The organism is Dactylosporangium salmoneum (genome assembly GCF_039532525.1).
GTDB classification, from domain to species: domain Bacteria; phylum Actinomycetota; class Actinomycetes; order Mycobacteriales; family Micromonosporaceae; genus Dactylosporangium; species Dactylosporangium salmoneum.
On the sequence record NZ_BAAARV010000120.1, the window covers coordinates 45,864 to 102,816 of the forward strand.

General features: G+C 72.3%; 52 protein-coding genes (1 of these 52 running past the window's edge). 33 read left to right on the plus strand and 19 right to left on the minus strand.

The window, feature by feature from the left end:
- On the plus strand, window positions 1–1,105 hold a 1,105-nt coding region (locus ABD352_RS51185), incomplete at its 5' end, for a mannitol dehydrogenase family protein (RefSeq protein ID WP_344619941.1).
- Between the two features lie 42 nt (window positions 1,106–1,147).
- Here ABD352_RS51185 and ABD352_RS51190 read toward each other — a convergent pair.
- On the minus strand, window positions 1,148–2,710 hold the full coding sequence (locus ABD352_RS51190) for an MFS transporter (RefSeq protein ID WP_344619942.1): 1,563 nt from the start codon (window positions 2,708–2,710) through the stop codon (window positions 1,148–1,150).
- Between the two features lie 107 nt (window positions 2,711–2,817).
- The gene (locus ABD352_RS51195) at window positions 2,818–3,870 is read right to left on the minus strand and encodes an LLM class flavin-dependent oxidoreductase (protein ID WP_344619943.1); all 1,053 of its coding nucleotides are present in this window, start codon (window positions 3,868–3,870) and stop codon (window positions 2,818–2,820) included.
- Window positions 3,871–4,122: 252 nt separating this feature from the next.
- On the opposite strand from ABD352_RS51195, the gene ABD352_RS51200 reads away from it, so the two are divergent.
- The 8 genes from ABD352_RS51200 to ABD352_RS51235 all read left to right on the plus strand — a co-directional run bounded on the left by ABD352_RS51200 (window position 4,123) and on the right by ABD352_RS51235 (window position 12,674).
- A complete protein-coding gene (locus ABD352_RS51200) occupies window positions 4,123–5,469 on the plus strand; it encodes an aminotransferase class III-fold pyridoxal phosphate-dependent enzyme (RefSeq protein ID WP_344619944.1) in 1,347 nt (448 codons plus the stop codon).
- A gap of 34 nt (window positions 5,470–5,503) precedes the next feature.
- Window positions 5,504–6,148, plus strand: coding sequence for a class II aldolase/adducin family protein (locus ABD352_RS51205; RefSeq protein ID WP_344619945.1), 645 nt, complete (start codon window positions 5,504–5,506; stop codon window positions 6,146–6,148).
- A gap of 6 nt (window positions 6,149–6,154) precedes the next feature.
- Window positions 6,155–7,912: an ABC transporter permease subunit gene (locus ABD352_RS51210; RefSeq protein ID WP_344619946.1), complete on the plus strand. Its 1,758-nt coding sequence runs from the start codon at window positions 6,155–6,157 to the stop codon at window positions 7,910–7,912.
- Between the two features lie 39 nt (window positions 7,913–7,951).
- A complete protein-coding gene (locus ABD352_RS51215; RefSeq protein ID WP_344619947.1) occupies window positions 7,952–9,106 on the plus strand; it encodes an ABC transporter ATP-binding protein in 1,155 nt (384 codons plus the stop codon).
- A 121-nt stretch (window positions 9,107–9,227) separates the two neighbouring features.
- The gene (locus tag ABD352_RS51220; protein WP_344619948.1) at window positions 9,228–10,280 is read left to right on the plus strand and encodes an extracellular solute-binding protein; all 1,053 of its coding nucleotides are present in this window, start codon (window positions 9,228–9,230) and stop codon (window positions 10,278–10,280) included.
- Window positions 10,281–10,367: 87 nt separating this feature from the next.
- Window positions 10,368–11,342, plus strand: coding sequence for a C-terminal binding protein (locus ABD352_RS51225; RefSeq protein ID WP_344619949.1), 975 nt, complete (start codon window positions 10,368–10,370; stop codon window positions 11,340–11,342).
- Between the two features lie 20 nt (window positions 11,343–11,362).
- Window positions 11,363–12,193, plus strand: a complete 831-nt coding sequence (kduI, locus tag ABD352_RS51230; protein ID WP_344619950.1) for a 5-dehydro-4-deoxy-D-glucuronate isomerase — start codon at window positions 11,363–11,365, stop codon at window positions 12,191–12,193.
- Window positions 12,180–12,674: a flavin reductase family protein gene (locus ABD352_RS51235; RefSeq protein WP_344619951.1), complete on the plus strand. Its 495-nt coding sequence runs from the start codon at window positions 12,180–12,182 to the stop codon at window positions 12,672–12,674. The genes kduI and ABD352_RS51235 overlap by 14 nt, the downstream gene beginning before the upstream one ends.
- Window positions 12,675–12,822: 148 nt before the next feature.
- Here ABD352_RS51235 and ABD352_RS51240 read toward each other — a convergent pair whose 3' ends face one another.
- Window positions 12,823–12,978, minus strand: coding sequence for an SDR family oxidoreductase (locus ABD352_RS51240; RefSeq protein WP_344619952.1), 156 nt, complete (start codon window positions 12,976–12,978; stop codon window positions 12,823–12,825).
- Window positions 12,979–13,033: 55 nt separating this feature from the next.
- Here ABD352_RS51240 and ABD352_RS51245 point away from each other — a divergent pair, with 55 nt between their 5' ends.
- From ABD352_RS51245 to ABD352_RS51280, 8 genes are all read left to right on the plus strand, one after another.
- Window positions 13,034–13,318 (plus strand): hypothetical protein, encoded by a 285-nt coding sequence (locus ABD352_RS51245; protein WP_344619953.1) that lies wholly within the window; start codon window positions 13,034–13,036, stop codon window positions 13,316–13,318.
- Between the two features lie 48 nt (window positions 13,319–13,366).
- Entirely contained in the window at window positions 13,367–13,579 is a 213-nt protein-coding gene (locus tag ABD352_RS51250) for an integrase (RefSeq protein ID WP_344619954.1), read from the plus strand.
- Window positions 13,580–13,805: 226 nt separating this feature from the next.
- Window positions 13,806–15,425: an ABC transporter substrate-binding protein gene (locus ABD352_RS51255; RefSeq protein WP_344619955.1), complete on the plus strand. Its 1,620-nt coding sequence runs from the start codon at window positions 13,806–13,808 to the stop codon at window positions 15,423–15,425.
- Window positions 15,422–16,357 (plus strand): ABC transporter permease, encoded by a 936-nt coding sequence (locus tag ABD352_RS51260; RefSeq protein ID WP_344619956.1) that lies wholly within the window; start codon window positions 15,422–15,424, stop codon window positions 16,355–16,357. The genes ABD352_RS51255 and ABD352_RS51260 overlap by 4 nt, the downstream gene beginning before the upstream one ends.
- Window positions 16,354–17,181 (plus strand): ABC transporter permease, encoded by an 828-nt coding sequence (locus ABD352_RS51265; protein ID WP_344619957.1) that lies wholly within the window; start codon window positions 16,354–16,356, stop codon window positions 17,179–17,181. Before ABD352_RS51260 ends, ABD352_RS51265 begins: the two co-directional genes overlap by 4 nt.
- A gap of 1 nt (window position 17,182) precedes the next feature.
- A complete protein-coding gene (locus ABD352_RS51270; protein WP_344619958.1) occupies window positions 17,183–18,157 on the plus strand; it encodes an ABC transporter ATP-binding protein in 975 nt (324 codons plus the stop codon).
- Entirely contained in the window at window positions 18,154–19,224 is a 1,071-nt protein-coding gene (locus ABD352_RS51275; RefSeq protein ID WP_344619959.1) for an ABC transporter ATP-binding protein, read from the plus strand. The genes ABD352_RS51270 and ABD352_RS51275 overlap by 4 nt, the downstream gene beginning before the upstream one ends.
- Window positions 19,221–19,691 (plus strand): PPOX class F420-dependent oxidoreductase, encoded by a 471-nt coding sequence (locus ABD352_RS51280; RefSeq protein ID WP_344619960.1) that lies wholly within the window; start codon window positions 19,221–19,223, stop codon window positions 19,689–19,691. The genes ABD352_RS51275 and ABD352_RS51280 overlap by 4 nt, the downstream gene beginning before the upstream one ends.
- Window positions 19,692–20,100: 409 nt before the next feature.
- On the opposite strand, the gene ABD352_RS51285 is transcribed toward ABD352_RS51280, so the two are convergent.
- Both ABD352_RS51285 and ABD352_RS51290 read right to left on the minus strand, forming a co-directional pair.
- Complete coding sequence (locus ABD352_RS51285; protein WP_344619961.1) at window positions 20,101–22,407, minus strand: transketolase-like TK C-terminal-containing protein; 2,307 nt, start codon at window positions 22,405–22,407, stop codon at window positions 20,101–20,103.
- Window positions 22,404–23,753, minus strand: a complete 1,350-nt coding sequence (locus ABD352_RS51290; RefSeq protein WP_344619962.1) for an amidohydrolase — start codon at window positions 23,751–23,753, stop codon at window positions 22,404–22,406. The genes ABD352_RS51285 and ABD352_RS51290 overlap by 4 nt, the downstream gene beginning before the upstream one ends.
- A 196-nt stretch (window positions 23,754–23,949) precedes the next feature.
- Here ABD352_RS51290 and ABD352_RS51295 point away from each other — a divergent pair, with 196 nt between their 5' ends.
- Entirely contained in the window at window positions 23,950–24,807 is an 858-nt protein-coding gene (locus ABD352_RS51295) for a fumarylacetoacetate hydrolase family protein (RefSeq protein ID WP_344619963.1), read from the plus strand.
- Between the two features lie 50 nt (window positions 24,808–24,857).
- Here ABD352_RS51295 and ABD352_RS51300 read toward each other — a convergent pair whose 3' ends face one another.
- Genes ABD352_RS51300 through ABD352_RS51340 form a run of 9 tightly spaced genes read right to left on the minus strand, consistent with a single transcriptional unit; the run spans window position 24,858 to window position 36,445 of the window.
- Window positions 24,858–26,723, minus strand: a complete 1,866-nt coding sequence (locus ABD352_RS51300) for a S9 family peptidase (RefSeq protein WP_344619964.1) — start codon at window positions 26,721–26,723, stop codon at window positions 24,858–24,860.
- Window positions 26,716–27,828 (minus strand): zinc-dependent alcohol dehydrogenase, encoded by a 1,113-nt coding sequence (locus ABD352_RS51305; protein ID WP_344619965.1) that lies wholly within the window; start codon window positions 27,826–27,828, stop codon window positions 26,716–26,718. The genes ABD352_RS51300 and ABD352_RS51305 overlap by 8 nt, the downstream gene beginning before the upstream one ends.
- The gene (locus ABD352_RS51310; RefSeq protein ID WP_344619966.1) at window positions 27,828–28,820 is read right to left on the minus strand and encodes a C-terminal binding protein; all 993 of its coding nucleotides are present in this window, start codon (window positions 28,818–28,820) and stop codon (window positions 27,828–27,830) included. The genes ABD352_RS51305 and ABD352_RS51310 overlap by 1 nt, the downstream gene beginning before the upstream one ends.
- On the minus strand, window positions 28,817–29,941 hold the full coding sequence (locus ABD352_RS51315; RefSeq protein WP_344619967.1) for an aminotransferase class V-fold PLP-dependent enzyme: 1,125 nt from the start codon (window positions 29,939–29,941) through the stop codon (window positions 28,817–28,819). The genes ABD352_RS51310 and ABD352_RS51315 overlap by 4 nt, the downstream gene beginning before the upstream one ends.
- A gap of 2 nt (window positions 29,942–29,943) precedes the next feature.
- Window positions 29,944–31,830, minus strand: a complete 1,887-nt coding sequence (locus ABD352_RS51320; RefSeq protein ID WP_344619968.1) for a dipeptide ABC transporter ATP-binding protein — start codon at window positions 31,828–31,830, stop codon at window positions 29,944–29,946.
- Window positions 31,827–32,717, minus strand: coding sequence for an ABC transporter permease (locus ABD352_RS51325; RefSeq protein ID WP_344619969.1), 891 nt, complete (start codon window positions 32,715–32,717; stop codon window positions 31,827–31,829). The genes ABD352_RS51320 and ABD352_RS51325 overlap by 4 nt, the downstream gene beginning before the upstream one ends.
- Window positions 32,714–33,715, minus strand: a complete 1,002-nt coding sequence (locus ABD352_RS51330; RefSeq protein WP_344619970.1) for an ABC transporter permease — start codon at window positions 33,713–33,715, stop codon at window positions 32,714–32,716. The genes ABD352_RS51325 and ABD352_RS51330 overlap by 4 nt, the downstream gene beginning before the upstream one ends.
- A gap of 5 nt (window positions 33,716–33,720) precedes the next feature.
- A complete protein-coding gene (locus ABD352_RS51335) occupies window positions 33,721–35,280 on the minus strand; it encodes an ABC transporter substrate-binding protein (RefSeq protein WP_344619971.1) in 1,560 nt (519 codons plus the stop codon).
- Window positions 35,281–35,329: 49 nt separating this feature from the next.
- Window positions 35,330–36,445, minus strand: coding sequence for a mandelate racemase/muconate lactonizing enzyme family protein (locus tag ABD352_RS51340; protein ID WP_344619972.1), 1,116 nt, complete (start codon window positions 36,443–36,445; stop codon window positions 35,330–35,332).
- A gap of 444 nt (window positions 36,446–36,889) precedes the next feature.
- Between ABD352_RS51340 and ABD352_RS51345 the strand changes: the two genes are divergently transcribed.
- From ABD352_RS51345 to ABD352_RS51360, 4 genes are all read left to right on the plus strand, one after another.
- The gene (locus ABD352_RS51345) at window positions 36,890–37,603 is read left to right on the plus strand and encodes a GntR family transcriptional regulator (RefSeq protein WP_344619973.1); all 714 of its coding nucleotides are present in this window, start codon (window positions 36,890–36,892) and stop codon (window positions 37,601–37,603) included.
- Window positions 37,604–37,938: 335 nt separating this feature from the next.
- Window positions 37,939–38,178, plus strand: coding sequence for a hypothetical protein (locus ABD352_RS51350; RefSeq protein ID WP_344619974.1), 240 nt, complete (start codon window positions 37,939–37,941; stop codon window positions 38,176–38,178).
- A 112-nt stretch (window positions 38,179–38,290) separates the two neighbouring features.
- Window positions 38,291–39,874, plus strand: a complete 1,584-nt coding sequence (locus ABD352_RS51355; protein ID WP_344619975.1) for a glycoside hydrolase family 10-like protein — start codon at window positions 38,291–38,293, stop codon at window positions 39,872–39,874.
- Window positions 39,875–39,881: 7 nt separating this feature from the next.
- Window positions 39,882–40,514: a hypothetical protein gene (locus ABD352_RS51360; RefSeq protein ID WP_344619976.1), complete on the plus strand. Its 633-nt coding sequence runs from the start codon at window positions 39,882–39,884 to the stop codon at window positions 40,512–40,514.
- Here ABD352_RS51360 and ABD352_RS51365 read toward each other — a convergent pair.
- On the minus strand, window positions 40,453–41,295 hold the full coding sequence (locus tag ABD352_RS51365) for a DUF3626 domain-containing protein (RefSeq protein WP_344619977.1): 843 nt from the start codon (window positions 41,293–41,295) through the stop codon (window positions 40,453–40,455). The genes ABD352_RS51360 and ABD352_RS51365 overlap by 62 nt on opposite strands.
- 85 nt (window positions 41,296–41,380) lie before the next feature.
- Between ABD352_RS51365 and ABD352_RS51370 the strand changes: the two genes are divergently transcribed.
- The 4 genes from ABD352_RS51370 to ABD352_RS51385 all read left to right on the plus strand — a co-directional run bounded on the left by ABD352_RS51370 (window position 41,381) and on the right by ABD352_RS51385 (window position 46,593).
- A complete protein-coding gene (locus tag ABD352_RS51370) occupies window positions 41,381–41,893 on the plus strand; it encodes a SigE family RNA polymerase sigma factor (protein WP_344619978.1) in 513 nt (170 codons plus the stop codon).
- A gap of 1 nt (window position 41,894) precedes the next feature.
- Window positions 41,895–43,046 (plus strand): hypothetical protein, encoded by a 1,152-nt coding sequence (locus ABD352_RS51375; RefSeq protein ID WP_344619979.1) that lies wholly within the window; start codon window positions 41,895–41,897, stop codon window positions 43,044–43,046.
- 502 nt (window positions 43,047–43,548) lie between these two features.
- Window positions 43,549–46,353 carry an AfsR/SARP family transcriptional regulator gene (locus ABD352_RS51380; RefSeq protein ID WP_344619980.1) on the plus strand — a complete coding sequence of 935 codons (2,805 nt, stop codon included), beginning with the start codon at window positions 43,549–43,551 and terminating at the stop codon, window positions 46,351–46,353.
- Window positions 46,354–46,419: 66 nt separating this feature from the next.
- The gene (locus ABD352_RS51385; protein WP_344619981.1) at window positions 46,420–46,593 is read left to right on the plus strand and encodes a hypothetical protein; all 174 of its coding nucleotides are present in this window, start codon (window positions 46,420–46,422) and stop codon (window positions 46,591–46,593) included.
- Here ABD352_RS51385 and ABD352_RS51390 read toward each other — a convergent pair.
- Both ABD352_RS51390 and ABD352_RS51395 read right to left on the minus strand, forming a co-directional pair.
- The gene (locus ABD352_RS51390; RefSeq protein ID WP_344619982.1) at window positions 46,584–47,054 is read right to left on the minus strand and encodes a hypothetical protein; all 471 of its coding nucleotides are present in this window, start codon (window positions 47,052–47,054) and stop codon (window positions 46,584–46,586) included. The two genes, ABD352_RS51385 and ABD352_RS51390, sit on opposite strands and share 10 nt — an antisense overlap.
- Before the next feature lie 146 nt (window positions 47,055–47,200).
- Window positions 47,201–47,659, minus strand: a complete 459-nt coding sequence (locus ABD352_RS51395) for a hypothetical protein (RefSeq protein WP_344619983.1) — start codon at window positions 47,657–47,659, stop codon at window positions 47,201–47,203.
- Between the two features lie 38 nt (window positions 47,660–47,697).
- Between ABD352_RS51395 and ABD352_RS51400 the strand changes: the two genes are divergently transcribed.
- From ABD352_RS51400 to ABD352_RS51410, 3 genes are all read left to right on the plus strand, one after another.
- Window positions 47,698–48,975 carry an alpha-hydroxy-acid oxidizing protein gene (locus ABD352_RS51400; RefSeq protein ID WP_344619984.1) on the plus strand — a complete coding sequence of 426 codons (1,278 nt, stop codon included), beginning with the start codon at window positions 47,698–47,700 and terminating at the stop codon, window positions 48,973–48,975.
- 90 nt (window positions 48,976–49,065) lie between these two features.
- Window positions 49,066–49,614: a DUF4232 domain-containing protein gene (locus ABD352_RS51405; protein WP_344619985.1), complete on the plus strand. Its 549-nt coding sequence runs from the start codon at window positions 49,066–49,068 to the stop codon at window positions 49,612–49,614.
- Between the two features lie 11 nt (window positions 49,615–49,625).
- Window positions 49,626–49,973 (plus strand): hypothetical protein, encoded by a 348-nt coding sequence (locus tag ABD352_RS51410; RefSeq protein ID WP_344619986.1) that lies wholly within the window; start codon window positions 49,626–49,628, stop codon window positions 49,971–49,973.
- A 105-nt stretch (window positions 49,974–50,078) separates the two neighbouring features.
- Here the strand turns inward: ABD352_RS51410 and ABD352_RS51415 are convergent, their stop codons facing one another.
- Window positions 50,079–51,980: an RICIN domain-containing protein gene (locus ABD352_RS51415; protein ID WP_344619987.1), complete on the minus strand. Its 1,902-nt coding sequence runs from the start codon at window positions 51,978–51,980 to the stop codon at window positions 50,079–50,081.
- Between the two features lie 12 nt (window positions 51,981–51,992).
- Window positions 51,993–53,945, minus strand: coding sequence for a discoidin domain-containing protein (locus tag ABD352_RS51420; RefSeq protein ID WP_344619988.1), 1,953 nt, complete (start codon window positions 53,943–53,945; stop codon window positions 51,993–51,995).
- A 144-nt stretch (window positions 53,946–54,089) separates the two neighbouring features.
- On the opposite strand from ABD352_RS51420, the gene ABD352_RS51425 reads away from it, so the two are divergent.
- The 4 genes from ABD352_RS51425 to ABD352_RS51440 form a co-directional block, all read left to right on the plus strand.
- Window positions 54,090–54,320 (plus strand): SCO4848 family membrane protein, encoded by a 231-nt coding sequence (locus ABD352_RS51425; protein WP_344619989.1) that lies wholly within the window; start codon window positions 54,090–54,092, stop codon window positions 54,318–54,320.
- A gap of 37 nt (window positions 54,321–54,357) precedes the next feature.
- Window positions 54,358–54,888 carry a SigE family RNA polymerase sigma factor gene (locus ABD352_RS51430; RefSeq protein ID WP_344619990.1) on the plus strand — a complete coding sequence of 177 codons (531 nt, stop codon included), beginning with the start codon at window positions 54,358–54,360 and terminating at the stop codon, window positions 54,886–54,888.
- Window positions 54,888–56,060 carry a hypothetical protein gene (locus ABD352_RS51435; RefSeq protein WP_344619991.1) on the plus strand — a complete coding sequence of 391 codons (1,173 nt, stop codon included), beginning with the start codon at window positions 54,888–54,890 and terminating at the stop codon, window positions 56,058–56,060. The genes ABD352_RS51430 and ABD352_RS51435 overlap by 1 nt, the downstream gene beginning before the upstream one ends.
- A gap of 158 nt (window positions 56,061–56,218) precedes the next feature.
- Window positions 56,219–56,953, plus strand: partial view of a hypothetical protein gene (locus tag ABD352_RS51440; protein WP_344619992.1) — the 5' portion only. Its footprint extends 669 nt past the window's final position; the window shows 735 of its 1,404 coding nt (coding positions 1–735); the start codon lies at window positions 56,219–56,221; its stop codon lies off the right edge, out of view.

Genomic DNA, 56,953 nt, shown 5'->3' on the forward strand with positions numbered 1-56,953 from the left:
GATGCTCCCCGCCGACGATCCGGCCGGCGTGGTCGACGCGATCGCGTCGCCGGAGGTCACGGTGGTGACGCTGACGATCACCGAGGCCGGTTATCACGATGACCGGCCCGGTGATCGTTCGCTGCTCGGGCTGCTGGCCGCCGGTCTGTCCCGGCGGGCGGGCGCAGGCGGCCTACCGATCAGCGTCGTCAGCTGCGACAACCTCACCGACAACGGGCAGGTGCTCTCCGGCGTGATGCGCCGGATCGCCGCTCGTACCGAGGATTCCGCGCTCGCCGACTACCTGGACGCGCGGGTCGCCTTCCCGGCGACGATGGTCGATCGTATCGTGCCCGCCACGACCGACCGGCACCGCGAACTGGCCCGCCGGGCCGGCTACGCCGACCAGGTGCCGGTGCCCGCCGAACCGTTCCGGCAGTGGGTCCTGGACGACTCGTTCACGGCCGACCGGCCGCCGTGGCACGAAGCGGGGGCACTGGTGACCACCGCCGTACACGACTGGGAGACGATCAAGGTCCGGCTGGTCAACGGCAGCAACAGCATGCTCGCCTACCTCGGGCTGCTGCGCGGCCACACGCTGATCGCCGAGGCGTTCGCCGACCCGGTGGTCCGCGCCGCCGTCGACGCCATCGGCGACGAGTACCAGCCCACGCTGCCCGCGCCGGACGGCTTCGACCCGCAGGCCTACCGCGCCGCGCTCGCGAGCCGGTTCGGCAACGCCGCGCTCGGGCACCGCACCGATCAGGTCGGCACCGACGGTTCGCTGAAGCTACGGCAACGAGTCGTCGACACCGCGTCGTGGTACGCACGACGGTCCGCGCTGCCCAGCGCGCTGTGCCTGCTCACCGCGGCGTACCTGCGCTGCCTGTGCCGGCCGGAGGCGCTCGCCGGCGACCCGCCGGCCGATCCTCGGGCAGCCGCCCTCATCGAGCGCGGCCGCCGGCATCCCGACGAACGCGAGCTGGTCCGTGCACTGCTCGGCGAGGACGAGCTGTTCGGTGCGGTGCTCGCGGCCGACTCGGCGTTCCAGGAGCGCACCGGCGACCTGCTGCGGGTCCTGGCCCGGTCCGGCACGGCAGCCGCGGTGCGCGCACTGACGACCTAGGTGCCCAGCCCCGCCGGGCTACCCGACCTGCGGCGAGCCCGGTCAGCGCCCCGACGACGAGTCCCGCGTCGGGGTGGGGCGGGCCGACCCGTTGTCGCGGCTGGTCCGAAGTCGCACGTCGACCACGCGCTCGGCGCCCCGGACCGTGACGGCTCGCGCCTCGGTCGTCGCCGACGGCGGCTCTCCGAGGTCGTGCCTCCTCGTCCGGAACAGCGGCAGCGTAAGCAGCGCGGAGACGAGCGACGCGCCGGCGGCGACCCAGAACATGGTGGCGATCGCGCCGAAGCTGGGCAGCGCGTCACCGTCGACGTCGACCACCACCGTCGTGGTGACCGCGGCCAGGGCGGCGCTCGAGGTCGATGTGCCGACGGAGCGCAGCAGCGTGTTGAGCCCGTTCGCGGACGCGGTCTCGGTCGCCGGGACGGAGCGCATGATCAGGCTCGGCATCGCGGCGAAGGTCATCGACGTGCCGACCGCGACGAGCATCGAGCCGGCGACGATCTGCCAGAGCCCATGGCTGAAGAAGACGCGGGAGGAGTAGAAGGCGGCCATGGTCATGGCCCCGGCCAGCAGGGTCGTTTGCGGGCCGAAGCGGCGCGTGATCGACGCCGACACGGGCGCCATCGTGCCGAAGACCAGCGAGATCGGCGCCATCCACAGCCCGGTGTGCAGGGTGTCCAGGCCCAGGCCGTATCCGGTTCGCACCGGTTGCTGTAGCAGCTGGGTGGTGGTGAGCATGTTGGCGAACATCGCGAACCCCGTCAGGACTGAGGCGATGTTGACCAGGAGTACCGCCTGCCGCGCGGCGACCCGCACGTCGACGAGCGGGTTGTGCACCCGCCGTTCGAGGGGCAGCCAGACCGCCACCAGGACCAGGCCCAGCACGACGAGCGCGATGGTCTGATACGACAGCCAGCCCCAGTGGGAGCCCTTGGACAGGGCGAGCAGCAATGCCGTCACCGCGGCGGAGAGCAACAGGGCGCCCGGGAAGTCGAACGATCCGCGGGTACGCATGGGGGATTCGGAGACGACCAGCGCCACCGCCGCGAACAGCACGGCGCCCGCGGCGACGCTGACCCAGAACACTGCGTGCCAGTTCATGTGCTCGACGATCAGCCCGGCCAGCGGCAGCCCGGCCCCGGCGCCGATGGCGAGGGTGCCGCTCATCAGCGACACGCCAAGGGGGAGTCGTCGTGGCGGAAGCTCGTCGCGCATGATCGCGATCCCGATCGGGACGAGCGCGACGCCGACGCCCTGCAGGGCACGGGAGGCGATGATGAGCGGCAGGGTCTGACTGAAGGCACCGAGCGCGGAACCGGCGATCATGACGGCCAGTGCCACCAGCATCATGCGCTTCTTGCCGTACATGTCGGCGAGCCGCGACAGCGTCGGTGTGGCGACGGCCCCCGCCAGCAGCGTTGCGGTGATCAGCCAGGACGCGTTGTCGGGCGTGGTGTGCAGCAGCCGCGGGAAGTCCGGTAGCACCGGCAGCACCAGCGTCTGCTGCAGCGATACGGCTGTGCCGCACATCGCCAGCGTGCCGACGGCGACTGCGCTGCGGGTCTTCTCGGCCGTGTCGTTGCTTGAAATTACGGGCCGATCCACACAGCGCTCCTCATGCAGCAATTGGGCGAACGGCGTGCCCCGGCCCGGCCGGCCTCGCTGACATCCGTCAGCGAGGCCGGCGGGCGCGGATCCACGGCGATCGGCGATCAGCGGCCGGCGACGATCTTGTCGCCCTCGGTGCGCAGCGCGTCGACGAAGCCGTCCGGGAGCTCGCCGAAGTATCCGTCGGCCGCCGTGATCAGCAGCGCGTCGGCGCCGGCCTCGGACACGTAGCGCAGCAAGGCGTCCTTGACCTGCTCGGGCGTGCCGACCAGCGCGCCCATGCCGCCCTGGCCGTGTGTCGCGGCGGAGAGGCCGAGCCAGAGCCGCTCGTCGTGGACCAGCGACTCCTCGACCAGGCCGAGCTGCCGGTTACGCCCGACGTCCTCGGCGTGCCGGTCCCGGCGGCGGGTCTCTTCGAAGTCCGGCGGCAGCATCGCGTTCGCCGCCGACCACGCGGCATCCTCGGTGTCCCCGAGGATCAGCCGCAGGCTCACCGAGAACCGGGGCACCGGCCGGCCCAGCTCTGCGCAGCGGGCGCGGACCTCGTCGAACCGCGCCTTGACCATCGCGACCGGCTCGGCCCACGACATGTACACGTCGGCCTGCCGGGCCGCGAAGTCCGCCGCGCCGCTGCTGGCGCCGCCCATGTAGATGGTCGGTCCGCCTGCCTGCACCGGCTTGAGCCGCTGCGAGGTGTCGCGGAACCGGTAGAACTCGCCGTCGATGTCGAGCGGTTCGCCGGCCGACCAGACGCGTCGCATGATGTCGACGTACTCGATACTGCGCCGGTACCGGTCGTCGTGCGCGACGAGGTCGCCCTCGCGGAGCTGGTCGTCGGGGGAGCCGCCGGTGATGACGTTCAGCGTGAACCGGCCACCCGACAGCACGTCGAGCGTCGCGGCCATCCGCGCCGCGACGGTCGGCACCATGACGCCCGGACGGTGCGCCAGCAACACCCGGATCGACGAGGTGTGCGCGAGCGCGTAGCCGGCCAGTGACCACCCGTCGGGAATCTGCGACGAGTAGCCGATCAGCAGATTGTCGATGCCGGCGCGCTCGGCTGCCTGGGCTGCCTCGATCAGGGCCGAGGGACCGTCGTCACTGCGCTGCGGCGCGAAGCGGGTGATGGAACTGAGAATCTCGAGGCGGCCAGTCATGGCGTCATCCTTTCGGCGGGCGGCGCATCGCCGCGGCGGCTGCCTACGCCGGGATCGTAGACAGCTGTTCGGAATAAATCAACGTAACGATCGAGTCTCGGAAGTGCGGCTACCCCCGTCGCCGTTGGTGAGATGACCGCAGGACCACACGCAATTGCTGAAGGGTGGCGCGATCGTTCGGGAGCTACAGAAGGCGGTCGGGGAGACCTTTACTTATCTCGCACAAGCGAGTAACAATAGGCACCTCGCACGTTGAAGCCGCTTCGCGCACCGTCGCCTGCCTGCTTCCGTCGCACCAAAGTCCACGTATGTCCAGCGGGAAGGGACCAAAGCGCCGTGGCGATCATCGATCAGTTGGCACCCCGGGATCGCGACCTGAGACGCCGTGCTCGCAAGGTCATTCCCAACGGCATGTACGGCCACATGGCAGCTCAGGTGCTGCCGGAGGGCTATCCGCAGTTCATCGAGCGTGCCGACGGCGCCCGGATGTGGGACGTCGACGGCCGCGAGTACCTGGACTTGATGTCCAGTTGGGGCCCGATCGTGCTCGGCCACCGGTACCCGGCGGTGGAGGAGGCGGTGCGCACGCAGGCCGGGGCCGGCGACTGCTTCGACGGGACGTCGCCGCGCATGGTGGAACTGGCCGAGGCATTCGTCGACCTGGTGCCCTATGCCGACTGGGCGATGTTCGCGAAGAACGGCACCGATGCGACCACGCTGTGCTGCACGATCGCACGAGCGCACACCGGTCGCGAGATCGTCGTGATCGCGCGGGGCGCCTACCACGGCGCCGCGCCGTGGTGCACGCCCTACCCGGCGGGCGTCACCGCCGCCGACCGGCAGAATCTCGTGTACTTCGAGTACAACGACATCGACTCGCTGCATGCGGCCATCGCGGGTATCGAGGATCGGGTCGCCGCTGTCATCGCCTGCCCGGTGCGGCATGACGTGCGACGCGAGCAGGAGCTGGCCGAGCCGCAGTTCGCACGGGCGCTGCGCGAGACGTGCGACCGGATCGGGGCACTGCTGGTGCTGGACGAGGTCCGCACCGGCTTTCGCCTCGACGTGCGCGGCAGCTGGGAGTCGTTCGGGGTGCGGCCGGACCTGAGTGCCTGGTCGAAGGCGATCGCCAACGGCTATGCGCTCAGCGCCGTGCTCGGTCGCACTGACCTGCGTGACGCCGCCGGACGCGTGTACACCACCGGGTCGTTCTGGTTCTCCGCGGTGAGCATGGCGGCGTCGCTCGCCACGCTGGGCGTCGTGAACACCGCCGCGTTCGAGTCGAACCTGCGGGCCGCCGGCGAGCAGTTGCGCACCGGTCTGCTGGCTCAGGCGGAGGCCTACGGCTTCCAGGTGCGGTACACCGGACCGGTCCAGATGCCGTTGCTGACCTTCGTCGCCGATGAAGACTTCGCGCTCGGCAACGCCTGGGCTTCCGCGGCGATCAGCAACGGGGTGTACGTGCACCCGCACCACAACTGGTTCCTCAATGCCGCGCACACGCCAGCGGTGATCGAGGAGATCCTGCAGCGCACCGATGCCGCCTACGCGACGCTCGCCGGCCAGCCGGTCGCCGGGCGCGGATTGCTGACGGGCTGAGCGCATGGCGTCGGCGTGGAACACAGCGGACCGGATGGTGCGCCAGCTCGCGCTGCTCGAGCGCGACGGGCTCGCCGTTGCCGGCGCGGGCAACGTCAGCATGCGCCTCGACTCCGAGCGGACGTTGATCACCCGTTCCGGCCTGCGGTTCGGCAGCGCGTCGGCGGCCGATCTCTGCGTCGTCGACGCGCAGGGGGTGCTCACCAGCGGGCTGCCGGACCAGGAATTGCGGGCCGGCGCCCGCCCGTCGTCGGAGACCCAGCTGCACCTCGGCGTCTACCGGGTCACCGACGCCCGCGCCGTCGTGCACACGCACGGCGCCTTCTGCACCGCGGTCTCGACGGTGGTCGAGACGCTGCCGCCGGTGCACTACTCGGTGCACCGGCTCGGTGGACCGGTCGGCGTCGTCGGCTACCACACGTTCGGCTCGCCGGAGCTGGCGGATGCGGTGGCGACGGGATTGGCCGGGGGAGCCCGGGCGGTGTTGATGCGCAACCACGGCGCCGTCGTCACCGGCGATTCGGTCGAGCAGGCCGCCGAGTTCGCGCAGCTGCTCGAGTGGCTGTGCGAGGTGTACTGGCGCGCGTGCGCGCTCGGCACGCCGGCACTGCTCACGCCCGAGCAGCTGGCGGCGGCTGCCGACCAGAGCGGGCGCATCGCGTACATGGCGGAGAGGTAGGTGGCGATGAGTACGTCAGTGACACCCGCCGCCCGGCTCGCCCCCGCCGAGCCGGAGCATGAGGCGGCGGCCGCGGGTACGCGCAGCAGGTGGGTCTCGGCGTCGGTCGGCGTCGCGGTGGTGCTGCCGCTACTCGCGCTGTACGGCATCTTCCTGTTCTGGCCGCTGGTCGACATCCTGCTGCGCAGCTTCGACCCACTCGGCGAGGTCTCCTACACGCACCCGAACTTCGGCTTCACGAACTTCACGCAGATCGGCACCGACAGCCTGCTGCGCATCATCGAGCTGCGCACGCTGCGGCTCGCGCTGTACACCACGCTGATCACGACCGTGCTCGGGTTCCCGGTGGCGTACCTGTTGTCGCGGATGCAGCCGCGCAGGGCGTCGCTGCTGCTGCTCGGCATCCTGGTGCCGTTCTTCGTGCCCACCGTGGTGCGACTCTTCTCGTTGACGGTGCTGCTCAGCCCTGACGGCGTTGTCAACTCGTTCACCGACGCCATCGGCCTCGGCAAGTTCCCGCTGCTGTTCAACACGACCGCGACGGTGATCGGCATGACCGTCTACCAGCTACCGGTCATGATTCTGATTCTCTACGCGGGATTGTCGCGGATCGACACCAACCTGACGCTCGCGGCGCACACGCTCGGCGCCTCGCCGACCAGAGCATTCTTCACCGTCTACCTGCCGCAGGCCAGGCCGACCGTGATCAGCGGGATGCTCTTCACGATGGTGCTGTCGCTCAGCTTCTTCCTGGTGCCGTCGGTGCTCGGCGGGCCCCGCGACCAGACGATGAGCGTGTTCATCCAGCAGCAGATCGAACTGTTCCAGTGGGGGCAGGCCAGCGCGATGGGCATCGTGCTGCTGATCATCACGATGATCGGCTACGGCCTGACGCTACGACTGACCGGCGGCGCGACCGTCGGGGTGCCCACCACGGTGGCCAAGGGCACGAGCAACCGCGAGCCGCTGCGTGGCACGCCCGCCGTGTGGAGCAGCCGGGTCGTGCTCGTCATCGTGTTCGTACTGCTGCTTGCGCCGGTGCTGGTGGTCTTCCCGCTCTCGATCGGCACCGGGCAGCAGGTGGTCTTCCCGCCACGCGGCTTCACGCTCACCTGGTTCAGTCAGGTGTTCACCGCCGGCGTGTGGATCCCGGCCTTCACCAAGAGCGTGATCGTGGGCATCTCGACGGCCGTGCTGTCGGTCGCGCTCGCGCTGAGCCTGGCCCGCACGGTGCAGCGCATCCGCAATCGGGCAGTGCGCGCGATCATCCTGGCGATCGCCTTCGCGCCCGTCATCACGCCGCACATCCTGCTGGCGATCGGCCTCTACGACGTGGAGATCCGCCTCCACCTGATCGGCTCGAACGTCGGACTGATCATGGCGCACACCGTGATCGCGTTCCCGCTCGCCTTCTCGATCATCAACAGTGCGCTGGCCCAGAGCGACATCACGCTCGAGCAGGCGGCCTGGACGATGGGCTCGTCGCGCACCCGCACCTTCTGGCTGGTCGTCGTCCGCTCGAAGCTCGGCAGCATCGTGAGCGCCGGTGTAGCCGCGTTCATGGTGTCGTGGGACGACGTGGTCATCGCGCAGTTCCAGAACGGGCTGTCCAAGACGCTACCCGTCGTCATCTACTCCTACCTCGATTCCGGTGTCGTGCCGGCGGTGCCGGCGATCTCGAGCATGCTCGTGCTCCTGGTGATCGTCGGGTTGGTCGTCTCCCTCGTCGTCGGCCGGGTGGGTGCCCGGCGCGGTCCGGCGTAAAGCCCGATCGGCGACAACATGCGTCCTGAAGGAGATCCCGTGCATTCCGTGATGAAGCCAACCCGCACCGCGGCGGCGGCGCCGAGCGCCGAGGGCGCCCGCGGCAGCGTCCGGATCGACGGCGTCAGCTGCGGGTTCGACGCCACGACCGTGCTGCGCGGGCTCGATCTCACCATCGATCCCGGCGAGTTCCTCACCCTGCTCGGACCGAGCGGGTCGGGCAAGACCACCCTGTTGCGCGTCATCGCCGGGCTGATCGAGCCGAGTGCCGGACGGGTGGTCATCGACGGCGCGGACGTGACGAAGCTGCCGCCGCAGAAGCGCGATCTCGGCTTCGTCTTCCAGAACTACGCGCTGTTTCCGCATCTGACCGTGCGGCAGAACATCGAGTACCCGCTGAAGGTCCGCAAGATCCCGACCGCCCGGCGCCGGGAGCTGATCGCCGAGATGCTCGACATCGTCGGCCTGACCGGGATGGACAAGCGCTATCCCAGCCAGCTCAGCGGCGGCCAGCAGCAGCGGGTCGCGCTCGCCCGGTCGCTCGTCCACCGGCCGACGGTACTGCTGCTGGACGAGCCGCTCGGCGCGCTCGACCGGCGGCTGCGGCAGGAACTCGGCCGCGAGCTGCGCCGCATCCAGCGCGAGACCGGCACGACGGCCATCTACGTGACGCACGACCAGGAGGAGGCCTATGTGCTCTCCGACCGGATCGGCATCATGCGCGACGGCCTGCTCACCCAACTCGGCGCGCCGATCGAGCTGTACCAGCAGCCGGGCGATCTGTTCGTCGCCGGATTCCTGGGCGACGTCAACCTGGTCGCGGGCTGCGTCCTCGAGCGCGGCCCGGCCGCGACCGTGATCGACATCGGTGGCAGCCGGCTGCCCTGCCGGGACGAGACGGACATCGCCGTCTCGGCCACCGCCACCTGCGTCATCCGCCCGGAACACCTGAGCGTCCGGGCGATCGGCTCCACCTCGCCGGGCGACCACGAGCAGCACTACCTCGCCAACGCTGTCGTGGACGACGCCTACTTCCTCGGACAGGCGTTCCGGCTCAAGTTGAGCTGGCAGCAGGGCTCATTGACCGCGGACGTGGATGCCGGTGGCCGCCTTCCAGCAGTGGGCGAGGAGGTCTCGGTCTTCGTCCGGGCCGGCACGGCGAGCGTCGTGCGCTCGCGCGAGTCGGCGCCGTAAGCCACGCAGTGACCAACACCCCCTGGTCCGAACACCCCCACCCGACACCCCGATCAGAGCAGGAGAAGCCATGAAGAGACGTCTGTTACGTCGATGGCCGCCAGTCGCAGCGCTTCTCGCCATGACCCTCATCGCCTCGGCGTGCTCCTCGTCGAGCGATGGAAATAACGGCGGGCCGTCCACCGCCGGCGGGCCGCACGGAGAGATCGCGTACTTCGACCTGAGCGGCGGGTCCGCCTCGAAGGCACTCGCCGACGGCCTGTGGAAGAACTTCACCAACGAGACCGGCGTGCCGGTGACCATCGACTTCGGTGGCACGATCGCGAAACTGCAGGCGGCGGTGCAGGCGGGCCAGGTGCCCTGGAGCCTGGCGCAGACGCCGTTCCTGCCCGCGGTCGACCAGGCGAAGTTGCTGCAGAAGATCGACACGTCGATCGTGCCGGTGGATCAGCTGCAGCCGGGCACCTACGACGAGTACAGCATCCAGTACGGCACGTACGGCATGAACCTGACCTGGAGCCTCAAGAACTACCCGGCCTCCGGGCCGCAGCCGAGCTCGATGGCCGACCTCTACGACACCCAGAAGTTCCCCGGCAAGCGCTGCTTCATGAGCGACGTACGCGTCGGCTGGGTCCTCGAGAGTGCACTCATCGCCGATGGCGTGGCGCCGAATCAGCTGTACCCGATCGACATGGACCGGGCGATCAAGAAGCTGGGCACCATCAAGAACGACATCGTGTGGAATGCCTCGCCGACCCTCGAGGTGCAGAACTTCGAGAACGGGTCCTGCGCGATCGGCATCATCGCCAACGGCATGGCGAAGACGATGATCGTGGCGGACAAGTACCCGGCAAGCTTCACCTGGAACCAGGCCGGCTGGGCCAGCTCCTCCTTCGGCATCCCGAAAGGCGCGCCGAACGCGAACGCCGCGCAGTACCTGCTCAAGTGGATCATCACCGACACCAAGGGACAGGCCGTCTACAGCGAAGCGGCCGCCTCGCCGGTGCCGACCGGGCTGAAGCACTTCGACCCGTCGAGCATCACCGACCAGACCCTGCTGCGGTTCCTACCGGCCGGCGACAACATGAAGGACACCACCCCGCGCAACAACCAGTGGTGGACCGACAACCAGGTGATGGTCAACAACACCATCAACAAGTTCAAGGCCAGCTGATCACCCCGGCCCGGATCGCGGGAAGTCCACGACAGCACCACCCGCGATCCGGGCCGGACCATACGTGAGATAGGAGCGCGCCGCAGCATGCGGATCGTGATCACCGACTGCGACCACGCCACGGTCGAAATCGAAGAGCAGCTCGCCGCGGAACACGGTGCCGAACTGGTACTCGCGCGGTGCCGCACCGCGGCCGACGTCGTCGCGGCCGGCGCCGGCGCCGACGGGCTGGTCGTGCAGTACGCACCCATTGACGCGACCGTGCTGGACGCGCTGCCGACCGTTCGTGCCGTCTCCCGGTACGGCGTCGGCGTGGACACCGTCGACGTCGACGCCGCGTCGGCCCGCGGCGTCGCCGTCTGCAACGTGCCAGGTTACGCCGACGAGGAGGTGGCCCAGCACGCCGTCGCGCTGGCGCTCGCGGTCGAGCGCGGCGTGCTGCCGCTCGACCGAAGCGTACGTGCCGGGCGTCCCGACTACGGCGCCGCGGGGCCGCTGCATCGCAGCAGCGAGCGCACGTTCGGGGTGGTCGGCTTCGGCGCCATCGGCCGGACCACGGCACAGAAGGCGGCCGGCCTCGGCTACCGCGTGGTCGCCCACGATCCCCGCTACCCGTCGGGCGAGCGGCTCGACGGTGTCGTGCAGCTCTCGTTCGACGAACTGCTCGCCGCGGCCGACGTGGTGTCGCTGCACGTGCCGCTCGCGCCGGCGACGCACCATCTCATCGATGCCGCCGCGCTGGCCCGGATGCGGCCCGGCGCTGTGCTGGTGAACACCTGCCGCGGCGGGGTCGTCGACACCGACGCGCTGGTAGCCGCTCTCGCCAACGGGCAGCTGGCCGGCGCCGCGCTCGACGTGGTCGATCCCGAGCCGTTGCCCGCCGGGCACCCGCTCCTGACGCAGCCCCGGGCGGTGCTGACACCGCACGCCGCGTGGTACTCGGAAGAGTCCGTGAGCGAGCTGAAGCGCCGGGTGATGACCAACGTCCTCGCCGTCTGCGCAGGCATCGCGCCTGCCGACATCGTCAATCCCGAGGTGCTCACCCGCACCGTCCGTGCCTGACCCACACCGACAGAGGAGCCATGCAGACCCGCGAAGCCACTCATCCTGCCGAGATCACCGCGCTGGACACCAACGCCCTGCGCGCCCGGTTCGTCGTCGACGACCTTTTCCGGCCCGGCGCAGTCCGCTTCGTCTACAGCCATGAGGACCGGATCGTGCTCGGCGGTGTCGTGCCCCTCGACAACCCGCTGTCGCTCGGTACGGACGATGCGCTCTACGCCGAGTACTTCTGCCAGCGTCGCGAGCTCGCGATCACCAACCTGGGCGGCACCGGAACGGTGACCGCCGACGGCGTGCAGTTCGCGCTCGCCGCGCAGGACGTGCTGTACATCGGCCAGGGCACCCGTGAGGTCAGCTTCGCGAGCGATGATGCCGCGAATCCCGCGACCTACTATCTGTTCTCGGCCACCGCGCACACTGCGTTGCCGACCACACTGGTGACGAAGGCCCAGGCCGCCGAGACCGCGGCCGGCGCCGCCGAGACGGCGAACCGGCGGACCATCCGTAAGTACCTGCACCAGGATGGCGTCGCCACCGCGCAGATCGTGCTCGGTATCACCAGCCTGGAACCGGGCTCGGTCTGGAACACCATGCCCTGCCACACGCACGGCCGGCGCACCGAGGTGTACCTGTACTACGGGCTCGGCCCTGAGCATCGCGTCGTGCACCTGATGGGCGAGCCGCAACGCACCCGCAACCTGATCCTCGCCGACCGCGACGTCGTCATCTCGCCCAGCTGGTCGGTGCATACCGGCGCCGGTACGTCGAACTACGCGTTCGTCTGGGCGATGGCCGGCGAGAACCAGGAGTTCGACGATATGCAGCAGGTGGCGACCGATGCGCTCCGCTGAATCGGCCGACCTCACCCCGGCCGAGCTGCGGCTGGCGTTCGGCGCGTTCCCGTCCGGGGTTGCGGCCGTCGCGGCACTGCGCGACACCGTCCCGGTCGGGCTGGCGGCAAGTTCGTTCACGTCGGTGTCGCTGGACCCGCCGCTCGTCTCGGTCTGCATGGCACACACGTCGACCACCTGGCCGGTGCTGCGGCGCGCCACCAGGATCGGCCTGTCGATCCTGGCCGAGGGCCAGTACGCCGCCTGCCGGGCGCTTGCGGCCCGCACCGGCGACCGATTCGCCGACCTGTCCTGGCAGGCGACCGACACCGGCGCCGTCGTGATCGAAGGATCGCCGCTGTGCCTGGAGTGCACCGTGCACGCGGAGGTGCCGGCCGGCGACCATGACATCGTGCTGCTCGCCATCCACGGCCTGCTGCACCGTAGCGACGTCGCGCCGTTGGTCTTCCACCGCAGCAGGTTCCGCCGGCTCACCGACTGACGCGAGGCATGGGGAGAGGTACGTACAGTGAAGGTCGCGCCGTTCGCCGTGCTTTCCCGGAGGTGCCCGGTGCGCGTCGAGGCGGATCTCCCGGGAACTCAACCCGGACCGGCCGCTCGATCGAGGCATCGACGGTTTCCAGGATGGGTCAGTCCATGGCCATGCCGCCGTTGACCGGCGCGGTGGTGCCGGTGATGAGTTCGCTGTCGTCACCGGCGTAGAAGGCGACGGCCCGGGCCACGTCATCGGGGGAGGCGAACCGGCCGAGCGCCGTCTGGGCCGCCAGGCGCTGTGCACGCGACACCGACAGCCTGTCGGATGAACCCGGCAGTAATGTTGGCCGTCGAGATGGAGGCACCATGGCTTTGCGGCGCAAAGGCAGCCGAACCGTCGTCGTCGACGGACGTCGCTACCGCTGGGTCATAACCCTTCGCGCGGAGCCGGTGCAGGGCGTCGTCGTCGAACTCGCCGAGGGACCCGCCAGCCGTCTGGTGGCCTATACAAACGAGTTCGCCGTTATCACTCCGGGCATGGTCGCGTTGGGTATCCGCGCCGCTCTGTCCGCCGGCTGGGAACCCGACATGAGGGGGCCGGACTTCCGGCTAGCCGATGACCTGTGGGGGCCACCGCTGCTCACGCCGTGACCCCAGATCCGGAACCTGCTGAGCTGCCGCAACGAGTTGCTCGACCGCATGCTGTTCTACAACCGGGCCCACCTCCTGCACGCCCTGTGCGAATACGCACGCCACCACAACGCGCACCGACCCCATCGAGGCGTCGCCAACGCCCGCCCACTCGCGCCATTGCCCGAACCGATCACAGAACCGGCCACGCTGGCCCGACTCGACGTCCGTCGACGCGACCGTCTCGGCGGCATCCTCCACGAGTACCACCAGGCCGCTTGACCTGCATGGATGGGGTATTCGGCACGCGCGGCACCGGGCCGGACAGAACACCACGGAAGCGGTGCTGACGCCGATCATTTTCGAAATTTACCCGATCATGTCTTGAAGCCGCCTTATGTTCACAGTAGCTTCTCGTCATCGAACATCGGGCCGCCTCCGTCGGTGCACGGAGCCTGGTTGGGGCCGACCCGACCCCCACAGCGGCTCGGACGAGGAGGTTCTGGAGATGGCAGCTCCCTCGTGGCTCAGACTTCGGCGGATGGTGATCGGCGGCGTGGCCGTCCTGCTCACCGCCGCCGCGTGTGGTTCAGGTCCCGCCGAGGAGAACCAGGGCGGCGGCACGCCGGTCGACGGCGGCACGCTGAGCGTGGCGCTCTCCGCCGAGCCGGACAGCCTTGACCCGGCCGGCGCCGCCCAGGCGGCCGCGCACCAAGTGTTCATGCAGATCTATGACCCACTGGTATGGCTCAACCCGTCCAGCGGCGAGTACGTCGGCGGGCTGGCCTCGTCCTGGACGACCTCGTCCGACGGCCTGACCACGACCTTCAAGCTGCGTACCGGCGTGAAGTTCCAGGACGGCACCGACTTCAACGCCGAGGCGGTGAAGTTCAACTTCGAGCGGATCCTCGACGCCTCGTTCAAGTCGCCGGTCGCCCGGGCCAAGCTCGGTCCGCTGAAGACGGTGACCGCAGTCGACCCGGCCACGGTCGAGCTCACGTACTCCTCGCCCTTCCCGTCGCTGCTCAACTCCCTGAGTCAGCACTGGCTGGCGATCGTGTCCCCGGCGGCGGTCGCCAAGTACGGCACCGGCTACGGCCAGCACCCGGTGGGCACCGGCCCGATGTCGTTCGTGGAGTGGGTGACCGGTGACCACGTGACCCTGCAGCGCACGGCCGACTACGCCTGGGGGCCGTCGTTCCTGCACCAGGGGAAGGCGTACCTCGACAAGCTGATCTTCAAGATTGTCCCGGACGACGGGGCCCGGTCGGCGGCCGTCCAGAGCGGTGACGTACAGCTCGCCTGGAACATGCCGGCGGCCGACTTCTCACTGCTCAAGAAGAAGGGCTCCGACCTGACCATGGTGGCCGCGCCGTGGAGCGGCGGCTCGCTCTCGCTGTTCCTGAACACTGAGCGCGCCCCGACCGACGATCTCGCGGTCCGGCAGGCGATCCAGTACGGGATCAGCCGTACCGACCTCATCAACACCGCCCTGTTCGGGATCTACACGCCGGCCGAGGGGCCGATCTCCCCGCGGACTGTCGGCTACTCGAAGTCGGTGGAGGGCCGGTACGCGTACGACAAGGCGAAGGCCGAGAGCCTGCTCGACGGGGCCGGCTGGACGATGGGCGGCGACGGCTTCCGCAGCAAGAACGGCACCCGGCTCGCGTTGAAGATCATCACGCAAGCGCAGTTCAACCCGATCGCCACCGGCGTCCAGGGGCTGCTCAAGCCGCTCGGGTTCGACGTGGCGGTGGACATCCGCGCCGCCGCCGCCGCGACCGACGCCAACGGCAAGGGCGAGGGTACCGGCGGCATCACCGGCTTGGTCGACAGCGACGCGTCCGGCATCCAGCTCTTCTACAGCTCGAAGAACTACGGCGGGTTCGACTGGTCGCGCATCAAGGACACGCAGATCGACGACCTGCTGAGCAAACAGGCGGTCGAGACGGACGTCGCCAAGCGCAACCAGATCCTCGGCGAGCTCCAGACCACGATCATGGACAAGGCGCTGATCTACCCGATGTACCAGGGCGCCTTCCTGTACGGGGTCAGCTCGAAGGTGGGCAACCTGCACACCAACGTGCTCGCGTATCCCTACTACGCCGATATGTGGCTCAACCCGTGACACGGTACATCCTTCAGCGCATCGCGCTGTTGGTCCCCGTGTTGCTCGGGGTGTCGGTACTGGTCTTCCTGAGCCTGTACCTCACCCCGGGCGACCCGGTCACGGCCGTGGTCGGCGACGTGCCGGTGAGCGAGGAGACCCGCCAGCAGTTGCGAGCCCAGTACGGGTTCGACCGCCCGCTGTGGGTACAGTACCTGAGCTTCATGGGGCGGGCCCTGCAGGGCGACCTCGGCTACTCGTACCGCTACCAGCGGCCGGTGCTCGACCTCGTGCTGCAGAACATCCCGCAGACGATCCTGCTCATGCTGGCCGCGATGCTCATCGCGGTGCTCCTCGGCTCGCTCATCGGCACGGTGTCCGCGCTCAAGCGCGGATCCAAGGTGGACACCGCGCTGATGGGCCTGGCCACGCTGGGCCTGTCGGTACCGACGTTCTGGCTCGGCATGGTCCTGCTGCTGGTGTTCGCGGTGAACCTGCGATGGTTTCCGGCCATCGGGGCCGACCGGCCGGGCGCGATCATCCTGCCGGCGGTGACGCTGGCCGTCGGGGCGGCCTGCATCATCGCCCGCTTCCTGCGCGGCTCGCTGCTCGAGGTGCTCAACCACGACTACGTCGTCGCCGCCCGCAGCAAGGGCATGCGGGAACGGCGGGTCATCGGCGTGCACGCCATGCGCAACGCCGTCATCCCGGTGCTCACCATCGTCGGGCTGCAGATCGGCAACCTGCTGGCGGGAGCGGTCGTCGTCGAGACGATCTTCACCCGGCACGGGATCGGGCAACTGCTGCTGTCGGGCATCACCAACCGCGACTTCCCGATCGTGCAGGGCACCGTCCTGTTCGCGACGGTCAGCTACGTGCTCGTCAACCTCGTCGTCGACCTGCTGTACACCGTGGTCGACCCGCGCATCCGGCACGGGGGGAAGCCGTCATGAAGCGCTACCTGCGGCACCCGAGCTTCGCCATCGGCGCGATGCTGCTCGTCATGGTCGTCGTGGCCAGCCTCATCGGCATGATCGCGACCCCGCACGACCCGACCGCCCTCAACCCCCGGGCCCGCCTGGAGAGCCCGAGTTGGTCCTACCCGTTCGGGACCGACCAGTTCGGCCGCGACATCTTCAGCCGGATCCTGGCCGGCGGCCACCTCACCCTGGCCACCGGCCTCTTCGCCGTCTTCCTCGGACTCGTCGTCGGCGGTACCGTCGGCTGCCTGGCCGGCTACTTCGGCCGGGCCGTCGATCTCGGCGCCGTCGCGTTCATGGACATCCTGCTGGCCTTCCCGGCGGTGCTGCTCGCCCTCGGCATCGTGGCCATCCTCGGCGGCAGCGTCACCAACGTCATCATCGCCGTCGGGGTCGCCACCGTGCCGGTCTTCGCCCGGGTCGCCCGCGCCTCCGTGCTCAGCGTGATGGTCCGCCCGTACGTCAAGGCTGCCGTCGCCATGGGCTGCACCCACCGGCGGATCCTGCTCCGGCACGTACTGCCGAACATCCTCGGGCCGATGCTCGTGCTCACCACCACCACCATCGCGACGGCCATCCTCATCGGCTCCGCGCTGTCGTTCCTCGGCCTCGGCGCCGCCCCGCCGACCCCCGAGTGGGGCGTCATGCTCAGCGACGCCCGGGCCTACATGCGGCTCGGCTGGTGGCTGACCGTGGTGCCTGGCGTCGCCGTCGCGCTGGTGGTGCTGGCCCTCAACCTGCTCGGCGACGGCCTGCGGGACCTCATCGACCCGACATCGCGGCCGGAAGGAGACTGACATGGCCCTGCTGCACGTACACCGGTTGTCCACCGAGGTCGGCTCCGGCCCGGCTCCGGTCCGGGCGGTGCAGGACGTGAGCTTCAGCATCGAGGCCGGGCAGACCCTCGGCCTGGTCGGCGAGTCCGGCTGCGGCAAGACGATGACCGCGCGCAGTATCGCCAGCCTCCTGCCCGCCGACGCCCGGGTCACCGGCGGCGAGATCATCTTCGACGGACAGAACCTGCTCGCGCTGCCGGAGGCGGGCATGCGCGACATCCGGGGGCACCGGATCGGCTTCGTGTTCCAGGACCCGTCGACGAGCCTCAACCCCGTGTACACCATCGGCATGCAGGTCGCCGAACCGCTGCGCCAGCATCTCGGCCTCAGCCGCCGCAACGCCCGCGAACGCGCCACCGAGTTGCTGGCCCGGGTCGGCATCCCGAGCCCCCGGCTGCGGCTGGACGACTATCCGCACCAGCTCAGCGGCGGCATGCGACAACGGGTCATGATCGCAATCGCGCTTTCCTGCACGCCGCGGCTGCTCATCGCCGACGAGCCCACCACCGCGCTGGACGTGACGATCCAGGCACAGATCCTCGAGCTGATCCAGGAGCTCAGCAGCGAGACCGGTACCGCGGTCCTGCTGATCACCCACAACCTGGGAATCGCGGCCGGGATCTGCGACCGGATCGCGGTGATGTACGCCGGTCAGATCGTCGAGACCGGTGCCGTCGACAACCTGTTCTACACCCCGAAGATGCCCTACAGCTGGGGCCTGCTCGACGCGCTGCCGACGCTCTCCGACGACGAACGCCTGGTCCCGATCGAGGGCGGCCCACCCGACCTCGGCACGGCCATCGAGGGCTGCCACTTCGCTCCCCGCTGCCGCCACGTGCGGCCGGTGTGCCGACAGTCCGAACCAGCGCTGAGCCGGCGCGGCACCGGACACGACGCACGCTGCCACGCCACCGAACCCGAAGGATGGCTGCGATGAGCGCCACGGTCGAGGTCGAACACCTGCGGGTCACGTTCCGCACCGGGGCCGGTCTGCCCGGCCGACGGTCGGGCACCCTCACCGCCGTCAACGATGTCAACCTGACCATCCCGGCCGGACAGACGCTGGGCCTGGTCGGCGAGTCGGGCTCCGGCAAGAGCACGCTCGGCCAGGCAATGCTCCGCCTCGTACCGGCCAGCGGCCGGGTCCGCATCGGCGAGCGGGAAGTGCTGAGCCTGCCCCGCCGGGGTCTACGCCAGCTACGGGGCGAGGCGCAGATCGTGTTCCAGGATCCGTACGGCTCGCTCAACCCCCGGCAGCGCATCGGCGCGATCCTGGCCGAGCCGCTCGCGGTGCACCGCCTGCTGCCACCCCGCGACCGCCCGGCCCGGGTCCGGGAACTGCTCGACCTTGTCGGCCTGCGGCCCGACCTGGCCCGGCGGTACCCGCACCAGCTCTCCGGCGGTCAGCGGCAGCGGGTCGCGATCGCCCGCGCGATCGCCGTGAACCCCTCGTTCCTCGTCCTCGACGAACCGGTGTCCGCCCTCGACGTGTCGATCCAGGCCCAGGTGCTCAACCTGCTGGTCGACCTGCGCGCACGGTTCGGCCTGACCTACCTGTTCGTGGGCCACGACCTGGCCGTGGTCCGCCACGTCAGCGACCGTATCGCGGTGATGTACCTCGGCCGGATCGTCGAAGAGGCACCGGCCGGTGCGCTGCTGACCGCGTGTGCCCACCCGTACACGCGCGGGCTGGTTTCGGCGCTGCCGGTGGCCGACCCGGAGACCGAGCGGGTGCGGGAACGCATCGTCCTCACCGGTGACCTGCCGTCTCCGATCACGCCTCCGCCCGGCTGCGGCTTCCACCCGCGGTGCTGGCTCTACACCCAGCTCGGGCAGCCCGAGCGGTGCCGCTCCGACCGGCCGGAGCTCCGGGTCGTCGGGCCGGACCAGTCGGCCGCCTGCCACTTCAGCCAGGAGCTGGCGACCAGCCCGCTCGGCCGGGCCCCCGACGCGCTGACCCGCCGTCGCCACGTTCCCGTACCCGTCGAAGGGAGCTCCGGATGAGCCAGTTCGAGATCGCCGAGGTACCTCGCACCGCGGCCGCCGCCCCGCCCACGTTCGCCTTCGGTGACGAGCAGATGGCCGACTTCCTGGCCCGGATGCGCAACGCCGTGCTCGCCACCAACCGGCCCGACGGCAGCCCGCAGGTCACGCCCGCCTGGTACCACTGGGACGGCCAGGTCATGCGGATCAGCAGCCCCGGCTGGACCCTCAAGGTGCGCAACATCCGCCGCGACCCGCGGGTCAGCGTCTGCGTGGACGACCAGCTCAGCGGCACGTACGTGACCCTGTTCGGCATCGCCGAGATCGTGGACGGCCCGACCGTGCGCGACGAGTCCTGGCCGGTGCTGCTCAAGTACCTCCACGAGGACGAGGCGACCGTCCGCTGGATCCGGATCAACGCCGACAACGACCGGGTCGTCATCCGCATCACGCCGAATAAGATCATCTGGCGCAACGCGGTGCGTTGAGCCGCACCGCGCCGCGGCGTGGTGGGGAGGGGGACCCAGCGCGTCGCGGCGCATGGTCGGCAAAGACCAAACATCCAGACGTTTGTCCTTTGACGTCGTCCACGAACGAGAGCCGCAACCCGACCGGGTCGCTGAAGGACCGCGCGTCGGCCCTGGCGGTGGAGATCGCCGCGCGTGCCGGCTTCACCGACGTGCCGACCCAGGTGCTCGGCCGCTCCCGGACCGGTCACCGCGCGACGCTCGCCGAGCTGACCAGGAGCTCGCGATCCTCCGCGACGGGTCCGACGAGCAGTACACCGACTACGCGCACACCGTCCACATCCACGAGGAGACGCTGCGACCACCCGTGGGCCGCCGCGGCCGTCGACGACGGTACCTCCGGTGAGCAACGAGGCCGTGGTGGTGGGGCTCAGCCATGGAGGCTCAACGCCGACAGCGCCGCGTTGACGATCGCGCCCGGCTGGAGGTCGTGGATCTCGTAGAGGTCGTGGACCGTACCGGACTGGCCGAAGCCGTCGACGCCCAGCGGTACGCACGGCACACCGAGCGCCGAGCCGAGCCAGGCCATGGTGTGCGAGGCCGCGTCGTGCACGGTCACCAGCGGCGCGCGGTCGGCGAAGACCGTACGCATCGCGCCGGGCAGTGCCGGTACGCGCGCGCTGCGGATGCCGTCGCGTACGGCGGCCCGCCAGCCGGCGTAGAGCCGGTCGAGCGATGTGACGTCGACGACGTGCACCGCGATCCCCTCGTCGGTCAATTCGTCGGCGGCCGCGAGCACCTCGGGCAGGACCGCGCCGCTACCGACCACGTACACGACGGGCGCGCCCGTGACGGCCGGGTCGCCGCCGTCGCGCAGCCGGTAGGCGCCGGCAAGCACCTGGCGGCGCAGCACCGCGTCGCCGAGCCGGGCCCGGGCCGCCTCGAACGGCGCCTGGTCGATCGGCCGGGTGGTGAGCCGGAAGTAGAAGGCGCCGCGGCCCTCGGCGACCGCGCCGAGGGCGTCGCAGAGCTGCCAGTCGAGGGCGGTGCCGTATGCCGGCTCGGCAAACGTGACGCCCGGCAGTTCGAGGCCGATCGAGGCGGTCAACGTCGACTGGTGCGCACCGCCCTCCGGCGCGAGGGTGACGCCCGACGGGGTGCCGGCGACGACGAAGCTGGCCCCGCTGTAGGCCGCGTAGATGAACGCGTCGAGGCCACGGCAGACGAAGGGGTCGTAGACCGTGCCGACCGGCAGGAGCGGCTGGCCCGACAGCTCGCCGGCCAGTCCGAGCTGGCCGAGGAGCATGAACAGGTTCATCTCGGAGATGCCGAGCTCGATGTGCTGACCGCGGGGGCCCTCGACCCAGCGCAGCATCGGGTCCGACGACCAGGTCGTGCGCTCGTCGGGGTGGAAGATCCCGGTGCGGTTGATGAAGCCGGCGAGGTTGGTCGAGGTGGCCACGTCGGGTGCCGTGGTCACGAGGTGTGGGCCGACCGCCGGGTCGCGGGCGAGGTCGGTGAGCACCCGGCCGAAGACTTCCTGGGTGGCGGCCCGCTGCCCCACCCGTACCCCCGATCGCGCCGGCACCGTTGCCCGCGGACCCGGCGGCGTCGGCCGCGGCGGTGCGGCGGCACGGTCCGCGACGATCGCGCCCGCGGGGGTCGCGGGATCGATGCGGTCCCACTCCGTCGCGACGGTCAGGCCCGTCGCCGCGCGCAGCGCGTCGATCTGGTCGCCGCTGAGCAGCGCGGAATGGTTGCGCGGATGACCCGCGGCGGGGAGGTTCCAGCCCTTGACCGTGTATGCGAACACGACGCTCGGCCGGTCGGTTACGCGGTCACACTCGGCGTAGGCCCGCAGGAGCGCCTCGATGTCGTGGCCGCCGAGGTCCTGCAGGAGCCCGGCGAGCTCGGCGTCGGGCACGTCGGCGACGGCCGCGGCGACCTCGGCGGGCGCGCCGTCGAGGAACTGCTTGCGCAGCGGCTCGCCGTCGATGCCGAACAGCGACTGGTAGCGCTCGTTGGGCATCCGGTCGAGCCAGTCGCGCAGGGCCGGCCCGTGCTCCCGGGCGAACGCGGCGCGCAGGCGGGAGCCGTACTTGACCTCGACCACGTGCCATCCGGCGGCGGCGAACTGCGCTGCCCACTGTGCGACGCGGATGCCGGGCACGACCCGGTCGAGCGACTGGCGGTTGAGGTCGACGACCCACATCACGTTGCCGAGGCCGGTGGTCGCGGGGTCGGCCACGGCCTCCCACACGCTGCCCTCGTCGAGCTCCGCGTCGCCGATGACCGCCACGAACCGTGCCGCCTCGCGCGGGCCGAAGTGGGCGTCGACGTACCGGCGGGTCGCGGCGGCGAACAGCGGCGCGGCGGCGCCGAGCCCGACGGAGCCGGTGGAGAAGTCGACGCCGTCGGGATCCTTCGTACGCGAGGGGTACGCCTGCAGCCCGCCGCGACTGCGCAGCCGGGTGAGATAGGACCGGTCGAGGTTGCCCAGCAGGTACTGGATGGCGTGGTACACCGGCGCGGCGTGCGGCTTGACCGATACCCGGTCGGCGGGGCGCAGGTGGGCGAAGTAGAGGGCGGTGAGCACCGAGACCAGCGACGCCGACGACGCCTGGTGGCCGCCGACCTTCACGCCGTCGCCGGTGTCGCGCTCGCGGTTGGCGGCGTCGACCATCCGGACGGCGAGCCAGAGCACCCGCCGCTCGATGGCGCGCAATGCGTCGATCATGCCGGTTCCCCCTGGGTCGACAGCGGTGCGGGCAGGAACGCGAGGGCGGCCCCGACGAGGGTCTCGACGCCGCGGCGCAGCGTGGGCAGCCGGTCCGGGGCGTAGTAGGGCGTGTGCTGGCCGGGCATCCGGGCGATGCGCTCGCGCAGGTCGCCGCTCGCCGCGTCCCAGAGCCCGGCGGCGGTGCTGCCGTAGAACCACATCGACACCGGGATCGCCGGGCCGGCGTAGTAGCGCCCGTCGCCGGGCTCGCCGTAGTAGGCGAAGTCTTCGCTGCCCTTGTTGGGCCACGGCAGGTCGACCATGTCGTCGGCCGGGAACAGGTCGGCGTGCACGGCCCGTACCCGGGCGGTGACGTCGGCGTCGTTGCGGACCGGGAGGGTCTGCTCGAGCAGCTCGATGTCGGGTGACCGGGGCGCCCGGCCGGCCTCGGCGACCCCGCGCACGATCCGTTCCATCGCGGTCTGCAGCTGGTCCATCACCGCCTCGGACGTGCCGCGCAGGGTGACCTCGAGCACCGCCTCGGCCGGAATGATGTTGGGCCGGGTGCCGGCGTGGACGGAGCCCACGGTCAGCACGGTCATCTCGTCGGGGTCGACCTCGCGCGAGACGACCGTCTGCAGCATGACGATGGTCTGGGCGGCGAGCACGACCGGGTCGACCGACCAGTGTGGGGCCGCGCCGTGCGCGCCGCTGCCGTGGATGGTGATCCGGAAGTTGCGGCACGCCGAGTAGGCGAGCCCGGGCCGGTGGTGCACCATCCCGGCGCGCGTGATGGCGCAGTGCTGGGCGAGCACGACGTCCGGGCGTGGGAAACGGCCGTCCCTGCGGAACAGGCCGTCGGCGAGCATCGCCTTGGCGCCCTGCATCGACTCCTCGGCCGGCTGGGCGATGAGCACGAGCGTGCCGGACCACAGCTCGCGGCGCGCGGCGAGGAGCTGTGCGGCCCCGACCAGGCTCGCGGTGTGCAGGTCGTGACCGCAGGCGTGCATGACCGGCACGGTGGTGCCGTCGGCGCGGGTGGCGACGGCGGTGCTCGCGTACGGCAGGCCGGTGTCCTCGGCGATCGGCAGCGCGTCGAAGTCGGCGCGCACGGCCACCACCGGCCCGGCCCCGTTGGCGAGCACACCGACGACGCCATGGCCGCCGACGGCCGGGGTCACCGCGAGGCCGGCGGCGGCGTACCGCTCGGCGATGACGCCGGCCGTGCGCGCCTCGGCACCGGACAGCTCGGGGTTGGCGTGCAGGTCGCGGTAGAGCGTGTCGACGGCCGGCAGGACCAGGTCGAGGTCGTTGAGGGCCACGCGGGCCCGGCCGGCGGCCTCCTGCGGGGATTCGGTCACCATCGGTTGCCTCTCGGGTGGAGTCCGTGCGCCGATCGGGTCGTTGCCCGGGCCTGTTCGAGCCACAGACTAGCTTTCGTTCTTGGGTCGACTCAAGGAACAGTCGGCAGGTTTTCGAAAATCTATTGACTCGTCGAACACATCAGCGTGATGCTGTAGCGGGCCGGCGGCCGGCCCCTCGGTGAGCAAGGAGCGGCACATGCGGATCGCGAACGTCGACGGCCGGCTGACCATCGTCACGGAGGCCGGCGGCATCGACGTCGAGCGGGCGAGCGGAGGCCGGTTCCTGGCCGACCCGGCCGCGGTGTACTCCTGCTGGGCCGAGTTCCGGGCATGGGCCGGCTCGCTCGACGACACCGTCGACGTCACACCCATCGACGAGGCCACGCTCGGCGCCCCGTCGCCACGACCGGCGCAGGTCTTCGCAGTCGGCCTCAACTACGGGAAGCACGCGATCGAGGCGGGCTACGAGATCCCCGAGGTCCCGATCACGTTCACCAAGTTCCCGACGTGCATCACGGGCCCGCACGGCGACCTGCCGATCCCCGGCGACACGGTCGACTGGGAGGTCGAGCTCGTCGCGGTGGTCGGGACGCGGGCGACGCGCGTCTCCGTCGACAACGCGTGGCGCCACATCGCGGGCCTCACGGTCGGGCAGGACTACTCCGAGCGGCGGGTGCAGACACTCGGGCAGACGCCCCAGTTCAGCCTCGGCAAGTCGTTCCCCGGCTTCGGCCCGACCGGTCCGTGGCTGGTCACGCTCGACGAGTTCGACAACGTCGACGACCTCGCCCTCGAGTGCACGGTCAACGGCGAGCTGATGCAGTCCGGCCGCACCCGCGACATGATCGTCTCGGTGCCCGGCATTGTGTCGCGCCTGTCGGCGGTGTGCACGCTGCTGCCCGGCGACCTCATCTTCACCGGCACGCCTGACGGCGTCGGCTCCGGACGGACGCCACCGGTGTACCTGCGCCCAGGCGACGAGGTGGTCAGCACGATCGAGCGGATCGGCGCGATCCGCCAGCGGTGCGTCGACTCGGCGCACGCCGCCATCTAGGCGGTCCTGCGCCTCGGCGGGCTGCTCTTCCTCGCCGTGCGCGGGCGCGGCTACTGAGTCTCCCGCGGGTCCGGGCACAGGTGGCGGTCGAGGAAGCGATCGACGGCCGCGGCCCGGCGGGCCCGGCTCGACGGGCGGCCGTGCAGGTTCATCAGGTGCCCCTCGCCCGGGATGCGGACGAGTTCGACGTCCCGGCCGAGGGTGCGCAGCGCCGCGTGCATCTGCTCGCTCTGCGCCACCGGACACACCTGGTCGTGCTCGGCGTGGACGAGCAGCAGCGGCGTGGCGATGCGGTCGGCGTGCACGAGCGGCGACCGGTCCACGAACCGCGACGACGTCCAGGGCCTGCCGCCCATCGGCAGGTCCCAGAACGTCGGCGCACCGGCGCCCACCCCCCACGCCGCGACGAAGTCGCTGATGCCGTTCTCGCTGACCGCGGCCGCGAACCGGGTACTGTGCGCGACGGCCCACTGGGTCATGAACCCGCCGTAGCTGACGCCCCAGATCGCCGTGCGCTGTGCGTCCACGGTGGGCAGCGCGGTCGCCGCGTCGACCGCCGCGCACACGTCCGACCAGTCGGTGCCGCCCCAGTCACCGCGGATGGCGGCGGCGAACGCCTCGCCGTAGCCCTGGCTGCCGCGCGGGTTGAGGGTCAGCACCGCGTATCCGCGCGCGGCCAGCCGCTGGACCTCGGCGGTGTACCGCCAGCCGACCGCGCCGTGCGGGCCGCCGTGCACGTTGACCAGCAGCGGCCGGGTCGCGTCGCCGGGCGCCACGGTCAGCCAGGCGTCGATCGCGACGCCGTCGCCGGCCCGCACGGGCAGCGACGCCATCGGGAGGGCGCGACGCGCGGCGTCGGGGTTGGCGTCGGTCACCGCGCGCGAGCGGCCCGACGCCTCGTCGGCGACGTGGACGTCGCCCGGGTTGGCCGCGTCGCTGCGCACGAACGCGACCCGGCCGCCGCCGACGGTGGGGGACAGGCAGGCGTGGGCGCCGTCGAAGGCAAGGCCGCCGGTGTCCGCCGCCGGGGCGAACCAGGCGAGCGGGCCGCACCCGCCGACAGCGACTTCGGCGTAGATCCGGCCGGTCGCCGCCGACCAGACGACGGGCGCGTCGCCGGTGCCGCGCGGGTCGTCGCCGCGCACCGGGTTGCCGAGGCCGTGTACCCACGCGGCGGTCAGGTCGGCCGGGGCGTGCCCGGCGCGGTCGGTCAGCCAGAGACGCAGGTTGACGTCGCCGGCGTCGCCGTGCCGGTGGCCCAGGTAGGCCAACCGGCTCCCGTCGGGACTCCACGCGAAGCCGCGGACCGGTCCCGCGCCGTCGGTGATCCGGGTGACCGGGCCCGCCCCGGCGGCGGCGTCGACATGGCACAGGTCGGGCCATGCGCCGAACCGGGTCGTGAGGAAGCCCAGCCGCGCGCCGTCCGGTGACCACTGTGGACCGTAGGCGTCGCCGGTGACCGCCCATAGCGGACGACCTCGGTCGTCGACCACCCGGACGCGTCGGTGGCGCCGGTACAGGCCGGGCAGGCCGTCGACCCGGGATCCATCGGGCGACTCGACCAGCGCGACGTGGGTGAACGCCAGCCGCGTGCCGTCCGGTGACCAGGCCGGCTCCGTCACCTGTCCGCCGTCGGCGGTCGCCAGCCGCTGCGCCGCGCCGGTCGCCGTGTCGACCAGCCACAGCGCGGCGCCGCGGCATATCGCCAACCGGCGGCCGTCGGGCGACCAGCGCGGCGCGGCGCCCTCGCCGAACCAGGTCGTCGGCCCGCCGCTGGCCGGTACGACGCCGACCCGGGACGCGACGGCGTCGGCGGCGTGGTCGAGCGCGCGCTCGACGTACGCCACCCGGTCGCCGGCCGGCGACAGCCGCGGGTCGTCCAGCCAGCGCAGGTCGGCGCTCCGTTCGTCAGCCACCGAAGTCGAGCACTGCCGTGAGCGGGGAGTCGTCGGTGAACAGCGCGCGGTAGGCCGAGGGCGCGTCGGCGAACGGTACGCGTACCGCCTTCATCACGGCCAGGTCGAGGCGTCCCTCAGCGAGCAGGCGAACGAAGTGGCCCATGTTGCGGTTCTCGGTCCAGCGCACGGCATTGACCGGCAGGTCGACGTTGTTCTCCTCGTACACCGGGTCGTAGCGGCCGGGGCCGTAGGCGACCGACGGCACGAACGTGGCCTGTGCGGCGAAGAACCGCTTGCGGTCGAGGTCCATGCCGAAGTCGCCGAGCGCCACCACGCGCCCGCCCGGGCGCAGCAGGTCGAACGCGAAGTTGACCAGCGTACTGCCGGGGTCGGCGGCCGCCACGATCACCGCGTCGACGCCGAACCCGCCGGTCAGCGCCCGTACCCGCGCGAGCCCCTCCGCGCCGGTATCGGAGAGCGTCGCGACGGCACCCAGCGCGGTCGCGAGCGCGAGTCGCTCGGTGTTGGTGTCGAGCGCGACCACGTAGATGCCGGCCGACGCCGCCAGCTGCGCGATGAGCAGGCCCAGCATGCCGCTGCCGAAGACCGCGACGGTTTCGCCGAAGCGGCAGCCGGTCCGGCGGAGGGCCTCGATGGAGACCGCGCCGAGGGTGACGTGCGCGGCCGCCTCCAGCGGGACCGCCTCCGGGACCGGAACCGTCAGGCTGCGCGGCACGGCGACGAGCTCGCAGTGGTACGCACACTGGCTGCCGCTGCACGCGACCCGGTCGCCGGGCCGCAGGTCGAGCACGTCGTCGCCGACCGCCACGACGGTACCGGCGAGGCTGTAGCCGAGCGACGCGGCGTCGGTCGGCGGCATCTGCGGCATCCGGGTCTGTCCGCGCACCCCGCCCGAGCGGATGGTGCGCCACTCGTACGCCGCGTTGGGATACTCGTGGGCCTCGGCCACGTTGGTCCGGGTGGCCCGGACGATCGACCGCTCGGTGCCCGGGCTGATCACCGAGTAGCGCGGGCGGACGACCACGTCACCGGGCCCGGGAGTCGGGTCCGGCACCTCCCGGAGGAGGATCTCGCCACCCTGCGCGAGCACCCGGCGCGCCATCAGCGTGCCCCCTGCGCGACGCCACGCGCGTGTGGGCGGACCTGCGGGTTGACGATCGACCCGGCCCAGCCGGTGCGGAGCCACTCGACGGTGGCGCCGCACACCTCGCGGCGCAGGTCGCGCACCGCCTGCGGCGAGTTGGCCCCCTCGTGCGGGGTGAGGATGACGTTGTCGCGGCCGCGCAACGGGTTGTCGGCCGGCAGCGGCTCCTGCTCGAACACGTCCAGCGCCGCGGCGCCGAGCCGGCCGGCGTCGAGCGCCTCGACCAGCGCCTCCTGCCGGACGATGCCGCCCCGGCTGGTGTTGACGAGCGCGGCGTGCGGCTTCATCAGCGCGAGCGTGCCGGTGTCGAACAGGTACCGGCTGGTCTCGGTCAGCGGCACGTGGACGCTGACGAAGTCGGACTCGCGCAGCAGTTCCTCGAGGTTCACGAGGCGTACGGGCGCGTCGATCGTGGGCGCGACCGGGTCGTAGCCGAGCACGTTCGCGCCGAACGCGGACGCGATCCGCGCGACGCGGCCGCCGATCCGCCCCAGTCCGATCACGCCCACCGTGCTGCCGGCCAGCCGCCGGTGCGGTGCCGGCCCGTGGCGCCACAGTCCCTGCTGGCCCTGGCGGTCGCGGTGGACGACCTGGCGGGAGAGCGCGAGCAGCAGCGCGAGCGCGTGCTCGGCGACGTCCTCGGTGCAGTACGACGGCGCGTTGGCCACCGCGATGCCGAGCTCCGTCGCCGCCGCCACGTCGAACTGGTCGTAGCCGACGCCCCAGCGGATCGCGAGGCCGAGGCGCGGCAGCCGGGCCAGGACGTCGCGGGTCAGGTGCGGTGTCCACTCGAGCCAGATCACGTCGGCGTCCCGCGCCGCATCGACCAGGGCATCGCCGTCGGCGGCACGGATCACGGTCAGATCGGCGCCGACCTCGGCGAGGGCGGCCACCTCGTCGTCGTACGGCGCGAGATCGCCGACGTACTCGACCTGCACGACTGAACTCATTGCGGGCTACCTCCGGAACTCTGCGGGTGTTGCGGAACGAACGGCGCGAGTACGTCGGCGACGTGCCGGGCCTGGGACGTGTCGTTGTAGAGGTGGAAGGAGAGGCGGACCTGGGCGCCCGTGCCGGTGCCGGCCGGCGGCGGCACCGACGTGACGATGCCGGCCGCACGCAGCGTGGCGGCGGCCGCGTCGCGGTCCACCACCGGGACCGCGAGCACCGACGAGCCGGTCGGTGGCAGCCCGAGCAGCTTGGCCGTCTCGTTGGCGAGGCTCACGCACCAGTCCCGGCGCTCGGCCGCCGGCACGCCCACGAGGAACTCCAGGGCCGCGACCGCGCCGACCCAGGCGTGCCAGGCGAGCGAGACGTCGTACCGCGCCGCGGTACCGGCGAGGTCGGCGAGGGTCGGGCCGTAGTAGTGCCCGTACGCGTCGCCGGCAGACCGCCACGACGCGACGGCCGGCGGCACGTCGTCCCACCGCTCCCGCGCGACGCGCATCAGCGCGACGCCGCGCGGGCAGAGCAGGTGCTTGTACGCCGCGACAAGGACGTAGTCGAGGCCGAGCGCTTCGGCGTCGACCGGCAGCACGCCGGCCGCGTGCGTGGCGTCGACGAGCACGGCCGCGCCGACCGAGCGGGCCGCGGCGGCGACCGAGGGGAGGTCTTGCACCCGGCCGTCGTTGGAGCGCACGTGGCTCGTCGCCACCAGCGTTGTCCCCGGGCCGACCTCGGCGGCGAGCGCGTCGAACGGCACCTGGCGGACGCTGACACCGCGGTGGCGGGCCGCGACGAGCGCGGGCAGCAGCACCGACGCGAACTCGCCCTCGGCGGTCAGGATTTCGTCGCCCGGCGACAGCGAGCCGAAGACGACGCCCGCGCCGACCGAGACGGCCGGCAGCAACGCGATCTCGTCGGCCGGTGCGCCGAGCAGCGGGCCGGCCGCGACCCGGCACCGCTCCGCCTTGACGTCCCAGTCGTTGACCCAGTCCGCCGACCCGTCGCGCCACGCGGCGAGAGCCCCGTCCAGGGCGGCGATGGTGCCGGCGGTGGGCAGCCCGTACCCGGCGGTGTTGAGGTACGTGCGGGGCAGCGGCGCGAACTCGGTACGAGCGGCGGGATGCACGGTCAGGACCCCCCACCAAGAAACTCCGCGGCCCGCTCCGGGTTGGGGACCGCCGCGATCAACTCCATCGTGTACGGATGCGCGGGCGCCCGGAGCAGCCGCGTGGTCGGCCCCGCTTCCCGGATCACCCCGTGCTGCATGATGATCGCCTCGTCCGCGACCGCCCGCAGCACGCCGAGGTCGTGGGTCACGAACACCACGGTCAGCTCCCGCTCGGCCTGCAGGCCCACGAGGAGCTCGAGGATCGACGCCTGGACCGACACGTCGAGCGCCGAGGTGACCTCGTCGCAGAGCAGGACCTCGGGCTCGGCCAGCAGCGCCCGGCCGATCGCGATCCGCTGGCGTTGCCCGCCCGACAGGTGTCGCGGGAACCGGTCGAGCAGGTCCGGCGAGAGCCGCACCTGGCGCATCATCGCGGCGACCGCGTCGCGCCGGTCGCGCCGGGCGATGTCGGGCCGGAACAGCTTGAGCGGCCGTTCGAGCGACTGGTAGACGGTGTGCCGGGGGTTGAGGGTGGCGTCGGGGTTCTGGAACACGATCTGGATCGCCCGGCGCAGCGCGACGGGACGCTCACCGGCGAGCCCCGGCAGGGCCGCACCGCGATAGGTGATCGTGCCCGACGACGGCCGCACCAGGCCGGCGATCGCCCGCAGCAGCGTCGACTTGCCGCTGCCGCTCTCTCCCGCGATACCCAGCGCGCGGCCCGCCGGTACCCGCACCGAGACGTCGTCGACGGCCACGAACGGCTCGCCCGAGCCGGGCCGGGCGAAGACGACGCCGACTCCGTCGACGGCGAGGATCGCGTCGCCTGCCGTCGCGGCCGCCTCCGCCGGCCGTGCCTCCGCCGGCCGTGCCGTCGCCCTGGCAGGGGCCGGTTCGGCGGCCGGGTCGAACGGCTGGAGGTCGTCGAGGCGGACACACCGCGCGGTGCGCCCGCCCGCGAGGGTGAGCAGCGGGACGTCGATGTCGCAGGCCGCGTCGCGCAGGTGGCAGCGCTCCGCGAACCCGCAGACGTGCACCGGCACGGACGGGCGGGGGATACCCGGAATGCCGTGCAGCGGCCGGTCCGAGGCGATCGTCGGCACGGCGCCGATCAGCGCGGCGGTGTACGGGTGCCGCGGCGCCGCGTACACCTCGGCCGCCACGCCCTGCTCGACGACCTGGCCGGCGTACATGATGGCCAGCTCGTCGCAGACGGTCGCGAGCAGCGCGAGGTTGTGGCTCACGTAGAGCGCGGCGATGCCCGCGTCGCGGGCGAGCGCCACGATCAGCCGGTTGACATGGGCCTGGGTGACCACGTCGAGGCCGGTCGTCGGCTCGTCGAGGATGAGGACCTCGGGCTCGACCGACAGCGCCAGCGCGAGCGCGACCCGCTGCTGTTGGCCGCCGCTGAACTGGTGCGGGTACTTGTGCAGCGCGGTCTCGGGCTCGGGGATCTCGACCCGGCCGAGCCACTCGACGCTGCGCTGGACGGCCGTCGCCGTGTCGAGGCCGCGGTGGCGGCGGAGCACCTCGACGAAGTGCCGCTGGACGGTCAGCGCCGGGTTGAGCGAGGTGGCGGTGTCCTGCGGCAGGTACGCCAGCCGCGCGCCCCAGACCTTGCGCAGCTCCTTGATCGAGGCGCGGTTGAGGTCCTGGCCGTCGAACGCGACCCGGCCGGCGAGCGTCTCCTGGCCCGCGACCCGGTAGCCGAGCAGGGACAGCGCGAGCGTGCTCTTGCCGGATCCGGACTCGCCGGCCAGGCCGAGGATCCGCCCGGGCCGCAGACGTACCGACACGTCGGCGAGGACCTGGGTCAGCCCTTCGCGCGAGCGGTAGCCGACGGAGAGGCCGTCCGCGGCCAGGTCGCCGTCGCGTTGCGCGGGGATCCGCGCGGTCTGCGCCGTCATACCATCAGCCGTTCGTGCATGCGGTCGCCGAAGAACTGCGTCAGCGCGTCGGCGATGAGGTTGACCGCGATCGCCAGGACGCCGATCAGCAGCGCGGGCACGAGGACGCCGATCGGCGAGACCAGCAGGAGCGTCCGGTTCTGGGCCACCATCACGCCCCAGTTGGAGCTGGGCGGCTGCACGCCGAGCCCGAGGAAGCTCAGCGAGGCGATGAACATGATGGCGTAGGTGAACCGCAGCGCGATCTCCACGAGCAGGGTCGGCCCGATGTTCGGGGTGATCTCGCGGAACAGGATCCAGCCCAGCGACTCGCCCCGCGCGCGGGCGGCCAGCACGAACTCGCGTGGCGCGATGGCCTGCGTCGAGGAGCGGATCACCCGCGTGATGTAGGGGGCGTAGACCACCGCGACCGCGGTGACCACCACTGCGCCGCCGCCGCCGAACGCCGCGACCACGACGAGGACCGCGAGGTACGAGGGAATGGCCAGGGCGATGTTGATGACCCAGGTGACCACCGCGTCGACCTTGCCGCCGAGGTAGCCGGAGACCAGGCCGACGAGCGTGGCGACCACCATCGCGGCGGAGACCGCGACCAACGGCAGGAGGATCACCGAGGCGCCGCCGTGCAGCACCCGGCTGAGGATGTCGCGGCCGTAGGCATCGGTGCCGAGCCAGTGCTCGGCGGACGGGCCGAGGATGGGCTGGTCGCTGATCTCGTTGGGTGTGTCCGGCGCGACGAACGGCCCGATCACGACCAGCAGCAGGAGCAGCAGGAGCAGTGCGACGCCGAGGCCGCCCTGCGGGATGGCGAGGAAGCTGCGCCACCCGCGCCGGCGGGGCGCTGCGACATCGCCCGCGGTGACGGTGCGCAGGATGTCAGCGCTCATCGAACTGCGTCCCGGAGCTTCGGGGTCACGTACACGACGATCGCGTCGGCGACCAGGTTGGCGATCACGAACAGCGCGCCGATCATCAACGCGAGCGCCTCGACGACGGGCGCGTCGCGTGACGCGGCCGACTGCGCGAGTAACTGGCCCATGCCCGGGAACCCGAAGAGGGTCTCGGCAACCACCACGCCTCCGATCAGACCGGCGAACTGAAGGCCCAGCGCGGTGACCACCGGCGGGGCCGCGTTGGGCAGGATGTGCCGCAGGGACAGCGACGGCTCGGTGACCCCGCGCAGTACCGCCGCCCGCACGTAGGTCTCCGACGCCACCTCGCGGGCGTTGGCCCGCATCAGGCGGATGATGTAAGGCACCGTGCCGAGCGCGATCGTGACGCCGGGCAGCACGTACGCCGTCGGGCTGTCGAACAGGCCGCCGGCGCTGACCGCGGTCGAGTCGACCGGGAGCCAGCCGAGCCAGATCCCCAGCACGATGGCCAGGATCAGACCGAGCACGAACTCCGGGAACGCCGCGACGATCAGCGTCACGAACGTGAGCGACGCGTCCTTGCGGCCACGCAGCCGGACGCCGGAGTAGAGCCCGATCGGCACCGCGACGACGACGGTGAGCAGCCAGGCGAACAGCACCAGCACGATGGACGGGCCGAGCCGGGGCGAAATGACGTCCCAGACCGGGCCGTTGGACTGGTACGAGATGCCGAGGTCGCCGCGGAAGAGCCCGCCGAGCCAGTCGAGGTAGCGCACCACGACGGGCTTGTCGAGGCCGTGGATCTGCTGGAAGGCGGTCACCTGGGCGTCGGTGGCGTACTGGCCGAGGATGTCGCGGGCCGGGTCGCCGGCGATCGCGGTCAGCCCGAAGATCACTACGGTGATCGCGAAGAGCGTGACCACGAGCGTGCCGAGCTGGCGGACGAGGTACGGCAGGCGGCGGGGCGCCCTGCGTGTGCGAGGGCGCCCGGCCTGTGCGGCGGTCTGCGTCATGGGGGTCAGGCGAGGTAGGCGCCGGCCAGGTACATGTGCGCGCCGTTGGCGGCGGACAGCCCCTGCACCTTGCGGTTCTTGCCGTACACCTGGCCCTCCCAGCCGGGGATCATGTTGGCCGCGGCGTCGTTGACCATCGCGAGCGCGTCGCCGAAGAGCTGCTTCTGCTGCGCCTGGTCGGTGGTCGCGGTCGCCTTGGCGACGAGCTCGTCGAACTGCGGGTTGGAGAAGTGGGTGATGTTGAGGTCGCCGCCCTTGCCGTACAGCCGGGGAAGGGCCTGCGAGACGTGCAGCCGGGCCACGCTGATGCCGATCGCGGGCTTCTTCTTGAAGATGTCGGTGAAGAAGGTGGCGTGCGGCCACGTGATCACGTTGGCGTTGATGCCGCCAGCCTCGGCGGTGCTCTTGAAGCTGACCGCGGTGTCGAGCTTGTCGCCCTCGTAGGCGTAGACGTCGAACCCGAAGGTGCCGCTGACGCCGGCCTCCTTCAGCAGGGCCTTGGCGCGGTCGGGGTCGTAGGGCCGCGGCTGCAGACCGGACGGGAAGAAGGGGTCGGCCGGCGGGATCGGGATGTCCGGCGAGATGATGTCGATACCGGGCGCCACGACCGACATGATCTTCTTGCGGTCGGCGGCGTACTGCATGGCCTGGATGATCTTCTGGTTGTTGAAGGGGGCGGTGTCGCCGAACATGGTCAGGCCGACCCAGCCGCCGTTCTTGAGCATGTAGGGCTCTACGCTGCCCTTGAGCAGCAGCGTGTTGGCGCCGGTGATGTTGTCGACGACGTCCTGACTGCCGGAGGTCACCGCCTGGAGCCGGGTGGCGTCCTCCGCGATGACCACGATCTGTACCGCGTCGAGGTACGGCTTGCCGTCCTGCCAGTAGCCGTCGAACCGGGCGAGGGAGGTCCGCGCGGCGGCGTCGAAGCCGGTCAGCGTGAACGGCCCGGTGCCGTTGCCGGCCTTGAAGTCGGTCGTGCCGTCCTTGACGATGCTGAAGCCGGCCGCCGAGACGAGCACGGGGATGAAGGCGTTGGGCTTGGTCAGCGTCAGCTTGACCGTGCTCTGGTCGACCGCCTCGACGCCGGAGGGCTGCAGGTAGGGGCCGATCTGCGCCAGGCCGACCGCGGCGAGTGCCGGGTCGAGGATCCGCTTGAACGAGTAGACGACGTCCTGCGCCGTGAGCGGGCTCCCGTCGTGGAACTTCACGCCCTGGCGCAGCTTGAACGTCCACGTGAGCGCGTCAGCGGTCGACTCCCACTCGGTCGCGAGGGCGGGAGTGAGCTGGTAGTTCTCGTCGGCGCGGACCAGCGTGTCGTAGCAGTTGGTCGCGATCAGCAGCGGCATCGTGCCACTGGCCTTGGCCGGGTCGGCGACCTGGGTCGCGTTGCCGGCGGCAACCGCCCAGCGCAGCGTGCCGCCCCGCTTCGGCGTGCCGGTGCCGCCGCTGGACGACGATGACGGCGTGCCGTCGCCACCGCACGCGGAGAGCCCGAAGAGTCCTACACCGAGCGCCGCTCCGGCGCCCGTCTTCAATATCGTCCGCCGATTGATCAGATTCGTCATGGGGGTCTCCGATCGCCTCAGGTCATGCGTTGATGGGTGCTGCGCAGGGTCAGCCGGCCGCGTGTCGAACGAAGTCCTCGTCGACCGTGATGCCGAGACCAGGACCATCCGGTATCGACATCCGACCGGCGGCGAAGGCGAAAGGTTCGCTCGCGAGCCGGGTGCGCATCGGGTTGTCGAACCGGTCCACCTCGAGCAGCGGGGAGTCCGGCCCGACCAGTTCGGACGGTTCGGGGATGAGGCTGATCGCCTGAAGGGTCGCGGCCAGGAGCACCGCGCCGCCCCAGGCGTGCGGTACGCACTGCCGACCGCGCAACGCCGCGAGGTCGGCGACGAACAGCAGTTCGCCGATGCCGCCGCAGATCGCGACGTCGGGCTGGACGATGTCGACCGGCGTGCGGTTGAGGAAGGCGTCGAACGCGCCGCGCGTCTCCAGGCCCTCGGCCGCGGCGATGGCGATGTCGAGCCCGCCGAGGTGCTCGTACCCCGGGTACGTCAGGCCGCCGCGGTGCCGGATGAGCGGCTCCTCGAGCCACCGGAAGCGCAGCTCCGCCAGGGCCCGGGCGACCTCGCGGGCGCGGGGCACCGCGTAGGCGCCGTTGGCGTCGACCATGAGATCAACCTCGTCGCCGACCAGGCGGCGGACGTTCGCCAGGATCGGCAGCTCGCGGGTGGGTGCGAACCGTCCGATGCGGATCTTGCAGGCGGTGAAGCCGTCGCGGACGGCCGTGGAGACCTCGTCGGGCCAGCTGTGCTCGGGGTTGACGCCTTCGACGTACCCGCCGCTGGAGGCGTAGCCGCGGACACTGTCGCGCCGGCGGCCGCCGTAGAGGGCGGAGACGGACACGCCGAGCCGCCGGGCGCGCAGGTCGTCAAGGGCGATCGCGATCGCGCTGAGCGCGAGCTGATCGGCGGTCGCGACGCGAAGCTCGTCGATCAGCGGGCGTGCGTCGGCGGCGTCCCGCCCGACGAGAAGCTCGCCGATCTCCTCGATGGTGGCGGCGACACCCGCGCGGGCGTAGGTCTCGCCCCAGCCGTCGAGGCCGTCGTCGTCCCGTAGTCGGACGAGGATGCTGCGCCGCTCACGGTAGGTGGCGCCGGACGGACCGGCCGCCGCCGTGACCGGTTGCCGGAGCCGGAACACCTCGACCCGCTGGATCGCCATCGCCCACGCTCCTCGTCGGTGAAGATGCCTGGCAGGCCCCTTGATCGCCGAGTATGTTCAACGTCTCTTCGAGGTGTCAATACATTTTCGAATCTCAGCGGCGATCTGTTACATCTCCGGCCACATTCGCGGGCTGCCGCCCGTCGAGAAGATTCCGGTACCATGTCATTCGCCGGATTTAGCGGTACCGCGGGCTTGGTCGGATTGGCGACGATGGGCGGGCACACGCGGCAGCGCGGGTCCGTGCACACTGAACCGGGCGTCGGCGCCGGTCGGCCACGGTTGCGGGGGAGAGCCTGGCGCGGGCCGCCGCTGTGCCGCCGGTAGACGTCCGCCAGGCGGCTGCCGCTGGTGAGCGTGTCCGATGGTCCTCGGTGACGTTCGACAACACGCGGCGATTTCGACAATGTGCCGATGTCTCAAGATTCTCCTAGACTGTCAACCATGCCACGCAGTGAAACCCGCGCGGAGCGCATCTACACCAACCTCCGCGGCGACATCCTGACCGGACGACTACTCCCCGGTCAGCGGCTGCCGTTCGCCGAGCTCGGCGCCCGCTACGGCACGAGCGTGGGCGTCCTCCGTGAGGCGCTGTCCCGCCTGGTCGAGCAGGGCCTCGTGCTGTCGGAGCCGCAGCTCGGCTTCCGGGTCACGCAGGTGTCCGAGGAGGACCTGCGCGACCTGACGAGCACACGCATCGACATCGAGACGCTGTGCCTGCGGCACGCCATCGCGCACGGCGACATCGCCTGGGAGTCACGCCTCGTCGCGGCGTACCACACCCTCGACCGCACGCCCGAGCTCGCGTCGACCCAGCCGCCGACCGTCAACGAGGACTGGGCCGCCGCCCACGCCGCGTTCCACGCGGCCATACTCGAGGGCTGTCCGAGCCGGCGGCTGCGCGACATCGCCAACTCGCTGCGCGATGCCGCCGAGATCTACCGCCGGTGGTCGCGCCACCTCGGCAGCGAAGACACCCGCGACATCGCCGGCGAGCACCGCGCCCTGCGCGACGCGGTCCTCGCACGCGACGTCGAGCAAGCCGAGGCCGCACTGACCCAGCACATCTCCTACACCACGCACGCGCTGCTCGCCTCTGCGCCGGACGACCTGACGACGTCGAACGACGCCACACCCGCCGGCGCCGCACCCGCTTGACCCGGTCGCCGGCCGGCGTCGCCGCCCGAGGAGCCGTCCGGCAGGGACGGCTCCCCCGTCTCGGCGATCCGGGGGGCCAACCCGGGCGTGCGTGTCGTCGCGGTTGAACCGGCCCCGGACGGGCCGCGGTGAGCGTCGCCGACCGCGGGCACAGCACTCGGCCGTCGCCGCCACGGAACGGACCGTGTTCTTCGTGCGGGTGGCCAGGCGGGTGGCGCGCGGTTGGCAGCGTCCGCGCGCATGGGTGGCATCGGGTTCTCGATCGGCTTTGACGGGGACGGTGACGTCGACACGGCGCGCGCGGCGGTGTGGGAGGAGATGCGGACGTTCGCGCAGTGGTTCCATCGATCACGCGCTGCGCCGGCCGCGTGCCCGGCGCGTGGGCGCAGCTGATGGCCCTCGCGCCCGAGGTGGGCCACGACGGGAGAGACATGGCCCTGCAGGCGTTGTTCCCGTTGTACCGAGCGCCGCAGCGCACCGAGGACGAGCGGGACGCCTACCGGGCGGCGCTGCGGGCTGCCCTCGCCGAGTACCGCAGCGACACCGCGTTCTACCTGCTCAAGGAGCTGGGCTAGAACTTGACCCAGCCGTCGAAGCCGCTCGGGGACAGTCATGGGGTTGTTGAAAATTCCCAACGTACGCGGTTGAATGAAGAAATCTTTCGTCGTCGATGGAAGGTTGGTCGCCGTGTTCGGTCGTGTCTCCCGCCTGGCCGCCGTCGCGCTCCTCGCGCTCGTCCCGCTCGCCGCCGCCCCCACCCCCGCCGGCGCCGCCGCCCCAGCCCCGGCGGCCTGCGTCCCGAACCCGGCCACCCCCAAGCACCAGATGCGGGCGATGTGGATCGCCAGCGTGGTGAACATCGACTGGCCCAGCGCGCCCGGGAAGACCCCCGCCGAGGCGCAGGCCGAGTACGACGGCTGGCTCGCCCTGGCCAAGGCGCGCAACTTCAATGCCGTCATCGTGCAGGTCCGCCCGCACGCCGACGCGTTCTGGCCGTCGCCGTACGAGCCGTGGTCGCAGTACCTGACCGGGGTGGCCGGGCAGGACCCCGGCTGGGACCCGCTGGCCTACCTGGTGCGCCGGGCCCACGAGGAGAACCTGGAGTTCCACGCCTGGTTCAACCCGTACCGGGCCGGCATGCCCGCGCCCGGCGGGGCCGGGACCGACGTGTCGAAGCTGCCCGCGAACAGCCCGCTGCGGGTGCACCCCGACTGGGCGGTGCCCTACCCGGTGAACAACGCGGCCGGCCGGCTGTACTTCGACCCGGGCATCCCCGCCGCCCGCGCCTGGGTGGAGGACGCCATCATGGACGCGGTCACGAAGTACGACATCGACGGGGTGCACTTCGACGACTACTTCTACCCGTACCCGGCCGCCGGGCAGGACTTCGGCGACGACGCGAGCTTCGCGCAGTACGGCGGCGGCTTCTCCGACAAGGGCGACTGGCGCCGCGACAACATCGACCGTCTGATCCGCGAGATGGACACCCGCATCCATGCCGCCAAGCCCTGGGTGCGCTTCGGCGTGAGCCCGTTCGGCATCTGGCGCAACAAGGCCGCGGACCCGCTCGGCTCCGACACCAACGGCACGCAGTCCTACGACGCCAACTTCGCCGACACCCGCAAGTGGGTGAAGGAGGGCTGGATCGACTACATCGTGCCGCAGGTGTACTGGAACATCGGCCTCGCCGTCGCCGACTACGCCAAGCTCGTGCCGTGGTGGGCCGACGTCGTCGCCGGGACCGACATGCAGCTGTACATCGGCCAGGCCGACTACAAGGTCGCCGCCGCCGGCCAGCCCGACGCCTGGTTCGACCCGGCCGAGCTGTCCCGGCACCTGACCCTGAACCGGCAGTACCCGCAGGTGCTCGGCGACGTGCACTTCAGCGCCGTGCAGGTGCGCGCCGACCGGCTCGGGGCGGAGACCCTGCTGACCGAGGAGCACCGCACCCGCCCGGCCTTCCCGCCGTCGTGGGGCCCGGCCGCGCCGATGCTGTTCCCGGTCATCACCTCGGTCCGCCGGACCGATGCCGGGGTGGACCTGCGCTGGCGGCCGCTGAGCCCCGCCGCCTCGTACGGCGTCTACCGCCTCGACGGCACCAGGCTCCCCAGCGGCTGCGACCTGGCCGACGCCGCACACCTGGTCGCCACGGTCCGCGGCGCCGGGTGGACGGATCCGACCGCCGAACCGGGCCACCGCTACACGTACGTGGTCACGTCCCTGGACCGCCGCTGGCACGAGAGCCCGCCGAGCCCGCCCCGGTGGGTATGACGGAAGGGTGCGCTATCGCTTCGACGGCTGGATCGCCGGCCTCGGCACCGCCAGCGGCACCCGCCTGGTCCTCGGCCACTGGCCCAGCTCCCCGCTGGGCCCGTCCACCGACGTGATGGTCGAGTCGCCGGCCGGCCGGCGCACCCTGCTGGCCGGCACCCGGCGGCTGGCCGAGTTCGTCGCGGCCACCTACGCCTTCGACGAGGTCCGGACCGTGCCCGTCGAGATCGTGCGGGGCCGGACCTGGGCGGTGACCGCGGGCCCGCTGCGGTTCTCGTTCCGGGTCGGCCCCCGCGGCGCGCTCGGCCGGCTGCTGCGGGCCGTGCCGCCGCCGCTGGCCCGCCGGCCGGCGTGGATCCGGCTCATCGACCTGCCGGCCCGGGCCCTGCTGCCCGGCGTGCGCACCTACGGCTCGGCGGGCAACGGCCGCCGCGAGTGGTACGGCGCCCAGGACCTCCACCCCATCACCGCCGCCACGGCCGAGCTCGACGGCGTCGACCTCGGCCCGCTCACGGACGTGATCCCGCCGGTCCGCTTCGGCTTCGGCTCGACGCCCCGCAGGCCGGCCCTCGTCCGGGTCACGACGACGGTCGCATCTCCGGGCTTCCGAACCGCGCCACGTAGTGCCAGACCCGCTTGAGCGCCTGCTCGTCGTGGCGCCCGGTGCGGGCCGCGTCCCCGAGGATGCGCGGGTCGAGGCGCCCGCCGCGGGCCAGTGCCAGCCCGAGCTCGACGAACTCCGGGCCGCGGTACTCCGGGTGGCGCCGCAGCTCTTCTGCCTCCAGCGCGAAGCCGCCGTGCCACTCGACCGGGCAGCCGAGGCTCCCGGCGAGGGCCGCGACGGGGGAGTCGCGGTAGCACGGGTCGAGGACCAGCGCCTCGATGTCGGCGGCCAGGTCCACGACGCCGTGCACCTGGGCCTCCACGTAGTCGTCGAGCGGGTCCGTGTCGTCGCGCTCGGCCATCGCGACCAGGTCCGTGAGGCCCGCCGCCACCCCGAAGTGCTCGGGCTCGCCGAAGCTGTCGGGGTAGCAGAACGTGGTGCGCGCGAGTGCCTCGGGCCGCAGCCGCAGGTGCGCGGAGCCGAACCGCGGCGAGCCGCCGACCGTGCGCCGCCGGAAGTTCAGCGAGCCGTACTTCGGCCGGTGCTCGGCCGCCGCGGCGTCGTACGCCCCGTTGAAGATGCGGCTCTCCCAGCGCCACCGGTCCCCGCCGACGTGCGCGGTGAGGCCGCCGTTGCTGGTGCCCGTCTCGAACTGCGACCGGTACACGCCGTCGCGGGCCATCGCCGCGAGGATCGGCTCCCCGCCCGTCAGCCGGTCGGGGTGGAAATGCAGCGTCACCCGCCACCCGGGGTCCCCGGCACTCCCGGTCGCGAGCGCCGTCACGTGCGCGATCGCCAGGTCCTGTGGCCGCTGCATGACGCGCATTATGCCGCCCCCACCACTCAACCTTTCCCCGCCGCGGACCCGTCGGTTGGGTGAACGGCTACCGAGAGGACGGCGGATGCGGGGAAGCTCCCGGGCCGGTGACGAGGAGGGCTACGTCGACTACGTGTCGGCGCGGCTCCCGGCGCTGCACCGCGCCGCGTTCCTGCTGTGCGGCGGGGACGGACACCGGGCCGATGACGTGGTGCAGGCCACGATCACCAAGGTGTACCAGCACTGGCGGCGCGTCGCGCGCAGCGACAACGTCGACGCGTACGTGCACCGGATGCTCGTGCACGCGGTGATCGACGAGAAGCGGCAGCCCTGGGCGCGCGTGCGGCTGGTCGCGGCGCACCGGGACGGGGCCGGGGGCGAGCCGTACGCGGGGGTCGAGGACCGGGGACAGCTCGTGGGCGCGCTGCGGCGGTTGCCGCCGCGGCAGCGGGCCGTGCTCGTGATGCGGTTCCTGCTCGACCGGCCGATCGAAGAGGTGGCCGAGGCGCTGGGGTGCTCCGTGGGAACGGTGAAGAGCCAGAGCTCGCGGGGACTCGACGCACTGCGCGACATGCTTTCGACGATCGAGGAGCGCTGAGATGGACGAGGACGAGCTGCGGCAGCTCATGCTGGCGGCCGACGTGCCGGCGAGCGGGGCCGACGTGCGGCAGGCCATCGCCGACGGGCGGCGGGCCCGCGGGCGGAGGATGGTGTTCAGCAGTACGGCGGCCGGGGTGGCGGTGCTGGCCGCGGTGGGCACGTTCGTGGCCTTCGGGCCGATGCGGGCCGGACCGTCCGGGATCGAGCCGCCCGCGGCCGCCGGTGGACGCTCGGCCGGCGGCCCCGCGTCCAGCTGCTCGGCCGCCTACCTGGAGGTTCCGGCCGGCACGACCGCCATGGTGACGGCGATCGACCCGGCCGGCAACCTGGTCGGGGGCTACCTCGACCCGCAGCACCCGGGCCCGGTGCGGTGGCGCGAAGGTCAGCTCCTGGAGCGGCTGCCGGGCGTGACCGGCGCCGTGGTCGACATCGGGGTCGACGGGTCCGTGGTCGGGTACGAGGCGAACGAGGCGGACGAGAGCACGGGCTGGGTGCTGATCGGCGCCCAGAAGATCGAGCTGGCCCGGCTGTCCGGCTACCGGTGGACCAACCCGAGCGCCGTCAACGCCTCCGGGGTGGTCGCCGGCTGGGTGCACGGCGAGAGCCTCGACCAGAGCACGCCGGTGACGTGGTCGAGGGACGGGGCCGTGCACGCGCTGCGGGTGCCGGCCGGGGTCGGCGACAAGGACGTCCTGTCGGCCACGGCCCGGGGCATCGGCGACGACGGCACCGTCGTCGGGGACGTGCACGGGGTGCCGGTCGTCTGGGCCCCGGACGGCACGCCGCGGGCGCTGCCGCTGCCGGCCGGCAGTCAGGGCGGCACGGCCTGGGCGGTCGCCGGGAAGTACGCCTACGGCAGCGCCGGCCCGGCCGCGGTGCGCTGGGACCTGATCGCCGGCACGGTCACCGAGCTGCCCCGGGGCGGCGACTTCGGCGCCCGCGCGGGCACGGCCGGCGGCACGGCCCTGCTGACCGGCGACGGCGCGGACGTCCCGGCCCAGCGGGTCGCGCTGAACGGCGTGTCCGACCCGCTGACGGGCCCCCGCGGCGAGCCGGCCATGGCCTTCGCCATCAGCGACGACGGCACCACGATCGCCGGCGTGGTCGTCAACGGCGGCGACGGCCGCCCGGCCGTCTGGCACTGCCGCTGACCGCGCACATCCGGGCCGGCCGCGCGTTCCCGGGTCAGCGGGCGCCGCGGGCCGCGCCCGGGTGCTGCCCGGCGGCTGGTCGCCCCAGATGGCGTCGACCAGCCGCGCGGTCGGCACGACGGCGTTCGCCTCCAGCAGCTGCAGGAGCACGCCGTCCCCCGTTGCGGCCGCCGGATGCCTTCCGGCGGCCCGGCCAGCAGCGTGCCAGGGCGATGTTGGATTTTCGTTGATCCCCGTTGATACAGTCGCCAAGGTCGATACCCGGCGGGTATCCGCCCGCCGGACGGCCACATGGACGAGGGGGAAACATGCGGCGACTCCTGGCGGCTCTATTCGCCTTCGCGGCAATCGGAGCGGGCGCGGTGTGGGCCACCGCCGGGCCCTCCGGTCCGGCCGCGGTCGGGACCAAGTGCTTCACCGACGCCGGGGAGGTCAAGCCCTGCCCCGTCAAGTCCGAGCCAGCTTCACCGAGCCAGACGCCCTGAACCCGGGCGGCAGATCCGTGCTGCGGGTGAGCCTGCTCGGCCCGCTCGAGGTCACCGGCGCGGGTGGCGCGCCGGTGGAGCTGCCCGGCGGCAAGCCGCGGCTGCTCCTGGCGGTGCTGGCCTGCCACGCCAACCGCCCGGTCTCGGCGGAGATGCTCGCCGAGTCCCTGTGGGGACCGGCGCCTCCGCGGCGGGCCGGCACGAACCTGCGGGTGTACGTCCACCACCTCCGCAAGGCCCTGGGCGGCGACCGGATCGGGCGGCGCCCGGAGGGGTACGTGCTGTTCCTGGAGCCCGGCGAGCTCGACGCCGAGCGGTTCCGCGCCCTGGTCGCGCAGGCCCGGGCCGCCGTCGGCGACGAGCGGCCCGGCCGGGCCGCGGAGGCGCTGTCCGAGGCCCTCGCGCTGTGGCGGGGCCCGGCGCTGGCCGGGCTGGACTCGGCCTGGCTGGAGGCGGCCGGCCTGGCCGCCGACGCCGCGGGGCTGGAGGAGCAGCGGCTGCAGGCCCTGGAGCTGCGCTTCGAGGTGGAGCTCGGGCTCGGCCGGCCCGGCGGGGTCATCGCCGAGCTGCGCGCCCTCACCACCCACTACCCGCTGCGCGAGACGTTCCGGGGCCTGCTCATGCGGGCACTCATCGGCGACGGCCGCGGCGCCGAGGCCCTGGCGGTGTTCGAGTCGACCCGCCGGGTGCTCGCCGACGAGCTGGGTCTCGACCCGAGCCGGTCGCTGCGCGACCTGCACCTGGCGGTGCTGCGCAGCCAGGCCCAGGAGGGGACCGCCGACGAGGCGCCGCGTCCGGCCGCGGTCGTGCCGCGGCAACTGCCGGCCCGGGCGGCCGGGTTCGCCGGGCGGGACGAGTCACTGGCCCGGCTGGACGCGCTCGTCGCCGACGCCGAGGGCGGTGCGGTGCCGATCGCCACGATCAGCGGCGCCGGCGGGGTCGGCAAGACCACGCTCGCGGTGCACTGGGCGCACGCGGTCGCCGAGCGTTTCCCGGACGGGCAGCTGTACCTCAACCTGCACGGCTTCGACCCGGTCCGCCCGCCCGCCGAGCCCGCCGCGGCGCTGGGCGTGCTGCTCACCGCGCTCGGCGTGGCGCCCCGGGAGGTGCCGGTCGACCCGGCCGAGCGGGAGAACCTCTACCGCAGCCTGGTCGCCGGCCGGCGGGTCCTGGTGGTGCTGGACAACGCGCACGACGCCGCCCAGGTCCGCCCGCTGCTGCCCGGCGGCGCCGGCTGCATGGTGCTGGTGACCAGCCGTGACCTGCTCACCGGGCTCGTCGCGGCCGGCGCCCGGCCCCTCGTGCTCGACCCGCTGGACACCGCCGAGGCCTACGACCTGCTGGAGCGGCGGCTCGGGGCGGTCCGGATGGCGGCCGAGCCGGCCGCGGTGGCCGCGCTCATCGCCCGCTGCGGGGGGCTGCCGCTGGCCCTGAGCGTGGTCGCCGCCCGCGCCGCGGTGGTCTCCGACCCGTCGCTGGCCGCCCTGGCCGACGAGCTCGGGCGCCCGCACCGGGCCCTGGACGGGTTCAGCGGCGACGACGAGGCGACCGATCCGCGCAGCGTGTTCTCGTGGTCGTACCGCATCCTCGAACCCCCGGCCGCCCGGCTCTTCCGGCTGCTGTCGGCGCACCCGGGGCCGGAGTTCACCGCGGGCGCGGCGGCGGGGCTGGCCGGGGTGCACCTCGAGGCGGCCCGGGTCGCGCTGCGCCAGCTGCGGGTGGCGAGCCTGCTCACCGAGGCGAGCCCCGGCCGGTACGGCTTCCACGACCTCATCCGCGCCTACGCGGTGGAGCTGGCCGAGGCCACCGAGCCGGCGGCCGAGCGGGCCGCGGCCCTGTCCCGGCTGCTGGACCACCTGGTGCATACCGCCTACCCGGCGGCGCTGCTCATCGACCCCAACCAGACGCCGACGCCGATCGACCCGCCCGCCGAGGGGGTCGCGGCCGAGCCGGTCGAGGACCGCCGGCAGGCCCTGGCCTGGTTCGACGCCGAGCGGGCGGTGCTGCTCGCCGCCGTGGAGCGGGCCCGCCCGGACTTCCCGGCGCAGGCCTGGCAGCTCGCGTGCAGCTGCGTGGTGTACCTCGAGCGGACCGGCCGCTGGTCGGACAAGCTGGCCGTGCTGTCGGTCGCGCTCGAGACGGCCCGGCGCACCGGCGCGCGGGCGATCGAGGCCCGCACGCTGCGCAGCCTCGGCCGGACGCTGGGCCGGCTGCACCGGCACGACGAGGCCGCGGCCCGGCTGCGCGAGGCCATCGAGCTGTACCGCGACCTCGGCGACGGCGCCGGCCTCGCCCACGCCACCGCCACCCTCGGCGAGCTGCTCGAACACGCGGGCCGGCCGGAGGAGGCGATGGCGCTCAACCGGGAGGCGTGCGAGCTGTACCGCGCGGCCGGCCACGTCGTCGGCGAGGCCCGCTCGCTCGGCGGGATCGCGTCGCTGCTGAGCGTGAGCGGGCGGTACCGGGAGGCGATCGACACCGGCCGGGAGGCCCTCCCCCTGTTCGAGCGGGTCGGCGACCGGGTCGGCATCGCCGGGGTGCAGGACACGATCGGGCTGGCGCTGCACCACCTGGGCGCGCACGACGACGCGGTGCAGCGGTTCGGGCTGGCGCTGGAGGCGATGGCCGGCACCGGCGAGCAGTTCTACGTGGCGCTGGTGCTGCGGCACATGGGCGACGCCTTCCGGGCCGCGCAGGACGTGCCGGCGGCGCGGGAGCGGTACCGGCAGGCGCTGGCCATCTACGCGCGGCTCGGGGCGCGCGAGGCGGCCGGCGTGCGGGAACGCCTGGCCGCCCTGGACCATTCGCCGAGCGCGCGGTGAATCGCGCGGCGTTTGGCGATAGCGTGGGTATCTAGCCGAGCTGCGGAGCGAGTCGGCGCCGGCGACATGCGGGCCGTGCTCGCCGCCGGCGCCTCACGCCGGCAGGTCGAGGACGCGCTCGCGGTGTGCGCCGCGTTCAACACCACCGCCCGGCTGGCCGACGCCTTCGGCTTCGAGCTGCTCAGCCCCGAGGGCTTCGACGCCGGGGCGAAGTACCTGCTCAGGCGGGGCTACAACTGACCCCGGTGCCCGGACGGGGCCGCAAGGATGGCCAGGACCAGCATCGCCATCGCGGCCGAACCCGCGTAGAGCCCCCACCCGACGTCCTGGGTCAGCCCGTCCAGGTGCACGACGACCAGCTGGTCCCGGACGATGTCCCCGACGCCGGGGGAGGACGAGGACTCGGCCGCGGACCAGCCGAGCCCGCCGCTCGTGTCCAGCGGACCGATGGCCAGCCACTGCCACACGGTCAGGCCGAGCGCGGCGACGCACGCCGCGGCACAACCGCGGCGCACGTGACGGTTGGCCGACGCGAGGCTCAGGACGGCGGCGGCCAGGCACAGTGCGACCGCGACGGACCACCGGGTCGAGGCCTGCCACGCCGAGGCCGTGTTCGTCTCCCAGCCGTCGCCGCTGGCGAAGCGGGTGCGGAACCACGGCGCCAGGCTCGCCGCCGCGACGAGCGCAGCGGCGGCGACCACGAGCCACTCGCGGACCGCCAGCCGCCGAGCACGCCGGCCAACCGCGAACCAAGAAGTCGATCCCCGTGAATGCATCAGCAGCAATGTAAGGGATGCATGCCGTCCGGCGCAGGCCGCGGTGGACGGGCCGGACGACCTGGGCGGCGTCAGCGCCTGCGGGCGAGCTCACACGTCAGCACCCTGCGTAGGGCGTCGACCACGTCGCCGGGCGGGAAGCGGGTCAGCGCCGTCGTCTCCGCCCGCCGCAGCGCCGCCCCCAGGCCGGCGGCGGGGGCCGAGCGCACCACCGCCACCAGCCAGGCCTCCAGCAGCGTCGGGTCGTCGGGCAGCTCCAGATCGTCCGCGGCCGGGGAGGGCGGCGGCGCGGACCCGTCCGGCAGCGGCAGCCCCTGCGAGGCGTAGGCGGCCGGCGGCACGCCGACCCGGTACGCGTGCACGCACGTCGGCGTCCCGGTGGCCGCGCTCACCCGGTACCCCCGGGTGGGGTCGTAGGGGTGCTCGGGGCCCGGCCGCGGCGCCACGTCGAAGCAGCCCAGCGCGAGCGCCTGCCCGGGGCAGGCGACACAGGTCGCGTCCCGGATGTCAGCGGCGCTGGGCAGGACCACGCTCCCGACGGTACCCGCCCGCGGGGTACCTTCCAGCGATGACCACCCCGCCCGTCGGCCCGGGCCGCGCCCGTCAGGCCATCGTGTACCGCCAGGGGGCGCTCGGCCGCCGCCCCTCCGTCCCGGTCGACGCCGCCGAGCTCGAGCGGCGGGCCCGGCGGAAGATGTCCCGGGCGGCGTGGGCGTACGTGGCCGGAGGGGCCGGCGAGGGCGCCACCATGCGGCACAACCGGGCCGCGTTCGAGCGCTGGCGGATCGTGCCCCGGGTGCTGCACGGGGTCACCGCCCGGGACCTGGGCACCGAGGTCGCCGGCACGCCGTTGCGGGCACCGCTGCTGCTCGCCCCCGTGGGCGCGGGCGCGCTGATCCGCCGCGACAGCGACGTGCTCATCGCGCGGGGCGCCGCCGCGGCCGGGGTGCCGTACATCTTCTCCAACCAGGGCAGCAGCCCGATGGAGCGCACCGCGACGGCGATGGGTGACACCCCGTTCTGGTTCCAGCTGTACTGGTCGACGGACGAGCCCCTCGTCGACTCGCTCGTCGGGCGGGCCGAGGCGTGCGGGGCGCGGGCCATCGTGGTCACCGTCGACACCACGATGCTCGGGTGGCGGCCGCAGGACCTGAACCTCGGGTCGTTGCCCTTCGCGCGGGGGCTGGGCATCGCGCAGTACACCTCGGATCCGCGCTTCCTGGAACTCGCCGGGGCGCGGCCCGCCGGCGGGGAGCGGCCCCCGGTCACGCTGGGCGCGATCCGGACGCTGCTGTCGATCTCGCGGGCGCACCCGGGCGGGTTCTGGGCCAACCTGCGCTCGCCGCTGCCGCGCAAGGCGGTGGAGACGTTCCTGGACGTGTACTCCAACCCCGGCCACGACTGGACCCAGCTGGCCACGCTGCGCTCGCGCACGTCGCTGCCGATCCTGATCAAGGGCATCCTGCACCCGGACGACGCGCGCCGGGCGGTGGAGGCGGGCGTCGACGGGATCATCGTGTCCAACCACGGCGGCCGTCAGGTCGACAACGCCGTGGCCTCGCTGGACGCCCTGGCCGGGATCCGCGCCGCGATCGGGCCGGAGCCGACCGTGCTGCTCGACAGCGGCATCCGCACCGGCGCCGACGTGTTCGTGGCCCTGGCCCTGGGCGCGAACGCCTGCCTGCTGGGCCGGCCGCACCTGTACGGCCTGGCGCTGGCCGGCGCCGACGGGGTCCGCCAGGTCGCCGAGAACGTGATCGCGGAACTGGACCTCACGATGGCGCTGACCGGCGCCGCGTCGGTGTCCGCCCTCGACCCGTCGCTCCTGGCCCGGGCGGCCGGGTAAGGGCCCGCACCGGCTCAGCGCGCGGTGACGAGGGTCTCGACCGCCCGGCGGCCGAACAAGGGCTGCGGCCCTGCGGCGAGGATCGAAGGCATGAAGCTACGGGGAGATGCGGTCCGGATCGGGCCGCAAGTGTTCCTGGTCCTCGCGGTGCTGGCCGCGTGCGCGAAGCCGTTGCCGCCGGGCGGCACGCTGCCCACGCCGGCGCCGCCGTCCGCCGGCGCCGAGGACCTGGCCAGGTGCCCGGACGACGGGGTGCGGGTCACCGCCGAGCGCGGGGACGCGGCCATGGGGTACCGCGAGATGGCCATCAAGCTGACCAACTGCGGCGACCGGCCGTACGAGGTCGCCGGGCGCCCGCAGGTCGCGGTGCTCGGCAAGGACCGGGAGGTGCTGGCCGTCGACATCGTGCCCAGCACCCACTGGAACCAGACCGCCCACCCGGTGACGCTCGCGCCCGGCCAGAGCACCTCGGCCGTGCTCGCGTGGCGCAACCTCGTCACCGATCCGAACGTGGTGGTGACCAGCGGGGTCTACCTGTCGGTGTCGCCGAAGGAGGGGGCGACCGCCCAGGTAGTACGTCCACAAACCCCCCTCGACCTCGGCAACACTGGGCGGCTCGAGGTGAGCGTGTGGTTATAGAGTGACCGACTGTGCTGATGTCGTACGCGCACTACGAGTTCGTCGACGACGTGATGACGCTGGTCCTCGCCGAGGGCCCCGGTGAGTCGGGCACCGTGCTGCGGTTCACCCGGGCGACGTGGGACGACGCCGAGCGGTCGCACGAGGTCGGCAACGGCGACAAGGAGTGCGTGAGCGGCGCCGTGTGCGGGTGGCGGATGAGCGAGAAGCGGCTGGAGATCGACCTGCACGTGGTGCCGGCCGCGCAGCTCGGGCTCGGGCCGCGGCTCGAGCTGACCGTGGACGCGCCGCCGCAGCGGGTGGCGCGGGTGTACCGCGCCCTCGCCGACATCCTGACCGACGTGCCCGAGCGGCGCTGACCAGGCGCCGGCCCGGCGTCAGCGGGCCGTCCCGCCCGAGCGCGTCACCGTGGGCGTGGCGCGGTTCACGGTGGTGTTCGCGCTCGGGCAGGCGGCCGGTCCGTGTCAGGCCTGGGCGACCAGGCGGAAGGACTGAGCCGGACCGCCGGTGCACGTCCACTGCTGCAGCCACGCGCCGTCGGCGGTGGAGACGTCGCGGACGTCCAGGCACTTGCCGCTGTGCCGGGCCACGAAACGGTACGTCCCGTTGCCCAGCGACACCGCCTGCCACTGCTGGTTCGTGCCGCCGCCGTACGCCCACAGGTACACCTGCGGCCCGTCGCCGGTCGACCCCGTCCCGCCGCTCACGTCCCAGGAGAGGTTCGTGGCGTAGCGGTTGACGACCTGGTAGTAGCCGCCGCCGACCGAGCGGAACTGCCACTCCTGGTTCGTCGCGGCCGGGCTGCTGCAGGACCACTGCTGCAGCGCCGTGCCGTTGGCGGTGCCCCAGCCGGCGTCGTCGAGGCACTTGTTGCTGTTGGTGTTGATGACCTGGTACCAGGCGTTGGTGTTCGGGCCGCCGTCCGGGCTGGAGGTGGTCGGCGGGTTCGACGTCGGCGTGACCGTGCCGCCCGGCCAGGTGAAGGTGGCCATCGCGCCGGCCGGCAGGTTGTAGCCGAACGAGGAGCCTCCGTAGGAGACCTGGAAGTTCTGCGCGCCGCCGGAGTTGACGGCGACGAGCACGATCGAGCCGTCCGGGTTGCGGAAGGCGACGTTCTCGATGCCGCCCTGGCCCTGGCCGGTCGAGTCGATGCGCACCGCGCCCGGCTTGACGAACTTCGACAGGTGGCCCAGGACGTAGTACTCGGCGTTGTACGTCACCGAGCCGCCGTTGACCGTCACCACGCCCATGCAGTTGGTGCAGGAGCCGATGACCGGGCCGTGGTTCTGGTCGAGGGCCATGTTCCAGGTCGTGACCGTCTTGGCCCAGTTGCGCACGGCCCCGACGGCGAGGTTGCGGCCCTGCCACAGCAGGGAATCACCAAATGTGTTCGCGGACTCGGTGCCGGAGCACTCCGTGAAGTAGATGTCCTTGTTCGGGTAGGCGTTGTGCACCGTGGACTGTCCACTGGGGTCACCGCCGTAGCAGTGCCAGGCGGTGCCGGCGACGTTGTTGCCGGCGGACGCGAGGACCTGCTGCGGGAACGAGGTGTTGTCCCAGTTGTGGTCCCAGGCCAGGATCTTCGTGCTCAGCCCGGCCGACGACAGCTTCGGGGCGAGCGAGTTGATGATCCGGGCCTGCTGGTCGGACTGCATGAGCGTGCCGGGGTAGCCGGCGGGGGAGTACTGCGGCTCGTTCTGGATCGACAGGTAGTTCACCGGCACGCCGGCGGCCTGGTACGCCTGGATCGACTTCACCAGGTAGTCGCCGAACGCGCCCTCGTAGTTCGTGCTGAGCGATCCGCCGACCATGTTGCCGCTGGTCTTCATCCAGCCCGGCGCGCTCCACGGCACGCCCATCACCTGCACCGACGGGTTGAGCGACTTGGCCTGCGTGAGCAGCGGCAGGATGTACGCCTGGTCGTGCGCGACGGAGAACCGGGACAGGCTCGGGTCGGCCGCGCCGTCGTCGTAGCTGTAGAAGCTGCGCGCGAAGTCCGAGGCGCCGAACGGCTGGCGCAGGAAGCCCAGGCCGATGCCGGAGGACGGGCTGAACAGCGCGTTCATGATGGAGTTGCGCGAGGACGAGTTGTAGATGAGGTAGGCGCTGGAGTCGGTCAGCGAGGCGCCGAAGCCCACCATCGACTGGTAGGTCGTGTTCGGGTTCACCGTGATGACGGCGCCGCTGCCCGCGGTACCGAATGCGATTGAGCTCTTCTGCGTCAGCAGGTTGGCGCGGTCCGGGGTGGTCAGCCAGACGCTCGCCGAGGTGGCGGCCAGGGCGGGCGACGGGTTGGCGACCAGGTAGGCCGTGCCGGCGACGAGCGCGGTGGCGGCCGCGCCCATCGCCAGCATGCGGAGCTTCATGCGAACTCCCTACTACGAGTACAGACGGATGTCGGCGATGCTCCACCAGTTGCCCGCGGAGGCCGTCGACGTGATGCGCAGGTAGCGTGCCCGGGTCGGCTTGATGTCCACATTGGACAGCTGTCCGGCCCCGGTGCCCTGGGCGGCGGTCGTCCAGTGCGTGCCGTCGGAGCTGGTGGACAGCTGCCACGCGCGGGCGTAGTCGCCGACGCTGGCGCCGCTGTCGATCGCGACCCGGCGGAACTGCTTCGCCGAGCCGAGGTCGACCTGGAGGTACTGCCCGGGCTCCTGCCCCGTCCCGCTGGACCAGCGGGTGGAGCCGTCCTCGTCCACGGCCGCCTTGGCGTCGGTGCCGGGCAGCGAGGACGTGGCCGTGGCGCCGGCCATGGACAGCAGCCGCAGGCCGTCGTCGAGCACCCGGCTGGCGGGCCAGGTGAACGTGGCGAGCGAGCCGCCGGGCAGGGTGTAGTCGAACGAGTGGCCGCCGACCGCGACGGTGAAGGTCCGCGGCGCGTCGTTCTCGTTGTGGGCCACCAGGACCGTCGAGCCGTCCGGGTTGCGGAAGGCGACGTCGGTGACCTCGCCGTTCCAGGCGGGGTTGCCGAAGCTGGTGCTGGCGATGCGCACGGCGCCGGGCTTCACGAACTTGGCCAGGTGGCCGATCGTGTAGTACTCGGCGTCGGTGGTCCAGGAGCCTTCGCCGTTCGCGTTACCCTCGGCGGAGCCGTCGTTCTGGACGGTGATCAGGCCGGTGCAGGTGCCACAGCCGCCCAGGTGCGGGCCGCCGGTCGCGTCCAGCGCGAGGTTCCAGGTCACGGCCGACTTGGCCCAGTTGCGGGTGACGCCGACGGTGATGGTGCGGGCGTGCCACTTGAGGGTGTCGGTGAAGTACTGCGCCGGGGTGTCGTTGGCGCCGTGCGAGCCGGAGCACTCGGTGAACCAGATGCCCTTGTCCGGGTACGCGTCGTGCAGGGCGGTCTGCGCGCTCGGGTCGCCGTAGTAGCAGTGGTACGCCGTGCCGGCGACCCACTTGGCGGCCGGGCCGGACAGCAGCTTGTACGGGTAGTTCGTCTCCGGGTCCTGCCCGGGCGGGGTGTTGGCGACGTCGTTGGGGTGGGTCTGCCAGTTGTGGTCGTAGCCGAGGATCTTCGTGCGGGGGCTGAGGATCCGCAGCAGCGGCCCGAGGATCTCGATGACCTTGGACGCCTGGGTGGTGTTGAGCCCCATGACCGGGCCGCCGCCGGCGTCGCGGTTCTGCGGCTCGTTCTGCACGGTGATGTAGTCGATGGGCGCGCCCGCGGCGGTGTAGGCGAGCACGAACCGGGTCAGGTAGACGGCGTAGGCGGCGTACACCTTGGGGTCGTCCTTGAGCTCGCCGCTGGCGAGGGAGTCGCTGGTCTTCATCCAGGCCGGCGGGCTCCACGGCGTCGCCATGATCTTCAGCTGCGGGTTGAGTCGCTTGGCCTCCCGCAGCAGGGGCAGCACCTGCGCCCGGTCGTGCTCGACGCTGAAGTGGGCGAGGGTGAAGTCGGTCTGCCCGGGTGGCATGTCGTCGTACGTGTAGTGCTCCGGCGCCGCCGTGAAGTCCGACGCCCCGATCGGCTGGCGCAGGAAGCTCACCCCGGCCCCGGAGGCCGGGTCGAAGAGCGCCTTCATCGCCGCGGCCCGCTGCCCGGCGGAGAGCCGGTAGAGCACGCTGGCCGAGGAGTCGGTGATCGACGCCCCGAAGCCGTCCATGCTCTGGTAGGTCCGGCTCGGGTCGACGGTGATCGTGACCTGACCGCTCGCCGCGGTCCCGAACGGCACGGCGGCCCGCTCGTGCATGAGCTCGGCCCGGTCGATCGTGGTCACCCAGACGCGGGCCGAGGGCTCGTCGCCCCGCCCGGCCTGCGCGGCGGGCGCCCCGGCCAGCCCCAGGGCGACCGTGACCCCGCCCGCGACCAGCGGTAACAGCTTGTGTTGCATCGCTTCGACCTCCGAGGGTGCGGCGTGTAACAAATGAAACACAAATGTAACGGAGTGCTCGTCAGCACAGCATCGGCCGCCGCCGATTGTCAAGAAACCCGGGGTGTTTCATTCGTTCCAGGCGCGGGGCGGATACTTGCCCGCGTGGTGCTCTCGCGTAGGTGGTCCGTGTTCCTGGTGCTGGTCGGCGTGTGGACCTGGGTGATCTGGCCCCGGTTCCTGCTCGCCATCTGGCGCGACGACCGCGCCTGGGGCCCGTCCGGCGGGCCGACCGCCTTCCTCTGGGTGCACGTCGTGCTGATCGCCGCCTCCCTCGCCATCGGCACGGCGGTCGGCGTGCTGGGCGTGCGCGGCTGGCGCTCGGGTCGCCGATAGACGGAACCTTTTCCGGCCCCGCGAAGTAGGGATGGGCATGCGAAGCCCAGTGGAACCGGCGGGGCGGGACGCGGAGTTCGCCGCGTTCATGGCGGGCGGCGCCCGTCGCCTCTATCGGGTCGCCTACCTGCTCACCGGCGACGCCGGGGAGGCCGAGGAGCTGACTCAGCACGCGCTCGTGCGCACCTACGCCGCGTGGGACCGGATCGACGGCGGGGAGCCGTACGGGTACGCCCGGCGGATCCTGGTGAACCTGCACAGCGACTGGTGGCGGCGGCTGCGCCGGCGGGAGCGGCCCGTGCCCGAGCTGCCCGAGCGGACCGCGACCGGCCCCGACCCGGCCGACGCCGCCGTCGAGCGCACCGGCGTGGCCCGGGCGCTGCGCCAGCTCACCCGGCGCGAGCGGGCCGTGATCGTGTGCCGCTACTACCTCGACCTCACCGAGCAGCAGACCGCCGACGAGCTGGGCGTGGCGCTCGGCACCGTGAAGAGCGCCGGCGCCCGCGCCCTGCGCAAGCTGCGCGTCGACCCCGAACTCAGCCCACTCGCCCGGCAGGGAGCCAAGTGATGCACTCCGTCGAAGAACTGCGCGCCGCCCTGCACGCCGAGGCCGAGGGCCGGTCCACCGAGCTCACCCTGGCCGACGTCCGGCGGGCCGCCACCCGGCGCCGCCGCCGTGGCATGGCCGCCGCCGGCGCCGCCGCCCTCGTGCCCGTCCTGGCGGCCGGCGGTGGGTACGCCCTCGTGGCCGGCGGCCCGTCGCCGTCGCCGTCCCCGACCGCCGTCGCGGTGCGGCCCAGCACCGTCGTGCCGTGGTACCCGGAGCCGTCGCTGCAGGCACCGGGCGGCGCCCAGATGGACCTCGGCGTCGCCTACGGCGCCCGGGAGACGCTCGTCGCGTGGTACCAGGACGAGGCCAACGGCGTCATGGCCGGCCTGCGCGACCGCGAGACCGGCAAGGTCCGCCCGGTCGAGTTCGACGGCACCCGCCCGCCCAGCGGTCGCTTCGGCCCCGTCTCCGAGCTGCGGCTGCCCGACGGCAGGGCGCTGTACTACGGGCTGTTCGGCGCCCCCGGGGTGGAGGTCTACGGGCAGTTCGGCGCCGCCAGGTCGGACGTCCAACTCGGCGACCAGCACGCGCCGGCGACCACCGTCCCCGGCTGGCCCGGCGTGAGCCTGTTCACGATCGTGCACGACGCCCCGGCCGGCGGCGTGACCTTCACCGCCGTCAGCTCCTCGGGGACCCGGGTCGCCACCACGAGCGAGATCCGCACCAGCCGCGGCCCGGCGACCCGGGCCGACCTGGAGGAGCGCGCCGGGGACTGGATGCGCACCGGCCTCACCCTCGCCGACGGCGGGGAGCTGGTGTTCTGGTGCAACGCCGAGGGCAACGCGGCGACGCTGTCGGCCGGCAGCGACGACCACCACGGCACCGTCACCGAGAAGAAGTGGCTGCTGTACCTCCCGCTGCCCCCGTCCCCCGACGGCATCTTCAACGGGTTCAGCGAGTTCCAGCTGGCCGGCGGCGCGGTGGTCTCGGTCGGCGTCTACGCCGGCGACGCCGTCACCGTGGAGATGCGCGCCCACGGCGACAAGCCCGGCGGGTCGCCCGGCTCGGCGGCCTGGAGCCTCCACCCCGAGGTCCGGGTGTTCTGGGCCACCGGCACCGGCACCCCGCCCCACGCCGTCGCCCGCGACTGGCACGGCAACGCCATCGAGACGAGCGACTACAGCGGCTGAAATGCGAGCGCGGGGACCGGCCGGGCGGCGCTACGCTGACCCGGCCGGTCGCGGGACTGCACGCGCGACTTCCGGAACCCGCCTCTGAAGCGATGCTTCGCAGTTCGCACGCCGAACTCCCCGGCCGGCCTTTGCATTTCACCAAGGGGGAAGGTGCCGTGGAGCTGTCGGAGCTCACCGCGTGCGAGGACGTCGTCATGTTCGTCAACGCCGCCGTCGCCGCCACCGGGCAGCGCGAGTTCCACACCGAGGCCGAGCAGCAGCGGCTGTCGCTGCAGTTCCTCCACGACTACGTGCGCGTCAACTACCGCGAGATCTACGCGTCCACCCTCGCGCTGGACATCAACGACCTCAACGCGGCCACCATCGCGCTGCACCTGCTGCGGTCGGCCCAGGACGTACCCCTTGAGCAGCGACGGCTCGAAGGGCGCCTCATCGCCGCCCGGCTGGCCAAGCTTCCGCCGCAGCGGGTGTACCGCGTGTTCGCCGCGCTGCGCGCCGAAGGCATCAACAACCGCCGCACCCGCGCCATCGTGCGCGACTGGGTCGCGGCCCGGCCCGACGTGGCCTTCGACGCCGTGAAGTACCGCCGCGGCCTCACCACCGCGGCCGGCCACGCCCACCTGCGGCTGCCCGCCGAGGTCGGCACCGTGCTGTTCGACTGGCGCCGCCCGAAGCGCTACGCCACGCCGATCCTGGAGTCGTGGCGGCGCGCGCACTACGACAAGGACGCACTGTTCGACCTGCCCTACACGGTCGCCGAGGGGCTCGCCTCCACGCGGCGCCCGGACCTCGACCGGGCCCAGTTCCTGCGGGCCATCGCGCCCCGGCTCACCGAGCTGGAGCGGCTGCGGCTGCAGCGCTCGGGCGGCGAGGCGGTCGGCGGCGCGCTG

Excerpts from the sequence above, each read along its gene's own strand:
- ABD352_RS51245 (WP_344619953.1), top strand. The coding sequence starts at position 13,034 with ATGGCTTTGCGGCGCAAAGGCAGCCGAACCGTCGTCGTCGACGGACGT.
- ABD352_RS51220 (WP_344619948.1), top strand. The coding sequence starts at position 9,228 with ATGACCCTCATCGCCTCGGCGTGCTCCTCGTCGAGCGATGGAAATAAC.
- ABD352_RS51345 (WP_344619973.1), top strand. The coding sequence starts at position 36,890 with ATGCCACGCAGTGAAACCCGCGCGGAGCGCATCTACACCAACCTCCGC.
- ABD352_RS51295 (WP_344619963.1), top strand. The coding sequence starts at position 23,950 with ATGCGGATCGCGAACGTCGACGGCCGGCTGACCATCGTCACGGAGGCC.
- kduI (WP_344619950.1), top strand. The coding sequence starts at position 11,363 with ATGCAGACCCGCGAAGCCACTCATCCTGCCGAGATCACCGCGCTGGAC.
- ABD352_RS51280 (WP_344619960.1), top strand. The coding sequence starts at position 19,221 with ATGAGCCAGTTCGAGATCGCCGAGGTACCTCGCACCGCGGCCGCCGCC.
- ABD352_RS51430 (WP_344619990.1), top strand. The coding sequence starts at position 54,358 with ATGCGAAGCCCAGTGGAACCGGCGGGGCGGGACGCGGAGTTCGCCGCG.
- ABD352_RS51305 (WP_344619965.1), bottom strand. The coding sequence starts at position 27,828 with ATGGCGCGCCGGGTGCTCGCGCAGGGTGGCGAGATCCTCCTCCGGGAG.
- ABD352_RS51290 (WP_344619962.1), bottom strand. The coding sequence starts at position 23,753 with ATGGTGACCGAATCCCCGCAGGAGGCCGCCGGCCGGGCCCGCGTGGCC.
- ABD352_RS51255 (WP_344619955.1), top strand. The coding sequence starts at position 13,806 with ATGGCAGCTCCCTCGTGGCTCAGACTTCGGCGGATGGTGATCGGCGGC.
- ABD352_RS51275 (WP_344619959.1), top strand. The coding sequence starts at position 18,154 with ATGAGCGCCACGGTCGAGGTCGAACACCTGCGGGTCACGTTCCGCACC.
- ABD352_RS51435 (WP_344619991.1), top strand. The coding sequence starts at position 54,888 with ATGCACTCCGTCGAAGAACTGCGCGCCGCCCTGCACGCCGAGGCCGAG.
- ABD352_RS51195 (WP_344619943.1), bottom strand. The coding sequence starts at position 3,870 with ATGACTGGCCGCCTCGAGATTCTCAGTTCCATCACCCGCTTCGCGCCG.
- ABD352_RS51320 (WP_344619968.1), bottom strand. The coding sequence starts at position 31,830 with ATGACGGCGCAGACCGCGCGGATCCCCGCGCAACGCGACGGCGACCTG.
- ABD352_RS51225 (WP_344619949.1), top strand. The coding sequence starts at position 10,368 with ATGCGGATCGTGATCACCGACTGCGACCACGCCACGGTCGAAATCGAA.
- ABD352_RS51325 (WP_344619969.1), bottom strand. The coding sequence starts at position 32,717 with ATGAGCGCTGACATCCTGCGCACCGTCACCGCGGGCGATGTCGCAGCG.
- ABD352_RS51250 (WP_344619954.1), top strand. The coding sequence starts at position 13,367 with ATGCTGTTCTACAACCGGGCCCACCTCCTGCACGCCCTGTGCGAATAC.
- ABD352_RS51210 (WP_344619946.1), top strand. The coding sequence starts at position 6,155 with ATGAGTACGTCAGTGACACCCGCCGCCCGGCTCGCCCCCGCCGAGCCG.
- ABD352_RS51405 (WP_344619985.1), top strand. The coding sequence starts at position 49,066 with ATGAAGCTACGGGGAGATGCGGTCCGGATCGGGCCGCAAGTGTTCCTG.
- ABD352_RS51400 (WP_344619984.1), top strand. The coding sequence starts at position 47,698 with ATGACCACCCCGCCCGTCGGCCCGGGCCGCGCCCGTCAGGCCATCGTG.
- ABD352_RS51420 (WP_344619988.1), bottom strand. The coding sequence starts at position 53,945 with ATGCAACACAAGCTGTTACCGCTGGTCGCGGGCGGGGTCACGGTCGCC.
- ABD352_RS51340 (WP_344619972.1), bottom strand. The coding sequence starts at position 36,445 with ATGGCGATCCAGCGGGTCGAGGTGTTCCGGCTCCGGCAACCGGTCACG.
- ABD352_RS51310 (WP_344619966.1), bottom strand. The coding sequence starts at position 28,820 with ATGAGTTCAGTCGTGCAGGTCGAGTACGTCGGCGATCTCGCGCCGTAC.
- ABD352_RS51385 (WP_344619981.1), top strand. The coding sequence starts at position 46,420 with ATGCGGGCCGTGCTCGCCGCCGGCGCCTCACGCCGGCAGGTCGAGGAC.
- ABD352_RS51205 (WP_344619945.1), top strand. The coding sequence starts at position 5,504 with ATGGTGCGCCAGCTCGCGCTGCTCGAGCGCGACGGGCTCGCCGTTGCC.
- ABD352_RS51235 (WP_344619951.1), top strand. The coding sequence starts at position 12,180 with ATGCGCTCCGCTGAATCGGCCGACCTCACCCCGGCCGAGCTGCGGCTG.
- ABD352_RS51370 (WP_344619978.1), top strand. The coding sequence starts at position 41,381 with ATGCGGGGAAGCTCCCGGGCCGGTGACGAGGAGGGCTACGTCGACTAC.
- ABD352_RS51375 (WP_344619979.1), top strand. The coding sequence starts at position 41,895 with ATGGACGAGGACGAGCTGCGGCAGCTCATGCTGGCGGCCGACGTGCCG.
- ABD352_RS51285 (WP_344619961.1), bottom strand. The coding sequence starts at position 22,407 with ATGATCGACGCATTGCGCGCCATCGAGCGGCGGGTGCTCTGGCTCGCC.
- ABD352_RS51330 (WP_344619970.1), bottom strand. The coding sequence starts at position 33,715 with ATGACGCAGACCGCCGCACAGGCCGGGCGCCCTCGCACACGCAGGGCG.
- ABD352_RS51415 (WP_344619987.1), bottom strand. The coding sequence starts at position 51,980 with ATGAAGCTCCGCATGCTGGCGATGGGCGCGGCCGCCACCGCGCTCGTC.
- ABD352_RS51365 (WP_344619977.1), bottom strand. The coding sequence starts at position 41,295 with ATGCAGCGGCCACAGGACCTGGCGATCGCGCACGTGACGGCGCTCGCG.
- ABD352_RS51265 (WP_344619957.1), top strand. The coding sequence starts at position 16,354 with ATGAAGCGCTACCTGCGGCACCCGAGCTTCGCCATCGGCGCGATGCTG.
- ABD352_RS51335 (WP_344619971.1), bottom strand. The coding sequence starts at position 35,280 with ATGACGAATCTGATCAATCGGCGGACGATATTGAAGACGGGCGCCGGA.
- ABD352_RS51270 (WP_344619958.1), top strand. The coding sequence starts at position 17,183 with ATGGCCCTGCTGCACGTACACCGGTTGTCCACCGAGGTCGGCTCCGGC.